Origin of the sequence: Streptomyces sp. NPDC014733, from assembly GCF_043083385.1 — a bacterium.
Lineage (GTDB): Bacteria > Actinomycetota > Actinomycetes > Streptomycetales > Streptomycetaceae > Streptomyces.
In genome coordinates this window covers 170,825-224,391 of sequence record NZ_JBIBYO010000012.1, presented here as the reverse complement: position 1 = coordinate 224,391, position 53,567 = coordinate 170,825, and the positions used below count along the sequence as shown (strand labels likewise).

Genomic DNA, 53,567 nt, shown 5'->3' with positions numbered 1-53,567 from the left:
AGGGACAGCTCATCACGCAGCGCACGGCACAGGGCCGCGACGGTGGCGGTCTTGCCGGTACCGACCGGACCGCCCAGACCGATGCGCAGCGCACGGCGGGTGCCGTCGGGGCGGGTGGGCGCCGCGGCGCTGTAGCTGTGGCGGTGCGGGAAGATCTCGTCGAGTTCGTGGTCGAGGTGCATACGGACTCCAAAGGTCGTGCGGGCGCGCGGGGCGCCGGTGGGCCGCCGGGAGCGGGGAGCTCCCGGCGGCGGTGTATCAGGAGGCGAAGAGGCGGACCGGCCAGGCGGCGTGCTGCTCGGCGGTGATGTCGAGCAACGGCGCCGACGCGGCCGGCAGAACCTGCGGCCCCTCCGCCGGGAAGCGGGCCCCGGCAGCCGCGGCGTCGGCCGCGAGACGGTCGAGGTCGCCGGCGAGGCGGGCGAGTACGGCGGTGGCGTCGAAGGGGTCCAGGCTCAGCAGCCGGACCACCGCCGTCGCCGGACCACTGACGTTCTCGTACGCCACCGCATAGGCGGCATCCTGCGGCGTCAGCCCGGCCGCCCGGGCCGCCAGACCCAGCACCACCGGCTGGTGGGCGCCGCGCGGCCGCGCCACCGCCAACGCGTCCAGCTCCGCCGACGGCCAGGCCGCCCGGGCCGCCCGCATCATCTGACGGCCCAACCGACGGGCCGCGGTCCGCAGCGCCGGCACCGGAGTACGGGCGTCGGCCGCGTCGTCGAGAGCCAGCGGGTCGCCGCCGGCCGCGGCGGCCGCGGCGAGCCCCGCCGCGACCAGACCCGCGGTGTGCAACCGGCCGCGGCAGAACGCCTCCAGGGAGGCGGCGTCCGTGATGCGGCCGGCCGCCACCGCGGCCTCCGCCCCGCCGGAGTGCGCATGCCCTCCGGCGGGGAACCGGCCGTCTGCCAGCACCATGAGGGCGGCACGGTTCATCGCGGGCCTCCGGGGTGCGTGCCGTGCGTGGATGAGGTCATCTGCGCCACGTCAGAAGAGGAAGTAGCGCTGGGCCATGGGGAGTTCGGCGGCGGGGGCGGGCTCGACCACCTCGTCGTCGATGGTCACCGTGAAGGTGTCCGGTTCCACGTGGACCCGCGGCAGGGCGTCGTTGTTGCGCATCGACGCCTTGGTGACGGACCGGGTGCTGCGGATCGGCTCGTACGCCTTGGCGAGCGGGAGCCGTTCGGCGATGCCGTCCTCGACCGCCTGCGCGGAGACGAAGTTGACGGAGTTGCTGCCCGGGGCCTTGCCGATGGCGCCGAACATGGGGCGCGGCAGGATCGGCTGCGGGGTGGGGATGGAGGCGTTGGCGTCGCCGACCTGCGCGTAGGCGATCTGGCCGCCCTTGATGACGAGGAGCGGCTTGACGCCGAAGAACGCCGGGTCCCACAGCACCAGGTCGGCGAGCTTGCCGTCCTCGACGGAGCCGATGACGTGGTCGATGCCCTGGGCCGCGGCCGGGTTGATGGTGTACTTCGCGACGTAGCGGCGGGCCCGGGTGTTGTCGGCGACGGTGTCGCCGGTGAGCAGGCCGCGGCGCTTCTTCATCACGTGCGCGGTCTGCCAGGTGCGCATCACGACCTCGCCGATGCGGCCCATGGCCTGGGCGTCCGACGACATGATCGAGATGGCGCCGAGGTCGTGCAGGATGTCCTCGGCGGCGATGGTCGAGGGCCGGATGCGGGACTCGGCGAACGCGAGGTCCTCGGGGACCGCCGGGTTGAGGTGGTGGCAGACCATCAGCATGTCGAGGTGTTCCTCGACGGTGTTGACGGTGTGCGGCCGGGTCGGGTTGGTCGACGCGGGCAGCACGTTCGGCTCGGAGACCATGGCGATCATGTCGGGGGCGTGACCGCCGCCCGCGCCCTCGACGTGGAAGGCGTGGATGGAGCGCCCGGCGATGGCCGCGATGGTGTCGCCGAGGAATCCGGCCTCGTTGAGGGTGTCGGTGTGGATCGCGAGCTGGGCGCCGCTCTCCTCGCAGATGTTCAGGCAGGCGTCGAGGACGGCGGGGGTGGCGCCCCAGTCCTCGTGGATCTTGAAGCCGAGGACCCCGGCGCGCAGCTGGTCGCGCATCGAGTCGGCGGACATGGTGTTGCCCTTGCCCAGCAGACCGATGTTGACGGGGAGGTGGTCCATCGACTCCAGGAGCCGGGAGATGTGCCAGGCGCCGGGGGTGATGGTGGTGGCCTTGCTGCCCTCGGCGGGGCCGGTGCCGCCGCCGACGAGGGTGGTCACGCCGGAGGCGAGGGCCTCGTCCACCTGTTGGGGGCAGATGAAGTGGACGTGGGTGTCGATGGCGCCGGCGGTGAGGATCTTGCCGTTGCCGGCGATGATCTCGGTCTCGGGGCCGATGACGAGGTCGGGGTGGACCCCGTCCATCGTCTCGGGGTTGCCCGCCTTGCCCAGCGCGGTGATCCGGCCGTCGCGGATGCCGACGTCCGCCTTGACGATGCCCCAGTGGTCGAGGACGACGACGCCGGTGATGACGGTGTCGGGGGCGCCCTCGGCGCGGGTGACGCGGGACTGGCCCATCGACTCGCGGATGACCTTGCCGCCGCCGAAGACGGCCTCGTCACCGGCGCGTCCGGGACCGCCGCTGCGGTCCTCCTCGATCTCGATGACCAGGTCGGTGTCGGCGAGACGTATCCGGTCGCCGGTCGTCGGGCCGAACAGGTCGGCGTAGTCCTGGCGGGAAAGCTCAGCCATCGAGAGTGCCTCCGGTCTCACCGCGCAGCCCGGCGACGATCCGCTTGCCCGCGAGGGGGACCAGCTCGACCTCGGTGGGAATGCCGGGCTCGAAGCGCACGGCGGAGCCCGCGGCGACATTGAGCCGCAGGCCGTGCGCGGCCGCACGGTCGAACGCCAGGCCCGGGTTGGCCTCGGCGAAGTGGTAGTGGGAGCCGACCTGCACGGGGCGGTCGGCGGAGTTGAGGACGGTCATGCGCGTGAGGGGGCGGCCTTCGTTGAGGCGGACCGGCTCGTCGGCGTAGAGGATCTGTCCCGGGATCATGTTCTGCTCTCCCGCGGTCAGTTGATGGGTTCGTGAACGGTGACGAGCTTGGTGCCGTCGGGGAAGGTGGCCTCGACCTGCACGTCGTGAATCATTTCCGGGACGCCGTCCATGACGTCGTCGCGGGTGAGCACCTGGCGCCCGGAGGACATCAGCTCGGCGACCGTACGGCCGTCGCGAGCCCCTTCGAGGATGTGGGCGGTCAGCAACGCTATGGATTCCGGGTGGTTGAGCTTCAGCCCCCGTGCCCGTCGCTTTTCGGCCACGTCGGCTGCCACATGAATCATCAGGCGTTCCTGCTCATGCGGGGTCAGTTGCATACGTTCCACCTCACAGACTTCCTGCCCGGGTATGCGTTCGCCCAGGTCACAGGCGTGGACACGCCCGCATGGGTAGATGTATCACACAGCGACTAAAGGGAAAGCAAACCGTGCCTCCGCAAGAGGTCATCAACACCCCATCCCGCAGAGCCCAGTTCGGGCCCATTTCCGTGGCGTTACATGTCCGGCCACCTGCGGAACCCTTCTCAGCGCTGGAGTGCGGGCACTTCCCTTACCGGGAGTTACCGAGTGGCGACCGATTTCCCCTTCCGGATTTCCCGCCGCAGGAATTCCCGACGGCCGGAATGCGGTGGCGAATTCCACACACCGGAACGCCCGCCGGACCGAACGGACACCCCGTCCCGGGCGCGGCGAATTGGATGCTCCGGGCAATCCGGACCCGGCACCGCTCGACGAACACCACTGTCCGGTATCCGCCCTTGACGGGGCGGAGATCGCTCACGATCCTCATGTGCGCGTCAAACGCTCCGCACCACCCCCCACACCAGTATCGGAGCCACACCGTGACTCGCACCGCCCGTACCCGTCGCCTCACCCTCGCCACCGGCGCCTGCGCCGCCGTCGTCGGACTGCTCGGCGTCGCGGCCAGCGCCCAGGCGACCGCACCGACCGCCGCCCCCGACATCCCGGTGGCCGACGTCAAGGCCGACCTCGCCAAGTTCCAGTCCATAGCCGACGCCAACAACGGCACCCGCGCCCACGGCACCGCCGGATACCAGCAGTCGCTCGACTACGTGAAGGGCAAGCTGGACTCCGCCGGGTTCACCACGAAGGTCCAGGAGTTCACCAGCGGCGGCGAGAAGGGGTACAACCTCATCGCCGACTGGCCCGGCGGCGACGAGAGCAAGACCGTGATGTCCGGCGCCCACCTCGACTCCGTCCCCGCCGGCCCCGGCATCAACGACGACGGCTCCGGCTCGGCCGGGATCCTGGAGGTCGCGCTCGCGGTCGCCAAGGCGGACCTCAAGCCCACCAAGCACCTGCGCTTCGGCTGGTGGGGCGACGAGGAGGACGGCATGATCGGCTCCTCCCACTACGTCGACTCGCTCGGCGCCGACACCGCGAAGATCGACTCGTACCTGAACTTCGACATGATCGGCTCCCCCAACCCCGGCTACTTCGTCTACGACGACGACGCGCGGCTGGAGAAGGTGTTCAAGGACTGGTTCGCCACCAAGAACATCGCCACCGAGAAGGAGACCGAGGGCGACGGCCGCTCCGACCACGCGCCGTTCAAGGACGCCGGGGTCCCGGTCGGCGGGCTGTTCTCCGGCGCCGACTACATCAAGACCGACGCCCAGGCCAAGGCGTGGGGCGGCGAGGCGGGCAAGGCGTTCGACGCCTGCTACCACGAGGCCTGCGACACCACGAAGAACATCGACGACACCGCACTGGACAACCACACCGACGCCATCGCCCACGCGATCTGGGAGCTGAGCTCCTGACCTTCCGCGCCCCGCGCGTCACCGGCCGGCCCCACCCGGCCGGCCCCGGCCCGGTCGCCCTTCCCGGCGGCCGGGCCGCGGCATGTCCCGGCGGCGGCCGGCCGCCGTGCGCTTCGCCCCGGAGGCGGTCGCGCCCGACGCCCCTCGCCCGACCGGGCTCGCCCGCACGGACCAGCCGGTTCCGGGCGGTCGCGGGGGCGTCGCGTTGCGGAACCCCGGTGCGGAGCGCACCGCGTGCGTGCGCTTTTCCGCTGGTCCGGAGCGCGCGGGCGGATACGGCGACCGCCACACCACGCCCCGAAAGCACCATTTGACGCATTTGTGACGAATGTCACACTTCGTCATTTCAGCGCGGAATCCGGCCGCCCGATGCGTGACGATCCCCTGGACGACAAGCCCCCGCCGCAGCGGCGGGGCGGTCCGGGCGGACGCCGAATCCTGCCGCCGTCCCGGATGTCAGGTCGACGCGGACGCACCGGCAGGAGCGGAGGACCCGAGCACGACGGGACCACGGCACCAGGGCGCACGCCCTGCGCCGACGGGTCCCTTGGGGTGAAGCCGTACGCATGGCCGGGCACCTTCGCCTGCCCGAACCCGACAGGTCTTCCTTCGCAGGCGGCTGACGAAGGGTTTGCGCATGACTGTGCGCATGCATCTGCCGGCCGCGGTCGCCCGGGCCGGAACCATCTCCGCTCTCACACTCGCGACCGTCGGCGCGACCGTCGCGCTGCCCCCGGGTGCCGACGCCACCTCCGTCTCCGCCACCGCGGTACGGATCGCCGCGTCCAAGAAGGGCGCGCCCTACCAGTACGGCGCCCGGGGGCCGCACCGCTTCGACTGCTCGGGGCTGACGCAGTACGCCTTCAAGCGCGCCGGACGGAGTCTGCCCCGCACCGCCGCCGCGCAGTACAACCGCACCCGGCACATCCGCGCCTCCACCCGCAAGGCAGGTGACCTGGTCTTCTTCCACGGCAGCGGGGGCGTCTACCACGTCGGGATCTACGCCGGTCACAGCCGCATCTGGCATGCGCCGCGCACCGGCACCGTCGTCCGGCTGGAGAAGATCTGGACCGGCGCGGTGTCGTACGGCCGGGTCGGCTGAGCGGCGCGGCCGCCCGTCACACCCCGGCGGGCGGCCACGGCAGCCGGACCCGGACGGTCTTGCCGCCGCCCGGCTCCGCCACCGTCGTCACCTCTCCCCCGGACTCTGCGGCCAGCAGGCCGACGATGAGCAGCCCGCGGCCGCCGTCCCGGCACAGATCGGCGGCGAGCCGCCGGGGCGGCCGGGGGTCGCGGTCCGTGACCCCCGCGGTCAGCGTCTCGTCGCGATCGAGCCGCAGGGCGAGGGTGAAGTACGGGGAGGTGCCACCGGTGTGCCGGACGGCGTTGGTGGCCAGTTCGGAGACGATCAGCCGGACCGCGTCGGTGAGCGGCGCGGCCCGGTCCAGGCCCCAGGCGCCGAGCACCGCGGAAACGTGCCTGCGCGCGGCCGCGACCGACTCCGGTGCGCCGGGGAGGGTCAGGGTGGATTCCTGGTGATCTGCCATCGCGGTGCCGTCCTTCTTCCCACCGGGGTCGGATCCGGCGCACGGGCGGGAGGCGGGACGCCGCTCGGTCACCGGGTCGGCCGCGCACGCCGGGGTGCGGACCGGCGGTCCATGCTGCCGGTACGCCCCGTCATCCACCACGAAATGCCCATATCTCTCGCCCAAAGCGGTGAATCCTCCCGTACGGGAGCGGGTCGCGGCCCCGCGACGGCCACCCGGCGGCTAACGGCGGCTCCGGCGCACGCGCCGCCCGGCGGGTCAGTCGCCCGGCGGGTCAGCCGCGCGGCGCGGTCTCCGCCAGGGTGCGCACCGCCGCCCGCAGCTGGGTGTCCGTCAGGTCGGCGCGGGCCGTCAGCCGGACCCTGGAGACGCCGTCGGGGACGGACGGCGGGCGGAAGCAGCCGACCAGCACTCCGGCGGCGCGGCAGTCGGCCGCCCAGCGGACGGCGGCGTCCGGCGACGGCGCGCGGACCGCGACGACGGCGGCGTCCGGCCGGACCGCTGCCAGCCCGGCGGCGGTCAGCCGCCGGTGCAGCGCGGCGGCGACCTCGCGGGTGCGGGCCGCGCGCTCCGGTTCGCGGCGCAGCAGCCGCAGCGCGGCGAGCGCGGCGCCCACCGCCGCCGGGGCGAGCCCGGTGTCGAAGATGAACGTCCGCGCGGTGTTGACCAGATGCTCGATGACCCGTGCCGGACCGAGGACCGCGCCGCCCTGGGAGCCGAGCGACTTCGACAGCGTCACGGTGGCGACGGTGTCCGGGGCCCCGGCGAGCCCGGCGGCGGCCACGGCGCCGCGCCCGCCGTCACCGAGCACCCCGAGCCCGTGGGCGTCGTCGACGAGGAGGCCCGCGCGGTGGCGGCGGCAGGCGGCGGCGAGGGCGGGCAGCGGGGCGGCGTCGCCGTCGACGGAGAACACCGCGTCGGTGACGGTGAGCGCCGGGCCGCCGTGCGCGGCGAGCGCGGCGTCCACGGCGGCTGGGTCGGCGTGGGCGACGACGGCCTTACGGGCGCGGGAGAGGCGGCAGCCGTCGATGAGGGAGGCGTGGTTCTGCGCGTCGGAGACGACGAGGGCGCCGGTGCCGGTGAGGGCGGTGACGGCGGCGAGGTTGGCGGCGTACCCGGAGGAGAGGACCAGGGCCGCCTCGAAGCCGCAGAACGCGGCGAGTTCGGCCTCCAGCGTGGCGTGGAGTTCGGTGGTGCCGGTGACCAGCCGGGAGCCGGTGGCGCCGGCGCCCCAGCGGTGCGCGGCCTGGGCGGCGGCGCGGGTGACCAGCGGGTGGCGGGCGAGTCCGAGATAGTCGTTGCTCGCCAGGTCCAGCAGTTCGCACTGGGCGGAGCGGGGGCGCAGGGTGCGGTGCAGTCCGGCGTGCAGCCGTTGCCGGTGGGCCTCGTCGAGCCAGTCGAACGCCGCGCCGGGATCCGGCGGGGCCTCGTCGGCGCGGGGGGCGTCACGGGGCGGCGGCAGGGCGGGATCCGCTGGCATCGGCTTCCTTCGCTTCCCTTGCGGCCCCGCCCGCGAGGGCCGTCGGCGTCACGGGCGGGGTCGTTGGCGATTGTGGACTGCCGATAGACGTTAGTGGTCGTTCCACCGCCTCAGGGTGTGGTGATACACACACCCCGATCCGGGCGCGTTGTGGGAATCCTCCTTGGCCAGGGGCACCGGCGTACGTCAGGATCATCGCCATGGAGCTGCTGAACACGTTGGTGGAGAAGGGTCTGCGGCGCGAGCTGCCGACCCGTGAAGAGGCGCTCGCCGTACTGGCGACGTCCGATGACGACCTGCTCGACGTCGTGGCCGCGGCCGGGAAGGTGCGCCGCAAGTGGTTCGGCCGGCGGGTGAAGCTCAACTACCTCGTCAACCTCAAGTCCGGGCTCTGCCCCGAGGACTGCTCGTACTGTTCGCAGCGGCTCGGGTCGAAGGCGGAGATCCTCAAGTACACCTGGCTGAAGCCGGAAGAGGCGTCGCGGGCGGCGGCCGCCGGGGTGGCCGGGGGCGCCAAGCGGGTGTGCCTGGTGGCCAGCGGCCGCGGGCCGACCGACCGGGACGTCGACCGGGTGTCGGAGACCATCTCCGCCATCAAGGAGCAGAACGAGGGCGTCGAGGTGTGCGCCTGCCTCGGGCTGCTGACGGACGGCCAGGCCGGGCGGCTGCGGGAGGCCGGGGCGGACGCCTACAACCACAACCTCAACACCTCCGAGGCGACGTACGGCGACATCTGCACCACCCATGACTTCGGGGACCGGGTGGAGACGGTCAGGCAGGCGCAGGCGGCCGGGATGTCGGCGTGCTCCGGGCTGATCGCCGGGATGGGCGAGAGCGACGCGGACCTGGTCGACGTGGTGTTCGCGCTGCGGGAGCTGGACCCGGACTCGGTGCCGGTGAACTTCCTGATCCCGTTCGAAGGGACGCCGCTGGCGAAGGAGTGGAACCTCACCCCGCAGCGGGCGCTGCGGATCCTGGCGATGACCCGGTTCGTCTGCCCGGATGTCGAGGTGCGGCTGGCCGGCGGGCGCGAGGTGCATCTGCGGAGCATGCAGCCGCTGGCGCTGCACCTCGTCAACTCCCTCTTCCTGGGCGACTACCTGACCAGTGAGGGCCAGGCCGGCAAGGACGATCTCGCGATGATCGCGGACGCCGGTTTCGAGGTGGAGGGCACCGGCACCACCACGCTGCCCGAGCACCGCGTCCCGGGTGGGGCCTGCGGTGACGGCGGCTGCGGCGACGCGGAGGCGGGCGGCTGCCACGGTGCCGCCGAGGTCCCCGGCCAGGCCGACGCGGCCGCCTCGCCGGACGGTTCCCCCTCCGACGAGGTGCGGCGCGGTCTGGTGGCGGTGCGCCGCCGCGGTGCGGGCACGGAGCTGCCGCCCAATGCCTGAACCGCTCTCCCCGGCCGATCTGCTCGCGCTCGACCGGCGGCACGTCTGGCATCCGTACGGTCCGATGCCCGGGCGCGCCGAGCCGCTGATCGTCGAGGAGGCGGCCGGGGTGCGGCTGCGCCTCGCCGAACCGGCGGGCGGGCACCGGGAGTTGGTCGACGGGATGGCGTCGTGGTGGTCGGCGGTGCACGGCTACCGCCACCCGGTGCTGGACGAGGCCGCGCGCGAGCAGCTGGGGCGGATGAGCCATGTGATGTTCGGCGGGCTCACCCACGAACCCGCCGTGCGGCTGGCCGAGCGGCTGGTCGCGATCACGCCGGAGCCGCTGCGTCATGTCTTCCTCGCCGACTCCGGTTCGGTGGCGGTCGAGGTCGCCGCCAAGATGTGTCTGCAGTACTGGCGCTCGGTGGGCCGCCCGCGTAAGCAGCGGCTGCTGACCTGGCGCGGTGGCTACCACGGCGACACCTGGCACCCGATGTCGGTGTGCGACCCCGAGGGCGGGATGCACGAGCTGTGGCAGGGCGTCCTGCCGCGGCAGATCTTCGCGGACGCGCCGCCGCCGGGCTTCGACGCACCGGTCGACGAGGCGTACGCGGCGCGGCTGCGGGAGCTGATCGCCCGGCACGCCGACGAGTTGGCCGCGGTGATCGTGGAGCCGGTGGTGCAGGGTGCGGGCGGGATGGTGTTCCACTCCCCCGGCTATCTGCGGGTGCTGCGCGAGGCGTGCGACGCCCACGGCGTGCTGCTGATCTTCGACGAGATCGCCACCGGCTTCGGCCGGACGGGCGCGCTGTTCGCCGCCGGGCACGCCGGGGTCGCCCCGGATGTGATGTGTCTGGGCAAGGCGCTGACCGGCGGTTATCTGACGCTGGCGGCGACGCTGTGCACGGCGGAGGTGGCGGCGGGCATCTCGCGCGGTGAGGTGCCGGTGCTGGCGCACGGCCCGACGTTCATGGGCAACCCGCTGGCCACCGCGGTCGCGGGCGCCAGCGTCGATCTGCTGCTCTCGCAGGACTGGGCGGGCGAGGTACACCGCATCGGGACCGGGCTGCGGACGGGCCTCGCGGCTGCCCGGGAGCTGCCCGGGGTGCAGGACGTCCGGGTGCTGGGCGCGATCGGTGTCGTCCAGCTCGATCACGAGGTGGACATGGCCGCGGCGACCGCGGCGGCGGTCCGCGAGGGCGTGTGGCTGCGCCCGTTCCGGGACCTCGTCTACACCATGCCGCCGTATGTCACCGGCGACGACGACGTGGCCCGGATCTGCGCCGCGGTGTGCGCGGCCGCCCGGGAGGGCTGACCGGCCGGGCGTCCGGGGACGCCCGGCCCGCTCCCCGGGCTTCCCGGGGTTTCTCTGTACGACACAGCTGAAGGAGACACCATGACGGTGCTGTTCGTGACGGGTACCGGCACCGGGATCGGCAAGACCGTGACGACGGCGGCGCTCGCCGCGGCGGCGCTCGCGGACGGCCGTTCGGTGGCCGTGCTCAAGCCCGCGCAGACCGGCGTCGGACCGGACGAGCCGGGCGACGCGGCGGAGGTGGCGCGGCTGGCCGGGGCGGTGACGACGGAGGAACTGGCACGGTTCCCCGAGCCGTTGGCGCCGGCGACGGCGGCCGCGCGGGCGGGCCGGGTGCCGGTCGGGCCGCAGGAGGTCGCCGACGCCGCGGAGAAGCTGGCGGCCTCGCACGATCTGGTGCTGGTGGAGGGCGCGGGCGGGCTGCTGGTGCGGTTCGACGCGCACGGCCACACGCTGGCGGACGCGGCGCGGCGGGCGGACGCGCCGGTGCTGATGGTGACGGAGGCGGGGCTCGGCACGCTCAACGCGACCGCGCTGACCGCGCTGGCGCTGCGCACCCACGGTCTGCGCTGCGCGGGCGTGGTGATCGGCAGCTGGCCCGCCGAACCGGATCTGGCCTCCCGCTGCAACCTCGCCGACCTGCCCGAGGCGGCCGACGCCCCGCTGCTCGGCCTGGTCCCGGAGGGCGCCGGCAGCCTGCCCCCGGGCGCGTTCCGCTCCGCGGCCCCGGGGTGGCTGGCCCCCGCGCTCGGCGGTTCGGGGGCGTTCCGGCTGCCGGGGTGAGCGGGGCGGGCGGCGGACGGAGCGGATTCCCGGCCACCCGGGAACCGCTCCCCCGGCCGCCCCGCCCCCGGCAGACTGACGGGCATGACAGGTCCCACCGACGCCGCGCTCCTGGCGCACTGGTACGACGCCTGCAACCCCTGGGGCGCCTGTGACGACTTCTTCCTCGGGCTGGTGATGCGGGCCGGCGCCGTCCTCGACGTCGGCTGCGGCACCGGCACCTTGCTGCACCGCGCCCGGGAGCGCGGCCACCGCGGGCGGCTCTGCGGGCTCGACCCGGATCCGGCGATGCTGGCCCGGGCGCGCGCGGGCGGCCCCGACGGCATCGACTGGATCGCGGCCGGGCTGGGCGCCACCACCGATCCGGCGGAGCTGGGCGGCATCGGCGCGGCGCCGGAGTTCGACCTCGTCGTGATGACCGGCCACGCCTTCCAGGTGCTGTGCGAGGACGCGGAGCTGCGGGCCGCGCTCACCGTCGTCCGCCGTGCGCTGGCCCCCGGCGGCCGATTCGCGTTCGAGACGCGGAATCCGGCGGCGCGGGCGTGGGAGCGGTGGACCCCCGCGCACGCGGTGGAGGTGACCGGCCCGGACGGTGCGCGGGCCCGGATCGCGCACCGGGTGCACCGGCCCGTGGACGGCCGGTCGGTCCGCTTCACCACCACGCTCTCCGGGCCCGGTCTGCCGCGTCCCGTACAGGGCGACAGCACCCTGCGCTTCCTGTCCGCGGCGGCGCTGGACGGCTTTCTGGCCGGTGCGGGGCTCGCCGTCGAGGAACGGTACGGCGACTGGGACCGTGCGGCGTTCGGCCCGGCGAGCCCCGAGATCATCACCGTGGCGGGGGTCAGTCCAGGGCCGCGCCCTTGCGTTCGGGGATGAGGAACATCGCGGCCATGTCCAGGACGTAGAGGACCGCGAGCAGGCCGATCGCCTTCTGGAAGCCGAAGCTCCCGGCGACCAGCGCGACGACGAGCGGGGCGAAGCCGCCGACGCCGCGGCCGAGGTTGAACAGCACGTTCTGTGCGGTGGCGCGGGCGTGTGTCGGGTACAGCTCGGCGATGAGCGCGCCGTAGCCGCCGGTCATCCCGTTGACGAACGTGCCCATCACGGCGCCGCCGATGAGCAGCGCGACGGGGGTGGTGAGGGTGGCGTAGGCGAGGACGGTCACCACCGCGCCCGCCTGGAAGATCCAGAAGGTGGGGCGGCGGCCGATGCGGTCGGCGAGATGGCCGAAGGCGAGGATGCCGCAGGCCATGCCGAGGACGGTGACGGCGGTCCAGGCGCCGGACTTGGTGAGGCTGTAGCCGAACTGCTGGGAGAGGTAGCTGGGCAGCCAGGTCATCAGGCCGTAGTAGCCGAAGTTCTGGACGGACGTCAGGACGAGGACGCCGAGGGTGGCGCGGCGCGCGGCGGGCGTGTCGACGAGGCTGCGCAGCGGTGCCGTGGCCGGGCGGGCGCGTGCGGCGGAGGCGGTGAAGGCGGCCGGCTCCCGCATCGTGCGGCGGAAGAGGAACGCGGCGAGGGCGGGCACCACGCCGAGGGCGAAGAGCGCACGCCAGCCCCAGGCGTTGATGACGGGCGCGGAGACGAGGGCGGCGGCGAGGACGCCCGCCTGCCAGCCGAGGCCGACGTAGGAGGTGCCGCGGGCGCGTTTGCGGCGGGGGAACGCCTCGGCGGCGAGCGCCATGCCGATGCCGAACTCGCCGCCGATGCCCATCCCGGCGAGGAAGCGGAAGGCGGCGAGCTGCGGGAAGTCCTGGGCGAGGGCGGTGGCGCCGGTGAAGACGGCGAAGAGGACGATCGACCAGGACAGCACCCGGATCCGGCCGAGGCGGTCGGAGAGCATCCCGAAGAGGAGGCCGCCGGCGACGCAGCCGATGAGGGTGAGGGTGGTCAGCGATCCGGCCTGGGTGGACGTCAGATGCAGTCCGGCGGTGACGGCCGAGAGCGCGAAGCTGAGGATGAGGAGGTCGAAGCCTTCGAGGCCGTAACCGACGGCGGAGGCGACGACGGCCTTGCGGGCGTACCGGTCCGCGGCGGCGTCGGGCGCCGCGGGATCCGCGGCCGTCGTCTCGGAGGGGGGCGTGGGGGCCGACGGCGCGGGGTGCTGGGGCATGCGTCCTTCAGTGCTGCGTACGGAGCGGGGACGACCTGCTGACCTCGGGGTCAACGGCCGGGCCGAAGGCGGTCGGTGTCTCCCGTACGGGATGCCGCCGGTGCCGCGTGCCCACCGTGTCCGGCCGCGCGCGGGGCCGAAGGGCCATTCTAGAGGGCGTGGCGCGATTCGTTCGCACGGACGTCCGGTCCAGGGTCCGGGTGGCGGGTGTCAGACCGTCCAGCTGCGCAGTTCGTCGGCGATGGCGGAGAGTTCGGTGGTGTCGTCCTTGACGAGGCGGGCGAGGTCGCGGACGCGCTCGGGCGAGGTCGCGATCTTCAGGCCGCTGGCGACGAGGTAGCCGTAGGCCACGGCCGTCGCGAACATCGCGTTGGACCGTTCCAACGCCGGTACCCGCAGCAGGATCTGGAGAAGCGCCGCCGCACGGTCCTGGGGGTCGGTGTAGACGGGGACGCCGATGATCTCCGCCTCGTGGCGGCTGACGGCGGCGACGAGGGCGCCCCAGTCGGTGACCGCGGGGTCGCCCGGGGTGTGCTGTTCGGCGACGAGGAGGAGCCAGGCGAGGTCGATGCGGAGCGTCACTTCTTGCCCGGGTGTCCTTCCCTGCCGCCGGCCGCGCCGCGCGCGGACCCCGCCGCGCCGCGGCCGAATTCCTCGGCGAAGACGCGTTCGTACTGCTTCATGAAGTCGGAGGCGGCTTCGACGAAGGTCTGGCCGGCCTCCCCGGCGTCCCGGAGGACGAGCTCCTCGATATAGCGATTCACGCTCACTCCCCGCTGCAGGGCCCGCTCCCGGGCCGCCTCGGCGGTGGCTTCGTCCACGCGGACGTTCAACTGTGTTTTCGCCACGTCTTCACGCTAGCGCGCATCTGCTAGCACCGGCAAGCGGTCGGCGGGTGCGGCAAGCGGAGCCGTACGCCCCGCACCGCCCCGCGGCGCACGCCCCGGCGCCGCTCAGCGGCGGCCGGCGCCGCCGACGTCCTGGGCGAGCGGGACCGGCGGGACCAGATCTTCCGCCGCCTCCGGGGCCACCGCGGGGACGGCGTCCCCGTCCGCGGGCCCGTGGCCGAGGGCGTGCACGCAGAGACCGACGAGGATCAGCGCGAGGCCGACCCAACCGACCGGTGCGGGCGCCGCGACGCCGAGCAGCAGCGCCTCACCGAGCAGGGTGAACGGCACCTCGACGGCCTGTGTCGCCTCGACCGCGCCGAGCGCCGCGGGACGGTCGCGGACGAGGTCGGTCGCGCGGAAGAAGAGGGTGGTGGCGAGGACGCCGGAGAAGAGTGCGACGACCGCGCACTGGAGCAGCTGCCCGCCGGACGGCGGCCCCGCGGTGGCGCCCGCGGCGGCCGCCAGCACCAGCCACAGCGGCAGCGAACCGAGCGTCATGGCCAGGGTCCGCTGGACGCCGTCGAGTCCGTCCGTGCCGAGCAGCATGCGATTGCCGAGCGGATAGGCGACCGCCGCGATCGCCACCGGGACCACCACCGTGAACGCGGTGGCCGCGCCCGTGTCCCCGGCGTGTTCCAGCTGGGTCAGGACGACACCGATGACGATCAGCACGGAGACCAGGACGGTACGGAGCGGGACCCGGTCGCCGCCCAGCGCGCCGATCGCGATGCCCGCGACGATGACCAGCTGCCAGGTCGAGGCGACCAGCCACCCGGCGCCCGCCTGGGAGGCCCAGGCGAGCGGCGCGTAGAAGAGGCCGAAGCCGATCGTCGACCAGAGGAGCCAGCGGGCGGGGCGGGCGCGCAGGCTGCGCAGCACCGCGGGCAGACCGCCGCGCACCGCGACCAGCGCGGCCATCGGCACCACCATGAAGAGGTAGCGCAGGCTCGCGGTCCACATCCACGAGCCGCCGGACAGGCTCATCCCGCGGTTGAGCACGAAGCTGGTGGCGAATCCGGCGGCGGCGAGGACGCCGAGGGTCATGGGTACGGCGAGGGCCGGTGTCCGGCGAGGGTGGCCGGGGCGTATCCGCACAGTCGTCTCTCCGGTGCTTCCGGGACCGTCGCGCCACGCGGGCGTATCGAGGCGCGACGGACTTTGCAGGTCAGTGGCGTCGGTCACGGTACGGCACGGGACGTACGCCCGTGCGGGGGAGGGCACTCCGGGCGGCGCGGCCCGCGGGGCCCGCGCCGCCCGTCGTCGCGCCCGCGCTACCGGGCCGTCCGCGTCCAGGTGACCGGCAGGGCGTGAACGCCGTAGATGTTCATGTCGGTCCGCAGCGGCACCTCGTCGGCGGGGACGGCGAGGGCGAGGTCCGGGAAGCGGCGCAGCAGCCCGTCGAACCCGGCGCGCATCTCGATCCGGGCCAGCTGCTGGCCGAGGCACTGGTGGACGCCGTGTCCGAAGGAGAGGTGGCCGCGGGCGTTGCGGTGGAGGTCCAGGGCGTCGGGCTCCGCGAAGCGGCGGGGGTCGCGGTTGGCGGCCAGCAGGGAGACGACGACGGTCGAGCCCGCGGGGACGGTGACACCGCCCAGCTCGATGTCCTCGGTGGCGTAGCGGTAGAAGATGTCGGCGACGGAGAGGTACCGCAGCAACTCCTCGACGGCGCCCGGCAGCAGCTCCGGGTCGGCGCGCAGCGCGGCCAGTTGCCCCGGGTTCTCCAGGAGTGCGAAGGCGCCCAGGCCCAGCATGTTGGCGGTGGTCTCGTGGCCGGCGAGCAGCAGCAGGAAGGCGACGCCGGTCAGCTCCTCGACGGTGAGGTCGTCGTGGCGGGCCAGGTCGGAGAGGAGGTCGTCGCCCGGTTCGGCGCGCTTACGGGTGACCAGCTCGGCGAGGTAGGTGGTGAGCGCGCCGTACGCGGCCATCTTCTCCTCCAGCGTGACCTCCTTGAGCATGAAGCGGGCGGAGTTGGCCTGGAAGGTGTCGCGGTCCTCGTAGGGCACGCCGAGCAGTTCGCAGATGACCAGCGAGGGCACCGGCAGCGCGAACTCCCGGACCAGGTCGACCGGCGGGGCCAGCTGCGCGAGGGCGTCCAGCTGCCGTTCGACGACGGCGGCGATGTGCGCCTCCAGGCTCTTCATCCGCCTGACGGTGAACGCGCCGGTGAGCTTGCGCCGCAGCCGGGTGTGGTCCGGCGGATCCATGGCGATGAACAGGCCCGGCACCTGCGGCGACGGTTCGGTCGGCACGGGCATGCCCGGCGTCTCGTACGGGACGTGCAGGACGCCGAGGTCCTGGCGGGAGCTGAACCGGTTGTCGGCCAGCAGCTGCCGGGCCTCCTCGTGGCCGGTGACCAGCCAGCCCTCGTGCCCGTCGGGGAAGCGCAACGGGCTGACGGGGCGTGCCTCGCGCATCCGGGATATCGCGCGGGGCGGGGCGAAGGGACCGGCGTCGCGTTCCATGGGGAGGCCGGCGAGGGCGGATTCGGTGGCGGACATGGGGTGCCCTTTCGTGACGTGGCGGTGCCGGGTGGCGGAGTGGTGTGGCACGGCGGAGTAGCGCTGGGACATGGGCATGACACGGATGAGCCCGTGCGGCGGGAGGTACATGCGAGGGTGCGAACCTTTCCCCGGCGGGGGCGGGAGGGCGAGGGGCCCGGCGTCGGCCGGGCGCCGGCCCCGTGGTCAGCGCCGGGCGCGGAGGATCTCGATGTTGCCGTGGCGGGTGCGGGCATGGATCTCGACCGTGTCCTCGGCCGTGCCCGGGGCTTCCGCGGAGGCGAGCGCGTTGCGCACCTGTCCGGCGGCGGAGGACGCGTCGATCCAGGCGGCGGCGCCCTCGCGGATGCCGACCTCGATGGAGCCGGAGGCGGTCTCCAACTGCACGCTGCCGCGGGCGACATCGGCCAGCCGCAGCGTGCCGTGGGCGGTGGTGGCGGTGACCGGGCCCTCGGCCCGGGCGATGTCGATGTCCCCGTGGGCGCCGCTGACCCGCAGCTCCCCCGTCACGGCGGCGACGGTCGTGGTGCCGTGCGAGTTCTTCAGGGTGGCCGGACCGTCGACGGTCCCCACGCGCAGACTGCCGGAGCTGGTGGCGATCTCCGCCGCGCCGTCGACCCGGCCGACGTTGACCGAACCGTGCGCGGCGGTCAGCTGGAGCGGCCCGGTCGCGTCGAGACGGACGTCGCCGGCCGAGGTCTTGACGCGGACCTCGCCGAGCCGCCCCTCGCCCACCACCTGCACCCACGCGCCGGTCATCTCGACGCGCGAGCCCGCGGGCAGCTCGACGGTCACATCGACGGTGCCGGTACGCCCGAGGCGGTACCGCGGCTTGGGCGTCCTGACCGTCAGCACCCCGCCCGCGAAGGAGACTTCGGCCTGCTCGGCGGCGCGGACGTCCTGATCGCGCTTCGGGTCGCGGGGCCGTACGTCGACGACCGCGTCACGGCGCTCGCCCGCCAGGAGCTGGAGGGATCCGGCGTCCAGCTGAGCGGTGACCGCGATCGGCCCGGAGGTGTCGAAAGAAGGCATGGCTGAACCGTCCTCGTGAGTCCTTGGAACGTCCCCGCCCGTGCGGGGACGGTGTGAAGTGGTACGTGTACGGCCGTACTTGCGCGGCTGCGGCGCGGCCGCGACGGCTTGCCCGGGCGGGCCCTAGCGCACCCAGCCCGTGAAGCTCTGGCCGACCGTCCGGGACCGCTGGGTGGCGGCCGGGCGGGCGCCGCCGTCCACCGCGGACGACACCGCCCGTACCAGCCAGGCGTTGACCGACAGGCCCTCACGGCCCGCGGCCTCCTCGGCGCGCGCCTTGAGGGCGGCCGGCAGCCGGAGGTTGACGCGGGCCGTTCCGCCGTCGTCGCCCTCGACGGGCGGCTGCGGCGTGGGCGGCTCCGGCGGCGCGGCGGTCTCCGCCACGGGGGCGGCGGGCGGCGGGGTCACCACGAAGTCCGGGTCCAGACCCCGCAACCGCACATCGACCGATCCCGGCGCCAGCTCCCGGGTGATCTCGTCCATCGCGGCGGAGAGCACATGCAGCATCGCCAGCCGGCTCGCCGACTCCAGCGGAGCGGTCAGCCGCTCCGCCACTTCGCGGGCTTCCTCCCCGCCGGCCTCGGCGGCCACCGCGAGCTCACGGCGGAGGGTGTCGACATACGGGGTGAGATCCATGACGCCATAGTGGCACCATCATGGCGCCACGCGCAAGCCTCTGGCGCCATACGGCCGCGAGAACCGCACGATCACGCCCCTGACCTGCCAGAACACGGAAAACTCGGCAGCCCTTATGGCGCCGCCGCGCACCTCAGCCCCTCCGAAGCGGCACACGATGGCACCGCATGGCACCACCTGACGCCACATGGCGCCAGCCAGTGCCGAGCGGTGGCGCCACGCGCTCCACGAGGGCCTTTGAGCCGCCCGGCACTCCCGAAGACCGCCCCGGAAGGACACCGCTCGTGGTTGCATGGGCACGCCAGGACATATCCGAAAACGCCCACGGGTACCGGGCCGCGGGTACCCGACGCCCAGGGGGGTCCCATGTCCCGACCATTCCGCTTCGGACTCAACATCCTCACCCTCGACACCGGCGCCACCTGGCGCCGCACCTGCCGGCGGGCCGAGGAACTCGGCTACGACGTCCTGCTCGTACCGGACCATCTCGGCCGCCCGGCGCCGTTCCCGGCGCTGATCACCGCCGCGGAGGTGACGTCCCGGCCGCGGGTCGGCACCTTCGTCCTCAACGCCGGCTTCACCCACCCGGCACTGCTCGCCCGCGAGGTGGCCACCACCGACACGCTCACCGGCGGACGGCTGGAGCTGGGCCTGGGCACCGGCTACGTCCGCGCCGAGCACGAGAAGGCGGGGCTGCCCTGGGGCTCCCCCGGCGAGCGCGTCGACCGCCTGACCCGCACCGTCGAGGAGCTGAACCGGCTGCTGGGCGATCCGGACATCGCCCCGCGGCCGGCGCAGCAGCCGGGCCCGCCGCTGCTGATCGGCGGCAACGGTCCGCGGATGCTGCGGCTGGCCGCCACGCACGCCCGGACCACCGCGTTCTCCGGCGTCCGGCAGGCCGCCGGACGCCCCGAGGGCACGCTGGAGCTGCTGTCCGCCGAGGAGGTGGCCGAGTCGGTGACCCGCTACGCCGGATACGAGGAGGCCGCCGGGCGCACCGCACCGGCCGAGCGGAACATCCTCGTCCAGCGGGTGGTGGTGACCGGCGACCGCCGGGCCGCGGCACAGGAGTTGGCGACGCAGGGCCTGGGGCTCGACGCGGAGCAGCTGCTGGAGGCTCCCACGGTGCTCATCGGGACGCCCGCCGAGATCGCGGGCCAACTCCACGAGCGCCGCGAGCGGTTCGGGTTCTCGTACATCACGGTGCTGGATCCGGTCATGGAGGAGTTCGCGCCGGTGATCGAGGAGGTGCGGCGCGGCTGACCGCCGGGGATGGCCGGGGGCCGGCCGGGCCCCGCGGCGCCCGGCCGCCCGCATCGTGGAAAGGGTTCGACGGGTGCGCGGGACCGTTGATGGGATGGTGCCATGAATGATCACCTCCGCATCCGCTGCGCCCGCCTCTCCGACATCGACGCCGTACTCCGCTTCTGGCGCACGGCGGCGGAGGGCACCAGCATCAGCGACGACCACGACGGCATGACCCGGTTGCTGACCCGCGACCCCGAGTCGCTGCTGCTCGCCGAGGAGGGCGGGGAGTTGGTGGGGACGGTCATCGCCGGGTTCGACGGCTGGCGGTGCTCGGCCTACCGGCTGGCGGTCGACCCCGGTCACCGCCGGCAGGGCGTCGCCACCGCCCTCATGGACGCGGCGCAGGCGCGGTTCCGGGCGCTGGGCGGCCGCCGGATCGACGCGATGGTCCTGGAGGCCAACGAACCGGCGCACCACACCTGGGCCGCCGCGGGCTACCACCGCGAGGACCACTGGCGCCGCTGGGTGAAGCCGCTGCCCGTGGAGGGCTGAGGCACACACCGCACCCCAGGGGCTTCCCGCCGGACCGTCCGGGCCCGGCGGGGAGCCCCTTTTCCCATTCGGCACCAACTCCCCTCCCGAAAAAGGAAGTTCAGACGTCCCTCCCCCTATCCCCTCCGTATATACATCGCGCGTATACACGCGTTATATAGTCGGCTCTCCCGTCGTCCGGCGGGGCGTTCGACTCGTTCTGGAGGACCACCGTGCTCAGGGGCACTTCGCTACTTCCCGCCCGGAAGGGGCGCGCGGCCGAGGCGGGCGGGAGTTCCCTGCCCCAGGGCGGCGGGGCGCGGTTGGCCGCCATCGACGGGCTGCGGCTGGTGGCCGCGGTCGCGGTGGCCGCGTACCACTTCCTGGGGACGACCACCCCGCACTTCTGGGGCGGGTACGACCTGCGGGAGACCGTTCCGGCGCTGCACGAGGTCAGCCGCTACGGCTGGCTCGGCGTGGAGTTCTTCTTCCTGATCAGCGGGTTCGTGATCTGCATGAGCTGCTGGGGGCGGACCCCGGCACAGTTCGTCGTCTCGCGGGTGTCCCGGCTCTTCCCCACGTACTGGTGCGCGGTACTGCTCGTCGTCGCCCTGGTGGTGACCGCGCGGGTGGCGCATCTGGAGGCGGCGACGCCGATCGACCCCCGGACGGTGCTGGGCAATCTGACGATGGCGCCGGGGCCGATGGGGCTCACGCTGATCGACGGGGTCGCCTGGACGCTGTGGGTGGAGGCGCGCTTCTACCTGCTGATGGCGCTGATGCTCTTCATCGGGCTCACCTACCGCCGCATGATCGCGTTCTGCGGCACCTGGCTCACGCTGGCCCTCTTCGCCCGTGAACTGCATTCCAAGGCGCTCGACGCGGTCGTGCTGAGCCAGTACGCGGGCCTGTTCGTCACCGGGATCGCGCTCTACCTGATGCACCGCTTCGGGCAGAACATCGTGCTGTGGCTGCTGGCCGGGTTCGCCTGGTGCTACGAGCTGACCGTGCTGCACGACCGGGTGGCCGCGCACACCGTGAAGCCCGCCGCGGGCGGGGCGCTCTCCTGGGCCGCGTGCGCCGCGCTGCTGACCTTCTTCCTCGTCGTGCTGGCGCTCGCGGCGTTCGGCCCGCTGGCCCGGATACGGTGGCGCGCCCTCGTGACGGCGGGCGCGCTCACCTATCCGTTCTATCTGGTGCACCAGAGCATCGGCGTACCGGTGGCCAAGGGGCTGCTCCAGGTGGCTCCGGGGCTGGGGCTGCTGCCGTCCGTGGCGGCGGGGCTCGGTTTCGCCCTGCTGCTGTCCTACGCGCTGTACCGCCTCGTCGACCGGCCCGCCGGGCGGGCCCTGCGGCGCCACCTCACCCGCGGGATGTACCCGGCGGACCGCCCGGCGGACGCCGGCACACCGCCGCGGCGATCCTCGAACGGCGGCGCGGAGGCGACGCCGCGGCCGGTGCCCAGCGGCGTGTGACGCGCCGGACCGGCGTGCGGACCACCGCGGAACCACCCCACAACCACCACAACCATCGCAAGGGGCCGCCTCCCGGGAGGCGGCCCCTTCCGCCTGCCCGCTCACCCCGCACCGCGCTCACCGTCTCGACTTTTGCCGATCCTTTACCATGGTGGGGTCCCTTCTCCGGTACGCAGGCGCGCCGCGCGCCCGTACGACTCCCCCAGCGAAAGGTGTGTGAGCGTCCAGCCATGGACGAACCTCCCAGTTGCCGAGCCTGCTCGCGACAGAGCGCGAACCTCCGGATCCTGTTCGATCATGGGACGGAGGTGACCCGATGACCGAGCTGCTCCTCCTGGCCCTGGCGCTCCTGCTGACGCTGGCCTGCGGCGTCTTCGTCGCGGCCGAGTTCTCGTTGACCACCGTCGAGCGCAGCGATCTCGAACGCGCCACGGAGCGCGGCGAGCGCGGCGCGGAGAGCGCGCTCAAGGCCGTCCGCCGGCTGACCTTCCAGCTCTCCGGCGCCCAGCTGGGCATCACCGTGACCGGCCTGGTCATCGGCATGCTCTCCAAGCCCGCACTGGCCACCCTGCTCGCCGGACCGCTCGACGCGATCGGGCTGTCGGAGACCGCCGCGCAGTCCGTGGCGCTGGTCCTCGGCACCGCGATCTCCACCGTCGTGCTGATGGTCGTCGGCGAGCTGGTCCCCAAGAACTGGGCGATCTCCAGCCCGCTGCCGGTCGCCAAGCGGGTCGCGGGGGTGCAGCGGGCGTTCAGCGCCGCGTTCTCCCCGCTCATCGCCCATCTCAACGCCACCGCCAACCGCACCGTGCGCCGGATGGGCCTGGAGCCCGCCGAGGAGCTGGCGTCCGCCCGCGGGCCGCAGGAGCTGGTGGCGCTGGCCCGGCACTCCGCCAAGGAGGGCGCGCTGGAGCCGGACACCGCCGAGCTGTTCGTCCGCACCCTCAACCTCCCCCGTCTCACCGCCGAGAACGTCATGACCCCCCGCGTCCAGGTCACCGCCCTGGAGCTCCAGGCCAACGCCGAGGACGTCGCCAACGCGACGCGGGCGACCGGACTGTCCCGCTTCCCCGTCTACCGGGGCAGCCTCGACGGTGTCGTCGGCGTCGCGCACATCAAGGACGTGCTGGCCATCCCGGCCCAGCTGCGCGCCCGCCGCCCGGTCTCCGACCTGCTGCGCGAACCGCTGCTGGTCCCGGCCACACTCCCGGTCGACCAGCTCCTGGACCGGCTCTCCGGCAAACGCACCATGGCCGTGGTCATCGACGAGTACGGCGGCACCGCGGGCGTCGTCACCCTGGAGGACATCGTCGAGGAGGTGGTCGGCGAGGTCCGCGACGAGCACGACCCGATGGAGACCCCCGACCTCGCCGCCGCGGGCAGCGACCCCGAGGGCCACGCCCTCTACCACGCCGACGGCGCCGCCCGCACCGACCAGCTCGCCCGCATCGGCCTGCGGCTGCCCGAGGGCCCGTACGAAACGCTCGCCGGGGTGATCGCCGCCGGTCTGGGCCGGATCCCGACCGAGGGCGACACCCTGGAGGTGGCGGGCTGGACGATGGATGTGCTCGACGCGTCCGGGCGCCGCGCCGCACGGGTGCTGCTGCGCGCACCGGCCGCGCAGCCGCCCGGTGGGACCGGACGGGAGGCCGCCCGATGACCGTGCTGCAGATCTTCGTCGGGCTGCTCACCCTCGTCGTCAACGCGTTCTTCGTGGGCGCCGAGTTCGCGCTGATCTCGGTGCGCCGCAGCCAGATCGAGCCCCACGCCGACGAAGGAGACCGCCGCGCCCACCGTGTGCTGTGGGGGCTCCAGCACGTCTCGGCGCTGCTGGCCACCGCCCAGCTCGGCATCACGCTGTGCACGCTGGTGCTGGGCGCGGTCGCCGAACCGGCCATCGCCCATCTGCTGGAGCCGGTCTTCGACGCGGTGTCGGTGCCGGACGCGCTGGTCCACCCGGTCTCGTTCGTGATCGCGCTGGCGCTCGCGACCTATCTGCACATGCTCTTCGGCGAGATGGTGCCGAAGAACGTGGCGCTGGCCGAGCCGGTGCGCACCGCGCTGCTGCTGGGCCCGCCGCTGGTGGCGCTGACCCGGACACTGCGCCCGGTGATCTTCGCGGTCAACAAACTGGCCAACGGGGCGCTCCGGCTGCTGCGGGTGGAGGTCAAGGACGAGGTCACGGCGACGTTCTCGGACGATCAGCTGGCCCGGATGGTCGACGACTCACGCGCCGCCGGCCTGCTGGACGAGCGCGCCAAGGAGCGGCTGCGGGACGCCCTGGAGCTGGGCCGGCGGCCGGTGCGCGATGTGGTGCTGCCGGTGGAGAAGGTCGTCTCGGCGGGGCTGGGGATCACCCCCGAGGGCCTGGAGCGGCTGGCCGCCGCATCCGGCTTCTCGCGCTTCCCGGTCGTCGACGACACCGACCGGATCGTGGGATATCTGCACGTCAAGGACGCGCTGGACGCGATGCCGCGGGAGGTGCCGTTCCCGGTGTCGGCGATGCGGCCGATCGCCCGGGTGCGGGCGGCGACCCCGCTGGACGACGTGCTCACCGCGATGCGCGGCTCCCGGACGCATCTCGCCGCGGTCATCGGCGAGGGCGGCACGCTGGCCGGGCTGGTGACGATGGAGGACGTGCTGCGCGAACTGGTCCTCCAGCAGCCGGCGGCCTGAGCCCGCCGCACCCCCGCACGGCCGGGACGCACCCCGCCCCACCCACCGCCTGACCGATCGGTTAGTTTACTGACCGATCGGTCAGACGCGGCGCGCAAGCGGCGTGCCGTACGCCCTGGCCGGTCGCTCCGTCGCGGCTCGCGACGGCTGCCGGCACCCAGGGGGCACGGAGATGGCACGCACCACCTGCTGCATCGCGGGCGGCGGACCCGCCGGGATGATGCTCGGACTGCTGCTGGCCAGGGCAGGGCTGAAGGTCACCGTCCTGGAGAAGCACGCCGACTTCCTGCGGGACTTCCGCGGCGACACCGTCCACCCCTCCACGCTGCGCCTCCTCGACGAGTTGGGGCTCGGCGCGGAGTTCGCCACGATCCCGTTCCCGCGGCTGGCGGAGATGCGGGCCCGGATCGGCGACACCACCGTCGTGATGGCCGACATGCGGCGCCTGCCCGGGCGGCACCCGTACATCGCGATGGTGCCGCAGTGGGACTTCCTCGACCTGCTCGCCCGCGCCGCGGCCGCCGAGCCCTCCTTCGAGCTGCGGACGTCCACCGAGGTGACCGGACTGCTGACCGACGGCGGCCGGGTGACCGGCGTCCGGCTGCGCGACGCGGACGGTTGCGCCGGCACCCTCACCGCCGACCTCACCGTCGCCTGCGACGGCCGCGGCTCGGCCGTGGCGGCCGCCGCCGGACTCCACCAGGACCTCTTCGACGTACCGATGGACGTCTGGCAGGTCCGGGTCGACGCCCCGGCCGACGCGCACACCGGCGGCCGGGTCTTCGCCCGTTTCGGCGGCGGGCAGGCGGCCGTCACGATGGACCGCGGTGACTACTTCCAGACCTCGTACCTGATCGGCAAGGGCCGCGACGCCGAGCTGCGGCGCCGGGACATCCAGTGGCTGCGCGACCGGCTCGGCGCGCTCTTCGACTGGGATGCGCGGGTGACCGGCACGATCGGCTCCTGGGACGACGTCAAGCTGCTGGAGGTGACCTTCGGCCGGCTGCGCCGCTGGTACCGGCCGGGGCTGCTCTGCATCGGGGACGCGGCGCACACCATGTCGCCGGTGGGCGGTGTCGGCGTCAACATCGCGCTCCAGGACGCCGTCGCCGCCGCCCGGATCCTCGCCGGTCCGCTGCGCGCGGGCACCGCTTCCGTCCGCGATCTGGCACGCGTCCAGCGGCGCCGCCAACTGCCGCTGACGCTCGCCCAGAAGGCCCAGCACACCGAACACGCGCTGATCACCGCCGCCCTCGACGGCACCCTCGACGCCCGCCGGCTGCCGCTGATGCTCCGGCTGCTGCGCCGGGTGCCGCCGCTGCGGACCGTCACCGGCTACCTGGGCGCCATCGGGATCCGCCCGGAACACGCCCCGCCGTTCGCCCGGCGCGGGTGAGGCGGTCCGGGGCGCGGGCGGTACGGGGGTCCGGCCGCGCCCCGCTCAGTCCCGCGGCTCGATCGCGTACCGCGTGAACGCCTCCAGCTCGGCGGTGGCCGCGTCCAGATCGAGATCGGGGTGGGCCAGCCAGTGCGCGATGACCCCGTCGATGGCGCCGCCGATGGCGAGCGCGACGGTGCGGGTATCGCAGCGCCGCAGCCGGCCTCCGTCCTGACCTGCGGCGAGCAGCGCGGCCAGGTACTGCCAGCGGCCGTGGGTGTCGTGCGAACCGGGTGTCTTGAGCCGGGTGCCGCCCTCGTCGTCGAGCAGCATCTCGGTGATCACCCGGACCTGGCTGCGGTGCGCCCGCTGGTAGCCGATCATCGCCCGGACGTAGGCGAGCACCGCCTCCCGCGGATCGTCCTCCTTCGCCACCTGTTCGGTGACGTACGCGGCGAACGCCTCCAGGACCTGCGTGAGCGTGGCGCGGGTGAGGTTGTCCTTGGAGGAGAAGTGGTAGAGGACGGCCGCCTTGGACAGGCCCGCCCGCTCCGCGATGGCGGCGAGCGAGGTCGCCGGGTAGCCGCGGGCGGCGATCAGCTCGATCGTGCAGTCGATCAGCTGCTGTCGGCGGGCGCTCTCCGTGAAGGTCGGCGTGGCACCGGCCGCGCCACGGCGAGGCGTCATCGCGGCCCCGTCCTCTCGTTTCGTTGTGCACACCGGTCGGTACGTGACCGTACACCGCGGGATAGGATCGCCGCGCCATGGAGATGAATGCCCGCTACACCAGTTTTGTCGCGGTCGGCGACAGCTTCACCGAGGGAATGTCGGACGGCCTGCCGGACGGCTCCTACCGCGGCTGGGCCGATCTGCTCGCGGCCCGCCTCGCCACCCGCACCCCCGGCTTCCGCTACGCCAACCTCGCCGTCCGCGGCAAGCTCATCGGCCAGATCGCCGACGACCAGGCCGGGCCCGCGGCCGCGATGGGCGCCGATCTGGTGACGATGGTCGGCGGGCTCAACGACGTGCTGCGGCCCTCGTGCGAGGTGGCGCAGGTCTGCGAGCGGTTCTCGGCCGCGGCGGCGGTCCTGGCCAGGGGCGGCGGACAGCTGGTGCTGATGCGCAGCCCCGGTCGGCAGGGCCCGGTCCTGGAGCGCTTCCGGCCGCGGATGGAGCAGCTGTACGCGCACATCGACGCGGTCGCCGCCCGGCACGGCGCGCTCGTCGTCGACCTCTACTCCTCCCGGGCGCTGGCCGACCCGCGGATGTGGGCCGACGACCGGCTGCACCTCAACGCCGAGGGGCACCGGCGGGTGGCGGAGGCCGTCTGGCAGACGCTGGGGTTCGCCGCGGAGAGCGACTGGGACGCCCCGCTGCCACCCGCGGTGACACCGGGCTGGCGGGCGCGGCGCTCGGCGGACGCGCGGTTCGCCCGTGAACACCTGGTGCCGTGGATCGGCCGGCGGCTGACCGGACGCTCCTCCGGGGACGGCCGGACAGGCGCCCAGTTCAGCACCGAGCTGGGCAGGGCCTTCTGGGTCACCCCCGCGGACCACACCGCCCCCGGCCCGGTGACGGACTGGCGACGGGTGGGCGCCTGACCCGGAGCCCACTCCACCGTTTCCGCGCCGCCGCACACCCGGGGCCGGAACGGAGGGCATCTGGAGCCGACTGCCGGGTCCGGACGAGGTGGCCGAGCCGGCCGCGCCGGGACGCCGAAGACCGTCGCTCGCACGGGCGGGTCAGGAGCCGCAGCAGCCGCCGTCCGCAGCGTCCTCGGCCTTGTCCGTGGTGGCCGGTGCGCCGAGCTGGACGAGGTGCGGCGTCGGAGTGCAGCAGCCCCCGCCCTGGTCGGTTTCGGGGGCGTCGAAGAGGCCGGCGCCGCCGCACACCCCGGTTTCGGGGAGGGTGAGTTCGACCTCGTCGGCGGCTGCGAGGTCACCGGCGAGGGCGGCGGCGACGGAGCGGACCTGCTCGTAGCCGGTCATGGCGAGGAAGGTGGGGGCGCGGCCGTAGGACTTCATGCCGACCAGGTAGATGCCCTGTTCGGGGTGGGCCAGTTCGCGGTGGCCGTGCGGGTAAACCGTGCCGCAGGAGTGCTGGTTGGGGTCGATGAGCGGGGCGAGTTGGGCCGGGGCCTGGAGGCGGTCGTCGAGGCCGAGGCGGATCTCGGAGAGGAAGGACAGGTCGGGGCGGAAGCCGGTCAGCACGATCACCTCGTCGACGTGCTCCAGCCGCCGGCCGTCCTCGGCGACGAGGACCAGGTGGCCACCGCCGTCGCGTGCGATCGCCTCGGTGCGGAAGCCGGTGACCGCGTCCGCGTGTCCGTCGTCGACGGCGGCCTTCGCGGCGAGGCCGAGGGCGCCGCGGGCGGGGAGCTGGTCGGCGGTGCCGCCGCCGAAGGTGGCGCCGGAGATACCGCGACGCAGGACCCAGACCGCCTTCGTACCGGCGCCGTCGTCGGCCTCGGCAAGGTCGGCGAGGTGCGCGAGTGCGGTGAAGGCGGAGGCGCCGGAGCCGATGACGGCGGTGCGCCTGCCCGCGTAACGGGCCCGGACGGCCGGGTCCTTGAGGTCGGGGACGCGGTAGGCGACGCGGTCGGCGGCCGCACCTTCACCGAGGGCGGGCAGTCCGCTGCCGCCCGCGGGACCGGGCGTGGCCCAGGTGCCGGAGGCGTCGATCACGGCGCGGGCGAACAGCCGCTCCTCCGTCCCGTCGCCGCGGGTGACATGGACGACGAAGGGCTGGCTCTCGCGGTCGGCGTCGACGATCCGGTCCCGGCCGACGCGGGAGACGCCGGTCACCCGGGCGCCGGTGCGGACCCGGTCACCGAGGACATCGGCGAGCGGCTGGAGGTACTGCCCGACCCAGTCCCCGCCGGACGGGTAGGTGCCCGCGTCCGGCGCGGTCCAGCCGGTCGGCGCCAGCAGCTTCTCCGCCGCGGGGTCGATGACCTCGCCCCAGGTGGAGAACAGCAGCAGGTGCGCCCACTCCCGCACCGCCGCACCGGCCGTGGGTCCCGCCTCCAGTACCAGCGGCTCGATGCCGCGGTCGACCAGGTGGGCGGCGGCGGCCAGGCCAACGGGCCCGGCTCCGATCACGACGACGGGCAGATCGGCGATAGCAGGCAGCTTCACGGCGACTCCTAGCGTGTTTCGACGTTTGTCGATGGCTTGTGCGGCCAGCATCACAGAGTGATTCGATAACCGTCAACATAGATAGATATCGAAATGAGGCCCGCACTACCGATTCAGACGCCGGCATTCGGCCGATCCCGATCCCGGCTCCGGCTCCGGCTCCGGCTCCGGCTCCGGCTCCGGCTCCGATCAGGGTGACCGGGCGGGCCGGGCGGGCCGGGCGGGCCGAGCGCGTGGCCGTTCCCCACCCCGGCCGCCCGGCGGGGCGCTGCACACTCGGAACCCGCGCGCACTCGGGCGAGCATCTCCCTCCCGGGCTGCTTCGACACGTGTCAACATAGACGCATGTCGAATGCCAAGGCGTTGCCGCTCGTCGAATTCACGGGCTCGAGCGTGGCGCCGTGTTGCCCGCCGTTGACCGAGCGACCGTTCACCGCCGACGAGGCCGAGACGGCGGCCCGTATGTTCAAGGCGCTCGGCGATCCGGTTCGGCTGCGCCTGTTCTCGCTGGTCGCCTCGCACGAAGGCGGCGAGGCGTGCGTGTGCGACATCTCCGACGTGGGCGTCTCCCAGCCGACGGTCTCCCACCACCTCAAGAAGCTGAGGGAAGCAGGGCTGCTCACGTCCGAGCGGCGCGGCACCTGGGTGTACTACCGCGTGGAGCCCTCCGTGCTTGCCGCCATGGGGCAGCTGCTGCGCCACCCCGCGGCGTGACGCGGACCGAGCCAGGCGGGCTGGCCGGCTTCACGATCGTGCCGTTGACGCCGGTGCATGCCAGCCAGGTCCTGGAGATTTACCGCGCGGGCATCGACGAGGGCGACGCCACCTTCGAGACGCGCGTGCCCGACTGGGAGACCTTTGACGCGGCGAAGCTGACCGGGCACCGCTTCGTCGCCGTGGACGCACAGGCCGCCGTTCTGGGCTGGGTCGCCGCGGCGAAGGTCTCCGACCGCCGTGCCTATGCGGGAGTCGTCGAGCACTCCGTCTACGTCCACCCCCGTGCACGCGGCCAGGGCATCGCGACCGCACTTCTCGAAGCGCTGATCACCTCGACGGAGGCGGCCGGGATCTGGACGGTGCAGTCCGGCATCTTCCCCGAGAACACCGCCAGCCTCGCCCTCCATGAGCGGGCCGGATTCCGCGTGCTCGGCACCCGCGAACGCATCGGCCAGCACCGCGGCCGCTGGCGTGACGTGGTGCTCGTCGAGCGCCGCAGCACCCTCGTCGGCTGAGTGAAGGCCCGTGTCGTCAGCCGAGCAGTGCGGTGACGGCGCGGGCCGCGTCGCGGAGGGAGTGCCTGCGGCGCTCGCGCGGTGCGAGCGGCGCCGCGTCCCCGGCACACGCCGACCGCTTCCGCGCCGCGGCCTTCCCGGCGGTCGCCGCGGGCTACCTCCCGGAGGCGGGGACGGTCTGCGGGTCGGAGGTGAACCTGCGGCGCCAGGCCAGGGCCACGTAGACGAGTCCGATCAGGACCGGGACTTCGATGAGCGGGCCGACGACGCCGGAGAGGGCCTGGCCGGAGGTGACGCCGAAGGTGGCGACGGCGATGGCGAGTTCGAAGTTGTTGCCCGCGGCGGTGAAGGCGAGGGTCGCGGTGCGGTCGTAGGCCAGTCCCAGGCCCTTGCCGAGGAGGAAGGTGCCGAAGAACATCACGGCGAAGTACACCAGCAGCGGCAGGGCGATGCGGACGACGTCCAGGGGCTGGGAGGTGATCGTCCTTCCCTGGAGGGCGAAGAGGATGACGATCGTGAACAGCAGGCCGTAGAGGGCCCAGGGGCCGATCTTGGGCAGGAACCGCCGCTCGTAGCCGTCGCGGCCCATCGTCTTCTCGCCGAAGCGGCGGGTGAGGAACCCGGCGAGCAGCGGGATGCCGAGGAAGACGATGACGTTCAGGGCGATGTGCCCTACGGAGACGTCGAGGCCCTGGCCGTTGCCGAGGTGCAGCCGGCGCGGCAGCAGGTCGAGGTAGAACCAGCCGAGCACGCCGAAGGCGATGACCTGGAAGACGGAGTTCAGGGCGACGAGGACGGCGGCGGCCTCGCGGTCGCCGCAGGCCAGGTCGTTCCAGATGATCACCATGGCGATGCAGCGGGCCAGCCCGACGATGATCAGGCCGGTACGGTACGCGGGCAGGTCGGGCAGGAAGATCCAGGCGAGCGCGAACATGACCGCCGGGCCGACCAGCCAGTTGATCACCAGCGAGGAGACCATCAGCTTCTTGTCGCCGGTGACGGTGTCGAGCCGGTCGTAGCGGACCTTGGCGAGCACCGGATACATCATGACCAGCAGCCCGATCGCGATCGGGAGGGAGATCCCACCGATCTCGATCTTCGCCAGAGCGTCGTTGAGGCCGGGGATCACTCGGCCGAGACCGAGGCCGACGCCCATCGCGAGGAGGATCCACACGGCCAGGAAACGGTCCAAGGTGGAGAGCTTGGCAACGATCGACGCCTCCGCGCCGGCCTCCGCGGTCTTCGTGCCGGGATTGTTCGTCGTCTTCATCAGCAGGCTCGCTTCCGGCCGGTCTCGACGGTCGTACGGGCGGTTTCGGCGAGATCGGAGAACTGGCCGGCCAGGCGTGCGAGGACGTCGGGCCGGAGCCGGTAGTAGGTGAAGCGCCCGCACGGCTCCGTTTCCACGACTCCGGCCTCGCGCAGCACCTTCAGATGGTTGGAGAGGTTGGTCTGCCGCGCCCCGGTCTCCTCGACCAGATGCGTGGTGCACAGGGTCTCGTGGGCGAGCAGGTTCACGATCCGCAGCCTGAGCGGGTCGGCCAGCACCCGGATCAGATCAGTGTCGACTGACGTCATCATGTGCTGATACTTTCACATCAGTGGACGCTGATGCCACTGGGTGCTGATGCGAAGAGCTTCCGCCCTGCCCCGAGGCGAGAGCCGCCCCGGCCCCGGCCCGCCGGCGGCCGCATGCGCGCTCCTGGAGGAACGTACAGCCGGGACCGGGGCGCTGGCCTGCGGAAAGCGACAGTAGACTCTGGCCATGTGACTGCTGTGACTGCGAAGCCCCGCATCCCCAATGTCCTGGCCGGCCGCTATGCCTCCACCGAGCTGGCCGTGCTGTGGTCCCCCGAGTACAAGGTCAAGCTGGAGCGGAAGCTGTGGCTCGCCGTCCTGCGCGCGCAGAAGGATCTGGGCGTGGAGGTGCCCGAATCGGCCCTCGCGGACTACGAGCGGGTCCTCGGCACCGTCGACCTCGCCTCCATCGCGGAGCGCGAGAAGGTCACCCGGCACGACGTCAAGGCCCGGATCGAGGAGTTCAACGCCCTCGCCGGCCACGAGCAGGTCCACAAGGGGATGACCTCCCGCGACCTGACCGAGAACGTCGAGCAGCTCCAGGTGCGGCTGTCGCTGGAGCTGATGCGCGACCGCACGGTGGCCGTGCTGGCCCGTCTCGGTTCGCTCGCCTCCCAGCACGCCGAGCTGGTCATGGCCGGGCGCTCGCACAACGTCGCGGCGCAGGCCACCACCCTCGGCAAGCGCTTCGCGACCGCGGCGGACGAGCTGCTGGTGGCGTACGGGCGACTGGAGGAGCTGCTGTCGCGCTACCCGCTGCGCGGTATCAAGGGCCCGGTCGGCACCGCGCAGGACATGCTCGACCTGCTGGGCGGGGACGCCGCCAAGCTCGCCGAGCTGGAGCAGCGGATCGCCGCCCACCTGGGCTTCGGCCGCGCCTTCACCTCCGTCGGCCAGGTCTACCCGCGCTCCCTCGACTACGACGTCGTCACCTCGCTGGTGCAGCTGGCCGCCGCGCCGTCCTCGCTCGCCAAGACGATCCGGCTGATGGCCGGTCACGAGCTGGTGACCGAGGGCTTCAAGCCCGGCCAGGTCGGCTCGTCGGCGATGCCGCACAAGATGAACACCCGCTCCTGCGAGCGCGTCAACGGTCTGATGGTGATCCTGCGCGGCTACGCCTCGATGACCGGTGAGCTGTCGGGCGACCAGTGGAACGAGGGCGACGTGTCCTGCTCCGTGGTCCGCCGGGTGGCGCTTCCCGACGCGTTCTTCGCGCTGGACGGTCTGCTGGAGACGTTCTTGACGGTGCTCGACGAGTTCGGCGCGTTCCCCGCCGTCGTCGCCCGGGAGCTCGACCGCTACCTGCCGTTCCTCGCCACCACCAAGGTGCTGATGGGTGCGGTGCGCGCCGGGGTGGGCCGCGAGGAGGCACACGAGGCGATCAAGGAGAACGCGGTGGCGTCGGCGCTGGCCATGCGCGAGCAGGGCGTGGAGCGCAACGAACTCCTCGACAAGCTGGCCGCCGACTCCCGCATCCCGCTGGACCGGGCGCAGCTCGACGCGCTGATGGCCGACAAGCTGTCGTTCACCGGTGCCGCGGCGGACCAGGTGGCGTCCGTGGTGGAGCGGATCGGGAAGATCGCCGGGGAGCACCCGGAGGCCGCGGCGTACACGCCCGGCGCCATCCTCTGACCGTGGGGTTCACCCCCGAGGAGTTGCAGGCCGCGCGTGGCCGTCACGTCCCCGATGTGACGGCGCCCGGCCTGCGGGTCCTGTTCTGCGGGATCAACCCGTCGCTGATGACGGCGGTCACCGGGCACCACTTCGCCCGGCCCGGCAACCGCTTCTGGCCGGTGCTGCACGCCGCGGGTTTCACCCCGCGGCTGCTGGCCCCCGCCGAGCAGGGTGAGCTGCCCGCGTTCGGGGTGGGCATCACCAACGTCGTGGCGCGGGCGACCGCGCGGGCCGACGAGCTGACCGCGGAGGAGTTCCGCGAGGGCGGCCGGCTGCTGGCCGGGAAGGTGGCACGGCTGCGCCCGCGCTGGCTGGCCGTCGCGGGCGTCACCGCGTACCGCACCGCCTTCGGCGACCGGCACGCGGCCATCGGCCCGCAGGAACGCACCCTGGGCACCACCCGCATCTGGGCGCTGCCCAATCCCAGTGGCCTCAACGCCCGGTGGACGGTGGCGGCGATGGCCGAGGAGTACGGGCGGCTGCGCGCGGCGGCGTTCGACGAGGAGGCCACGCCCACGGGGTGAGACGGTCCCCCCGCGGCGGGCCTCCGGGGCTCGCCGGGACCGCACTGACCGGCTACGATCCGCCACACATCGAGGCGAGGAGACGGACGTTGGGGCGGCTCACCGGCGGGGACCCCTCCCTGTTGCGACGGATCAACTCGGCGGTGGTGCTGCATGCGCTGCGCGCCGCCGACTCCCCCACGCTCACCGATCTCGTCCAGGTGACGGGGTTGTCCCGGCCGACGGTCGAGGGCGTGGTCGAAGGGCTCATCGAGACCGGGCTGGTGGCCGAGGCGGCCGCCGAGGAGGGCGAGGCGCGCCGCCAGGGGCGGCCCGCGCGCCGCTTCCGGTTCCGGGCCGAGGCCGGGCATCTGCTGGGCATCGAGATCGGCCCGCACCGTGTCTCCGTTCTCCTGTCCGACCTCGGCGGCCGCCTCGTGGACTCCACCCAGCGCACGGTCGACGAACGGGCTGGTGCGGACGAGCGGTTGGAGCGGGTACGGACCGCCGTCGCGGAACTCCTGCGCCGCGCCGGGGTGCCGCGCCGCTCACTGCGGGCCGTCGGGGTGGGCAGCCCCGGCATCGTGGAGGCGGACGGCACGGTGCGGCTGGGCACCGCGCTGCCCGGCTGGACGGGGCTGCCGCTCGGCGAACGGCTGCGCCGCTCCTTCCGCTGCCCGGTGCTGGTGGAGAACGACGCCAACGCGGCGGCGGTCGCCGAGCACTGGACCGGCGCGGCGACCGGCAGCGGCGATGTCGTCTTCGTCCTCGCGGGGCTGAGTCCGGGGGCCGGGGCACTGATCGGCGGGCGGCTGCACCGCGGGTTCGGGGGCGCGGCCGGGGAGATCGGCGCGCTCCATCTGCTGGGCCGGGAGGCGACGCCGGAGAAGCTGCTGTCGACGACCGGGAAGCCGCTGCATCCGCTCGACGAGGCGCAGGTCGCCGAGGTGTTCGCGCTGGCCCACGAGGGCGACGCCCTGGCCCAGGAGGCGATGGACCGGTTCCTGCAGCGGTTGGTGCACCATGTGGCGGCGCTGGTGCTGGCGCTCGATCCGGAGCTGGTGGTGATCGGCGGCTGGGCGAACGGTCTCGCGGGCATCCTCGGTCCGCTCCGCGACGAGCTGGCGCGCTACTGCCTCCGCCCGCCGCAGGTGGCACTGTCCGAGCTGGGCGAAACGGCGGTCGCCACCGGCGCGCTGCGCCTCGCGCTCGACCATGTGGAGGGCGAACTCTTCGCGGTGGAGGGCACGGTGACGGGGCGTCGGTAGGCGCCGCTCTCCCGGCACCCCGCTCGCCGCGTCTGGCAGCATGTTCGGCTCCCCTCGGCCCGTGGCGGCGGACGTGGCGCCGGAAACGCCTCGGGCCCGTGCCGCCGGGTGGCGGTACGGGCCCGAGGTCCGCGGTGGCGGTCAGCCGGCGAGCAGGGAGACCGAGGCGCTCTCGCCGAAGGTGAGGCGGCAGGTGTCGGCGCGGTAGGTGGAGACCGCGACGGCGGCGGGGCGGCCGCCGGAGACGTAGCGGGTGGTGACGACGAGGACGGGCGCACCGGGCAGCCGGTCGAGCGCCTTGGCGTCCTCGGCGCCGGCCGAGCCCAGTTCGACGGTACGGTCCTGGCCCTCCAGCTCACGGGCGGCCAGGGCGTCCAGCACCGCACGGGCCCGGGCCGGGGCGCTGACCGCGGCGATCTCCCCGCAGCCGGGAACCACCGCGGCCGGGATGTACAGCAGCTCGGCGGCGACCGGCCGGCCGGCGGTGACGCGGCTGCGGCGGACGACGTGTACGGGGGCGCCCGCCTCGGCCTCCAGCAGGCGGGCGACGGGCGCCGGGAGGGTGTCGGTGGTGCCGGCGTCGACGGGCTCCCAGTCGTCACCGGCGGCGCCCGGCCAGGTGTGGCGGGCCGGATCGACGGCGACGCCGACGCGCGGCGGGGCGACGGTGGTACCCACCCCGCGGCGGCGCTGGAGGCGGCCCTCCAGCTCCAGCTGCTCCAGTGCCTGACGCAGCGTGGCCCGGGCGACGCCGAACCGGGCCGCCAGATCACGCTCGTTGGGCAGGATCTCCCCGACGGAGAACTCCGAGTCCAGCGCCTCGCTGAGTACGGTCTTGAGGTGCCAGTACTTCGGCTCCGGCACCGTTTCGAGCTGCGTGGTCCCCACCCTGTCCTCCGCCTCGGCCGTGCCCCGAAGGGCCGCGCTCCGCTCCCGCTGTCCATGGGCGGACCGGTTATGAGCGCTTCTTTATTAAAGGTTGTTGCAGTATCGCCGACGATAGGCCCGGCCCCACCCTTGGTCAAGACCAATGGGCCAGGAGTGCGGGGAATCGCCGGGAGGGACACGGGGCGCGGCGCTCCACCCGCACGAGTGCTGCGTCCGCGCGCCGCCCCGAGGGGCCGTGCGGCGGGGCAGGCGGCGCCGGGGGTGCGGACGGCGGTCGCCCCGGTCCGTGTAGCGGAGCCGTCAAGGTCCCTTCCGGTGGGTGGCCCGGGCCGCGCGGGCTTGCCACCATGGGCCGGTGCGCGGCGGTGGCGGTCGGCCGGAGTTCACCGGGAGTTGGCCGACCCGGCACCGTGGCGCTGTACGAACGGGACGTCAGCTCATCTGTACGACTTCACGGAGGTATCTGATGGCACCGGGATCCGGCGGCGGATTCGGACGGCGGACACTGCTGCGCGGCGCCGCGGTGGGCTCCGCCGCGCTGACGCTGCCCACCCTGTCCTGCGCCGCGCCCGCCCAGGCCCGCAGCGGACGTCCCGCGGCCCGGTGGGGCACCCAGGTCGGCGATGTGACGGCGACGTCGGGGCTGGTGTGGGTGCGCTCCGACCGTCCGGCCCGGATGATCGTCGAGACGGCGGCGACCGAGGCGTTCCGCAACGCCCGCACCTGGACGGGCCCGGTGGTCGGCGCCGGCACCGACTTCACCGGCGTCACCGCGGTACACGGTCTGCCACCCGGCCGCCAGATCCACTACCGGGTGCGGCTCGCCGACCCGGACGACCCGCGGCGCTCCGGTGAGCCGCTGACCGGCACCTTCCGGACCGCTCCGGCGCACCGCCGCGACGGCGTACGGTTCCTGTGGTCGGGCGATCTGGCCGGGCAGGGCTGGGGCATCAACCCCGACCGGGGCGGCTACCGCATCTACGAGGACATGCGCCGCCGCGACCCGGACTTCTTCCTGTGCAGCGGTGACAACATCTACGCCGACAACCCGATCGAGGCGCGGGTGACCCTGCCCGACGGCCGGATCTGGCGGAATGTGACGACCGAGGAGAAGGCGAAGGTCGCCGAGACGACCGACGAGTTCCGCGGTGCGTTCCGCTACAACCTCCAGGACCACAACTTGCGGGCGTTCAACGCCCAGGTCCCCACGATCACGCAGTGGGACGACCACGAGGTGCACAACAACTGGTACCCGGGGCAGCTGCTGGACGACGACCGGTACACGGTCAAGGACGCCGATGTGCTGGCGGCGCGGTCGCTGCGGGCGTTCAGCGAGTACTTCCCGATCCGCACGCTGCGTCCCGGACGCGAGGGCCGGGTCCACCGCGTGGTGCACCACGGCCCGCTGCTGGACGTGTTCGTGCTGGACATGCGCCGCTACCGCGACGCCAACTCGCCCGGGCGGCAGACCGACGACCCGCAGGGCATTCTCGGCGCGGAGCAGCTGCGCTGGCTCAAGCGGGAGTTGTCGCGCTCGCGCGCGGTGTGGAAGGTCATCGCGTCGGACATGCCGCTGGGGCTGGTCGTGCCGGACGGCAAGGAGAACTTCGAGGCGGTGGCGCAGGGCGATCCGGGCGCGCCACTGGGCCGGGAGCTGCAGATCGCCGAGTTGCTGCGGCACATCAAGCACCGGCGGATCACCGGCACGGTGTGGTTGACGACGGATGTGCACTACACCTCGGCGCAGCACTACGCGCCCGAGCGGGCGGCGTTCAAGGACTTCGAGCCGTTCTGGGAGTTCGTGTCGGGGCCGCTGCACGCGGGCGGTTTCCCGGCGGTGAAGCTGGACGGTACGTTCGGCCCCCGGCAGGCGTTCGTCCAGGCGCCGGACCGCGCCAACACCTCGCCCGCCGAGTCGCCGCAGTACTTCGGCGAGATCGACATCGACGGCGGCAGCGGCGAGCTGACGGTCCGGCTGCGGCGGGACAGCGGTCCGGGTGACGGGCGGGAGGGCGACGAGGTGCTCTTCAGCCAGGTACTGCAGCCGGGACGGGTGGGGCAGTAGAACCCGATGCCACGAATGCTCCCCTTGATCGAATTACCCCTCTTGCACCTCTTACCGGTTTTTACCCGTCGGACACAAGACGTTGGCGGCCAGGCAACACCGGTCGGCGAGGCTGGCGCCATGACCGACACCACCTCCGACATCTCCACCCGGCGGGGCCACCGGCGCCGGGACGCGGTCGCCCTGACCGCGGCGGTCTCCGTCGCGGCCACGGCGACCGCCGCCGGGGCCCTGCCCCACGGCCCGGCGGCGTCACTGCTCTGCGCCGCCGGGCTCGCCGCCTGGCCGGCCGTGGCCGGGCTGCGCGCCCGGTGGTCACGCCGCCGGGATCCCGCGCCACCGCCGTCCGATACCGGCGCCGCGGTGCCGGTCCGCGCCCCGGGTGCCACGGTGCCCGCGGCGCAGCCAGCGCTGTGGCGGATGCGCACCACCGTCCAGGACGCCCCGGGCAGCCTGGCCGCGCTGTGCACGGTGCTGGCCGAGCACCGTGTGGACATCCTCAGCCTGCAGACCCATCCGCTCTCGGCGGGCACGGCCGACGAGTTCTTGCTGCGCGCCCCGGGGACGCTGACCCCGCAGGAGCTGACCGACGCGGTGACCGGTGCAGGCGGCCGCAGCACCTGGCTGGAGCGGGCCGACGCCCACGACCTGGTGGACGCGCCGGCCCGGATGCTGGGCCTGGCCACCCGTACGGCACTGGACTCCGCGGAACTTCCGCTGGCGCTGCGGCAGTTGCTGGGAAGGTGCACGATCCGTTCGGTACCGGCGCGTCCGCTGCACGGACGGCCCGCCGAGCCGCTGCCCGCCGAGGGCGTACTGGAGGAACACCTCATGAAGTTCCGGGACGCCTCCGGGGGTTCCCTGCTGGTCGGCAGAGCGCAGTTGCCGTTCACGCCCACCGAGTTCGCGCGGGTGCATGCGCTGGTCGAGCTGGACCGCCGGCTGGGGCAGCGGGTGCCGGACCGCCGTGAGGTGCTGACGCTGCCCGAGGGAGACGACCTGACGGTCCGCCGCGCCGGTCCGGACGATCTGGCGGCGGCGGTGGCGATGCACGGCCGCTGCTCGGCGGCGACGCTGGCCCGCCGCTACCACGGCCCGGTCGGCGACGCCGACGCCTATCTGCGGCATCTGCTCGGCCCGCACCACGGCCGCACCCTCGCCGTGGAGACCGCGTCCGGCCGTCTGGTGGCGCTCGGGCATCTGCTCTGGGACGGCGACGAGACCGAGGTGGCGCTCCTGGTCGAGGACGCCTGGCAGCACCGCGGCATCGGCGCCGACCTGCTGCGCCGTCTGGTGGCGATGGCCGGCGAGGCGGGCTGCGAGAGCGTCTACGCGATCACCCAGGCGTCCAACACCGGGATGGTGGCAGCGATGCGGGGCCTTGGCCTGCCACTCGACTACCAGATCGAGGACGGCACCTTGGTGATCACCACCCGGCCACAGGGCGAACCGGCCCTGCGCACCACCCGTCCGGCGGCCACCTCCACCGAGTCCCCGGGCCCCGGCTGACGCACCGGGGCCGCCGCACGCCGCTCCGGTGAGGGATAAATGCGTCGACAGCACCCGTCGGCACCCGGCAGGGTGACCTCCATGACGAGCAGCGAGCTGTGGACCCGCGCTTCCGCCGACCGCTACGACGCCGAGGAGCACGAGATGTCCTCGGCCGCCGTTCTCGGCCCGACTCTCGACTTCCTCGCCGCACTGGCCGGAGACGGCCGGGCACTGGAGTTCGCCATCGGCACCGGGCGGGTGGGCGTCCCGCTCCGGGAACGCGGCGTACCCGTCGTCGGCATCGAACTCTCCCCGCACATGGCGGCGGTGCTGCGACGCAAGGCCGACGAGGACACCCTCCCGGTGGTCATCGGCGACATGGCCACCACCGTCGTCCCCGGCGAGTTCACCCTGGTGTATCTGGTCTACAACACCCTCTCGAACCTGCTCTCACAGGACGAGCAGGTCGAGTGCTTCCGCAACGCCGCCCGCCATCTGGCGCCCGGCGGCCGGTTCGTCGTCGAACTGGGCGTACCGCCGCTGCGGTTCCTGCCGCCCGGCCAGGTGGCGGTCCCGTTCGACGTCTCCGAGCGGCACCTCGGCTTCGACACCGTCGACCCGGCCGAACAGCTTCTCGTCTCGCACCACTTCACCCGCGACGGCGACGACGGCCGCTACCGCCGTGGAGCTTCCCGGCACCGCTACGCCTGGCCGGCGGAGCTCGACCTGATGGCACGGATCGCCGGGCTCGAACGGGAACGTCGCGTCGCGGACTGGGACGGCACTCCGTTCACCCACGACTCCCCGAAGCACCTCTCCGTGTGGCGCAAGCCGCTCTGAGCACGGCCACCGGGACGGCACCGCAGGCGGTGCCGGGCAGCCCCGCTCACCCGGTGGGACCGGGCACCGCCGGCCCCCGGTGCCCACCCGGCCCGGCAGATAGTCCTGGCCGAGCGTGACGTGCAGGGAGAACGGCACGTACAGCCCGGCAAAGGTCAGCGCCACCCGCACGCCGGCGACGGCGGGGACGGTCGGCGCGTAGAACCAGCGGACCACCGGGCAGCCACCACGGCCCGCGCTGAGCCGGGTCAGGGCCCGGGTGCGCCCGTACGCAGACCGTCCATGACGAGGTCGAGCAGCCGGGCCGCGCGGCTCTGCCAGTCGCCGTGCGGGTCGAGCTGCCAGAGTCCGGCGATGGCGAGGAGGAAGTCGTCGGGGGTGATGCCGGGGCGGATGGTGCCGGCCCGGGTGTTGGCGTCGAGGAGGAGCGCGACGGCGGCGGTGACCGGGGCACGTCCGACGGCGGCGAGGCTGCCGGGGGCGCTGGCCTTGCGGATCGCCTCGGCCAGCCCCGCCTTCGCCATGGCGTGCCGGGCGAGGCGGTCCATCCATTCGCGGAGCGCCGCGTCGGGGGCGCGGGTGCGCAGCAACTGGCCGGCGAGGGCGGCGACCTGGCCGACCTCGTGGCGGTAGACCTCCAGGACCAGGCACTCCCGGCTGGGGAAGTTGCGGTAGAAGGTGGCCTGGCCGACGCCGGCGCGGCGGGCGATGGCGCTGAGCGGGGTGCAGGCGTCGCGGGTGAGTTCGGTGAGTGCGGCGTCGAGGATGCGGGCGCGGTTGCGCCGGGCGTCCGAACGCAGTGCGGGTTCCTGCTCGTTGGGCACCCGTCCTCCTCCCGAAAGACCTTGCTGCCCGCACGGCCGTCCGCTAGGTTTTCCTGATGTGGACAACTGTCCGATCTGGTCCACCGTAGCGGCTGACCCGGGCGGTGGGGATGGGCAGGTCCGCCGGTGCACAGGATTTTCACGCCACCCGGCGCCCCGTACCCGTCCTTGTCGCCCCTGCCGATGCCCGTCCCCGCGGTGCGCTCCTCCGCGGGCCACCGTCCGTACCGGCGGGGCGGGAGAGCTTGACTTCCGGTCGACCATGCCGTCCCGGGCCTCCGGGGCCGGCCGCGGCCGCGCCTACCTCACCCGAAAGAAGGCTGACTCATGCCCCCATCGACGCCCTCGGAGTCGTCGGCGCCGTCCCCCACGTACAGCGACATCTCCCTGCGCGTCAACGGGGAGACGCACACGCTCCCCGTCGACCACCGCACCACGCTGCTCGACGCGCTGCGCGAGCGGCTCGACCTGACGGGCACCAAGAAGGGCTGCGACCACGGTCAGTGCGGCGCCTGCACGGTGCTGGTGGACGGGCGGCGGTCGCTGGCGTGTCTGCAGTTCGCGGTGGCCACGCAGGGACGGGAGGTCACCACCATCGAGGGGGTGGCCGACGGCGACCGGCTCCACCCCGTACAGCAGGCCTTCCTCGACCTCGACGGCTATCAGTGCGGCTACTGCACGCCGGGGCAGATCTGTTCGGCGCTCGGGATGATCGAGGAACACGCGGCGGGCTGGCCCAGCGCGGTCACCGCCGACATCGGCCCGGAGGCCGCCCCGGCGCCGCTGGACGCGGACGAGATCCGCGAGCGGATGAGCGGCAACCTCTGCCGTTGCGGCGCGTACGCCTCGATCGTCGAGGCGGTGGCGCGGGCCGCGGGTGGTTCGTGTGCGGGTGTCTGCGGTACGGAGGTGACGGCATGAAGGAGTTCGCCTACGAGCGGGCGGCCGATGTGGCCGGTGCGGTGGCGCTGCTGGGCTCCGGCCCCCGGGCACGGGCGCTGGGCGGCGGCACCAACCTCGTCGACCTGATGAAGGCCGGGGTGGAGCGGCCGCAGCTCCTCGTCGACGTACGGGAGTTGCCGCTCGACCGGATCGAGGAGGACGGGGACGGCGGGCTGCGGATCGGCGCGACCGTCACCAACAGCGAGCTGGCCGCCCACCCCGAGGTGCGGCGCCGGTATCCGGCGCTGGCGCAGGCGGTGCTGGCCGGGGCCTCCGGGCAGCTGCGCAACATGGCGACGGTCGGCGGGAACCTCCTCCAGCGCACCCGCTGCGGCTACTTCACCGACGTCACCCAGGCGTGCAACCGCCGCTCCCCCGGCAGCGGTTGCCCGGCGGTCGAGGGCGAGCACCGCAACGGCGCGATCCTGGGCGCCTCGGAGCACTGTGTGGCGGTGCACCCGTCCGACATGGGCGTGGCGCTGGCCGCCTTCGACGCGGTGGTGGAGTACGAGACGGCGGACGGTCCGGGCACGCTGGCGCTGGACGCGCTGTACCCGCCGGTGGGCGACGCGCCGCACCGGGAGACGGCGCTGCCGGACGGTGCGCTGATCACCGGTCTGACGCTGCCGGCCGCGCCGGTGGCGGCGCACTCGCGCTACCGCAAGGTGCGCGAACGTGCCTCGTACGCCTTCGCGATCGGTTCGCTGGCGGCGGCGCTCGACGTCCGGGACGGCGTGGTGCACGACGTGCGGCTGGCGTTCGGCGCGGTCGCCTCCCGGCCGTGGCGGGCGCGGCAGGCGGAGGAGGCGCTGCGCGGCAGGGCGGCAGGTGCGGAGGCGTTCGCCGCCGCGGCGGACGCGGAGCTGGCCGCGGCGCGGGCGCTGCCCGGCAACGGATACAAGCTGACGTTGATGCGCAACCTCGTCGTGGCGGTCCTCGGCGAGCTGACCGAGGAGGCGGGCCGATGACGGTCGCGACGGGCACCACGGCGGGCAACCGCGCGGCAGGCGGCGCGGTGGGCACCGCGCACATCCGGCTGGAGGGCCGGGCGAAGGTCACCGGCACCGCGCGGTACGCCGCGGAGGTGCCGTTCGCGGAACTGGCCCACGGGCAGCTGGTGGTCTCGACCGTCGCGCGCGGCCGGATCACGGCGCTGGAGACGGACGCGGTGCTGGCGATGCCCGGCGTCCTCGATGTGCTGCACCACGGCAACGCGCCGCGGCTCAACGGTGATTACAGCGGCATGCTCGGGAAGGCCGACCCGCTGCTCCAGGTCTTCCAGCAGGACCGGGTGCCGCACGTCGGGTGGCCGGTCGCGCTGGTCCTCGCCGAGACGCCGGAGCAGGCGCGCGAGGCCGCGGACGCGCTGGTGGTGCGGTACGCCACCGAGCCGCACGACGTGGCGTTCTCCGAGGCGCATCCGGCCGGTTACGGCACCGACGCGGAGACCGGCGGTACGGCGGAGACCGAGAAGGCGCTCGACGCGTCCGAGGTCGTCGTGGACGCGCGGTACACCACGCCGGAGGAGCACCACCACCCGATGGAGCCCCATGCGGCGATGGCGCGCTGGGACGGCGGGCGGCTGGAGGTGGTCGACACCAACCAGGGCAGCGCCTTCGTCGCGGACGAGCTGGCGAAACTGTTCTCGCTCGATGCGGATTCGGTGCGGGTGCGGTCGGAACACGTCGGCGGCGCGTTCGGCGCGAAGGCGACACGGCCGCACGTGGTACTCGCCGCGATGGCCGCGACGGTGCTGCAGCGGCCGGTACGGGTGGTGTTGACGCGCCGTCAGCTCTTCTCGCTGGTGGGGTACCGCAGCCCGACGGTGCAGCGGGTGCGACTGGGCGCGGACGCCGACGGGCGGCTGCGGGCCCTGGACCACCAGGCGTACTGCGTCTCGTCGTCGTTCCGGGAGTTCATCGAGCGCAGCGCGGACTTCGGCCGGGTGATGTACGGGCCGGACGCCTACCGCTCGCAGAACCACGTGGTGCCGCTGGACGTGCCGACGCCCAGCTTCGTACGGGCGCCGGGCGAGGCGCCGGGGTCGTTCGCGCTGGAGTGTGCGATCGACGAACTGGCCGAGAAGTGCGGCATCGACCCGATCGCGTTGCGGGCGCGCAACGAGCCCGAGGTGGGGGTGGTCTCCGGGCTGCCGTTCAGCAGCCGGAATCTGCTGGCCTGCTTCGAGGAGGGCGCCCGGAGGTTCGGCTGGGCGGAGCGCGATCCCCGTCCGGGCGTGCGCCGCGAGGGGCGCTGGCTGCTGGGCACCGGGACGGCCGCGGCGCGGTTCCCGTCGGGTGTCGCGCCGTCGACCGCGGCGGTGACGGCGGAGGCGGACGGGACCTTCACGGTCCGGATCACCGCGGCGGACGTCGGGACGGGGGCGCGCACCGCGCTGGCCCTGGTCGCGGCGGACGCGCTGGAGGTGGCGCCGGAGCGGATCCACATCCGGATCGCGGACAGCGACTTCGGTCCGGCGATGGTGGCCGGCGGTTCGATGGGGACCCGCTCCTGGGCGTGGGCGATCATCGAGGCGGCGCGGGCGCTGCGCGAGAAGCTGGCGCTGGGCGGCACCGTCCCGCCGCAGGGCCTCACCGCCCGGGCGGACACCGGGTCCTCGATCAGCGCGCTGTCGCAGAAGGAACGGCACTCCTTCGGGGCGCAGTTCGCCGAGGTGGCGGTGGATGTCACCACCGGCGAGGTGCGGGTGCGGCGGATGCTGGGGATGTTCGCCGCCGGGAAGATCGTCAATCCGCTGACGGCGCGCAGTCAGTTCCTCGGCGGGATGATCTGGGGCCTGTCGATGGCGCTGCACGAGGAGGCGGTACGGGACGGGGCGACCGGCGGGCACGTCGGCGCGGACCTCGCCGGCTACCACATCGCGGCGCACGCCGACATCCCGCAGCTGGACGCCGGTTGGGTCGACGACGTGGACGAGGACGACCCGGTCGGTATCAAGGGCATCGGGGAGATCGGCATCGTGGGAGCCGCGGCGGCCGTCGCCAACGCGGTCTGGCACGCCACGGGCGTCCGCCACCGGGACCTGCCGATCCGCCCGGACCGGGTGCTGACGGCGGGGGCGGCGGAAGGGCCGGAGACCGCGGGCGCCTGAGCCGTGCGGCCCGTGCGCCGGGCCCGGGTGGTGGCGCCCCGGGCCCGGCGCGGCCCCTGAGCCGGATGCGTCCGGCTCAGGGGCCGGCCCATTCCCGTCCGGCGGCCTCCCGGGCCACGCTCTCCAGGTGGGTGCGGTACTCCTCCCACCACGCCGCCTCGTCCGACGGCAGGTTGGTGTTGCCGTCGCGCATCCCGGCGGCGCCGTCGATCAGTTCGCGGACGATGTCCGCGTGACCGGCGTGCCGGTGGGCCTCGGCGATCACATGGATCAGTATCTGATGCAGCGTCACCTCACTCCGCTCCCGGGGCCACCACGGCACCCGGCCGGTGGCGTCCAGCGGGAGCGCCTCGATGGTCGCGTCGGAGTGGCGCCAGGCCCGCCGGTACAGCTCCACGATCTGCTCGCGTGACTCGTCGGCGGTGGCCCACATGTCGTCGTTGGGATCGGCGCCGTCCGCGATCCAGGGCATCGGCTCGCCGGACGGGCGGCCGAACGTCTCGCCGAAATAGCCCAGTTCCACGCTGGCGAGGTGTTTGACCAGGCCCAGCAGATTGGTGCCGGTGGGCGTCAGGGGGCGGCGGAGGTCGTACTCGCCGAGCCCGTCGAGTTTCCAGAGCAGGGTGTCGCGGGCGGCCTGCAGATAGCGCAGGAGGTCTGCTTTCGGCTTCGATGCGTCCATGCCGGGAAGCATGTCATCCGCCACTGACAACGGCGCGGAATCACCCTGCCCACCGGGGTGGTTCAGGAGGCGCGGCAGACGCAGAACGGCTGGCCGGAGGGGTCGAGGAGGACGGTCCACCGGCCCTTGCCCGGCTGGTGGTCGGGCCGGGTGGCGCCGAGGGCGAGCAGCCGTTCCTCGGCCGCGGCGGGGTCCTCGAAGGCGAGGTCGAGGTGGAAGGGGAGTTCCTCCCGCGGCCACTCGGGCGCGCGGAAGGTGCGGGCGGTACAGAAGACCAGCGTCCGGACACCGTCGCCGATGAGGTGTGCGGCCGGGTTGCCGTCCTCGTCGTGGAAGGTGTGGCGGGTCTCCCAGCCGAGGGCCGCGGCGTAGAAGTCGGCGAGGGCCGCGCCGTCGGGGGCCCAGATCCCGGAGCCCAGCAAGGTGCCGGTGGGGATGGCCTGGGCGGTGGTGACGGGGGTCGTCTGGGGCATGGCGCGGTCCTTCGGTGTGGTGCGGTGGCGCGGGAGACGCGCACGGTGGCGGTGTCCCCGGCGCCCGGACACGTCGAGGATGCCTGGCCTTCAGGACAGTTTCCGTCCTGAAGGGCCCCGGGCCGGAAGCCCGTTCCGGCCCGGGGCCCGCCGGGCGTTATCGCACGTCCCCGTCGCGCAGGCGGCGGTTGTCGAGGACCGCGACGGCGCGGCGGACACGGGCGGTCTCCGCCGGGTCGACGGCGGCGGTGACGGTGCCCGGCTCCGCGCCGAGGCGGGCGCGGACGGTGCCGTCGGGGGCGACGAGCATGCTGTGTCCGATGCCGGTGGGCGCCTTGGTGGGCTGCTCGGGGTCGGCCGCCGGGTCCGGGGCGGACTGACCGACGGCGGCCAGCCAGACGGTGGCGTCCAGCGCCCGGGCGCGGACGAGGAGTTCCCACTGGTCGCGCTTGCCGGGCCCGGCGCCCCAGGAGGCGGGGAGCACGCTGACGGTGGCCCCGGCGTCCGCGTGCGCCCGGAAGAGTTCGGGGAAGCGCAGGTCGTAGCAGGTGGCGAGGCCGACGCGGAGATCGTCGACGTCGACGGTGACGACCTGGTCCCCGGCGGCGACGGTGTCGGACTCACGGAAGCCGAAGGCGTCGTAGAGGTGGATCTTGTCGTAGGAGGTATCGGTGCCGGGGCCGGTGGCCAGCAGGGTGTTGGCGACCCGGCCGCCGGGGGCGGGGGTGAACATGCCGGCGACGACGGTGATCCCGGCGGCCTGTGCGGCGGCGCGGACGCCGTCCGCCCACGGGCCGTCGAGCGGTTCGGCGACCGGGCCGAGCGGTACGCCGAAGCGGCACATGGCCGCCTCGGGCAGAACGGCCAGCCGGGCGCCCTCGTCGGCGGCGCGGCGGACGTGCTCGGTGAGCAGGGCGAGGTTCTGCCGGGGGTCGTCCGTCGACGTCATCTGGCAGAGGGCGATACGCATGGGGCTCCGTTTCCTCGGGTCGGGTGGCGCGTCCGGGCGCGCGCGGCGTGCCCGCAGGAGCATGGTGCCTCGCCGGGGCGGCGGACCGCAGCGGGGTTCCGGCCGGAAGGGGCGCCCGGTCCACCGCGGTCGGCCGTACGCTTCGGGCCTGGCCGCGCTCGGGAGGCCCGCCCCGTCACCACCCCATGTGCGCGGCGATCTCCTCGACACACTCCCGCAGCCGCGGCAGATGGCCGTGGAGTTCGTCCGCCGAGGTCAGCGCGGTGACCGCACCCAGCGAGATCGCCAGCCGCGGGGGGCCCGACCGGGCCGGGACCGCCATGGCGATCGAGCGGACACCCACCTCGCCCTCCTCGTCGACCTCCGCCCAGCCCCGGGCACGCACCCGCGCCAGCTCCTCGCGTACCGCCTCGGGTTCGGTCACCGTACGGTCGGTCACCGCGGGCAGTTCCTGCTCCAGGAGGGCGTCGACGGTGGCCGCCGGCTGGCCGCAGACCAGCGCCTTGCCGAGCGAGGTGGCGTGCCAGGCGTTGCGGGTGCCCTCGGCGCTGCGGAGCTGGAGGTGCTGGGTGCCCTGGACCGCGAGGACCAGCAGGACGTCGCCGTCGTGGAGGATGCCGGCGATGGCGGGCAGTCCGGTGGCGGCGGCGAGGGTCCGCATGGGGGCGGCGGCCTCGGAGTACCCCGCCGGTGAGCGGTGGAAGCCGCGCGAGAGTTCCAGGACGCGGACGCCCGGGGCGTAGCGGCGGGCGCGTTCGTCGTAGGAGGCGAACCGCTCGGCCACCAGGCGGCCCAGGATGCGGTGGGCGCTGCTGACGGGGAGCCCCGCCAGCCGGGCCGCCGCGCTGACGCCGAGGCCGCCGGGGTGGTCGGCGAGGACGGACAGCAGGCGCAGCCCCCGGCTGAGCTGGTCGTCGCCGGATGTCGTGGTCATGGTGCGTCTCCTGTGTGCCGCGCCGGTGGCCCGGCCGTTCCCTGGTGTCAGCGGGCCTCGGCGGGCTCCGGCTGCCCGGTCACCGTACCCAAGGGCGCCGCGGCGGGCCGGGGCTCGCGCACCGTGAGGGTCAGTCCGGCGGAGAGCAGCGCGCCGACCGCCATCATGGCGAAGGCGCCCGCGTCACCGAACGCGGTGCCGCGCACCCAGCCGACCAGATAGGTCCCGGCGAACGAGCCCAGGGCGCCGAAGGAGTTGACCATCGCGACGGCCGCGCCGGAGATCCCGGCCGGGGCGAGCGAGGAGATCAGCGCGAAGAACGGGCCGTAGGGCGCGTAGAGGCAGGCGCCTGCGACCACCAGCAGCGCGAAGGCGAGGACGAAGCGGTCGCCCGCCAGGTAGGAGCCGAAGAGGGCGACGCCGCCGGTGGTGAGCCAGGGCCAGACGGCGGCGCGGCGGCGGCCGCTGCGGTCCGAGAGGCGGGAGTTGACGAGCATCGCGACGACGGCGAAGGCGTACGGGACGGCGGTGAGCAGTCCGGTGGTGCCGATGCCCTCACCGGTGCCGCTCTTGACGATCGAGGGCAGCCAGAAGACGAAGCCGTACATGCCGAACGACCAGCAGAAGTACTGCGCGGACATCAGCAGCACCGGGCGCGAGTGGAGCACCGCGCGGTAGGAGCGGGCCAGGGCGCGGGTGGCGGCGGGGGCGGCCGGCGCGGTGGAGGGGTCGGCGCGCAGTGCGGCGAGTTCGGCGGCGGGGAGCCAGCCGGCGTCCTCGGGGCGGTCCTTGATCAGGCGGAGGCAGAACAGGCCCCAGACGACCGAGGGGATGCCCTCGACGATGAACATCACACGCCAGTCGGAGACGGAGATCAGCCAGCCGGAGAGGGCGGACAGCCACATCACGGTGACGGGGTTGCCGAGGATCAGCAGTGTGTTGGCGCGGCCGCGTTCGGCGTGGGTGAACCAGCGGCCCAGCAGCATCACCATCGACGGCAGGACGGCGCCCTCGACGACGCCGAGCGCGAAGCGGACCGCGATCAGCTGCGCCGGGTCGCTCAGGAGGCCCTGGACGACGGCGAGCAGGCCCCACAGCACCGTCGACCAGGCGATGAGGCGACGGGCGCTGCGCTGCTCGGCGTAGATGGTGCCGGGGATCTGGAAGAGGAAGTAGCCGAGGAAGAAGGAGGCCGCGATCAGCGAGTCGAGGCCCGCCGAGAGGTGGAGCTCGTCGGCCATGCCGCCCGCGGAGGCGAGCGAGTAGTTCGACTTGTCCAGATAGGCGAGCGAGTACGTGAGGAAGGCGACGGGCATCAGATGCCGGGCGCGGCTGGAGGCCCACAGCGAGGGCGTGGGCCTCAGGGACGGTGACGGCGTTGTCATCATTGACCCCCCGTTTTCCGTGAGATGGAAAGTGTTTCACTAGGCGGGAAGAACTTACGAGTAGGTAGCAGTTCCGGTCAACGGTTGGCCGGAATCTGATTGCTGCCTTCTCTGCCTTCACGCCTTCACGCCGTCGAGGAGACGCACGATGACCGACGTCCTGATCCCCTGGCCGCAGCTCGACGAGCGGCACGGCCCCTGGCCCGGCGGCACCCGCGTCCATGTGTGGGACGGCCGCACCCCCGTCGAGCAGCTGCCGGCCGAGGCGCTCGACGCGGTGGGTCTGTGGGTCATGCCGTACGCGGTCGCCGACGCGCACCGGCTGCTGGAGCGGCTGCCGCGGCTGCGCGCCGTGCAGTCGCTGAGCGCGGGCGTCGAGAAGCTGCAACCGCTGCTGCCGGCCGGGGTGGCGCTGCACAACGGCCGCGGGCTGCACGACGCCTCCACCGCCGAGCACGCCCTCGGACTGATCCTCGCCGCGCAGCGCGAACTCCCCCGCTGGGTCGCCGATCAGGAAGCGGGCCGCTGGGCGCCGCACTTCACCCGCTCACTGGCGGACAGCCGGGTCGCGATCGTCGGTTACGGATCGATCGGCGAGGCGTTGGAGCGGCGGCTGCTCGCCTGTGAGGCGGAGGTCGTCCGGGTCGCCCGGCGGGCCCGGCCCGAGCACGGGGTGCACGCCGTCGAGGAGCTGCCGAAGCTGCTGCCTGACGTCGACATCGCGGTGCTCACGCTGCCGGAAACCCCGGCCACCACCGGGCTGTTCGGGGCCCGGGAGCTGGCCGCGCTGCCCGACGGCGCACTCGTCGTCAACGTCGGCCGGGGGCGCACCCTGGACACCGCGGCGCTGCTCGCGGAGACCGCCGCGGGACGGCTGCGCGCCGCCCTCGACGTCACCGATCCCGAGCCGCTCCCCGGCGACCACCCGCTGCGCCGGGCGCCCGGCGTCCTGCTGACCCCGCACATCGGGGGCGGCGCCGCGTCGTTCCGACCGCGCGCCGAACGGCTGATCGTGGAGCAGGTCCGCCGGTGGACGGCGGGCGAGGAGCTGCTGAACCCGGTGGCCGCGCAGGGCTGACCGGGCGGTTTCCCGGGGGCGCCCGGCCCGGGGCGCGGGCGCGGTCCCGTCAGGCGGCCACCGGGTCGCCCGGCGGGACCGCCGTGGCCGCCGCGCTCAGCGCGTCGAGGACCGGCCGGAACAGCGGGTGGTCCTCGGCGCCGCGGCGGACGGCGGCGAAGACCCGGCGGGTCGCCGCGACTCCGTCGACGGGCCGCACCGCGACCTGGGTGAGATCCGTGTCGCGCAGCGCCGACCGCGGCACCAACGCCACCCCGGCCCCCGCACCGGCGAGCGTGACCACGGCCCGGAAGTCGTCGGACGAGTGCGCCAGATCGGGCCGGAACCCGGCGTATTCGCAGGCCAGGACCATCACGTCATGGCAGGGGTTGCCCGGGTACGGACCGATCCAGGGGTCTTCGGCGAGCGCCGCCACCGGTACCGCCGGGGCGTGCGCGAGACGGTGGTCGCGCGGCAGCACCGCGTCGAACGGCTCGGCGTACAACGGAACACGCACCAGCCGCCGGTCCGCCGCGCTCGGTGCGCCGCGGTACTCGACGGCCACGGCCACATCGGCGCGCCCGTCGAGCACCATCGGCAGACTCTCGTCGCCCTCCGCGTCCCGCACCCGGACGACGATGCCGGGTGCGGCGGCGCGCAGCGTGGTGATGGCCGGGGCCACCACCACGCCGATGCCGGTGGCGAACGCGGCGACGGTGACCTCCCCCGCCGCGCCGCTGGTGTACGCCGCGACCTCCGCCTCGGCGCGCTCCAGCTCCGCGAGGACCACCCCGGCGTGCCGCAGCAGAATCGCGCCGACCGGGGTGAGGCGCGCCCCGCGGTGGTCGCGGGCGAGGACCTTGTGGCCGGTCTCCTGCTCCAGCGCCGCGATCTGCTGGGAGACGGCGGAGGGCGTCAGGTGCAGCGCCGCGGCTGCCGCGGTCACCGTGCGGTGGTCGGCCACCGCCTGGAGGGTGCGCAGCCGTCGTGCGTCGATCACGGCATCGATTCTGCCAGGCGGGTCACTCCGCCGAAGCGGCCAGGGCCTCGCGTGCCTCGACGAACGCGGCCACGGCACGGTGCACGTCCTCGGTCGAGTGGGCGGCGGAGAGCTGGACACGGATCCGGGCGGCACCGTGCGGCACGACCGGGTACGAGAAGCCGATGACGTAGACGCCGCGCTCCAGGAGGAGTTCGGCCATCCGCGCCGCCTCGGCCGCGTCGCCGATCATGACCGGGGCGATGGCGTGGTCGCCGGGCAGCAGGTCGAAGCCCTCCTCGGTCATCCGCGAGCGGAACAGCGCGGTGTTGGCGGCGAGCTTCTCGCGCAGATCACCGGCGGACTCCAGCAGGTCGAGGACCTTCAGCGAGGCGGCGGCGATGACCGGCGCCAGGCTGTTGGAGAAGAGGTAGGGCCGCGAGCGCTGGCGCAGCAGGGCGACGATCTCGGCGCGGGCGGCGACATAGCCGCCGGAGGCACCGCCGAGGGCCTTGCCGAGAGTGCCGGTGAGGATGTCGACGCGGTCCATCACGCCGTGCAGCTCCGGGGTGCCGCGGCCGCCCGCGCCGACGAACCCGACCGCGTGCGAGTCGTCGACCATGACCATCGCGTCGTAGCGCTCGGCGAGGTCGCAGATCTCCCGCAGCGGAGCGACATGGCCGTCCATGGAGAAGACGCCGTCGGTGACGACGAGCCGGCGGCGGGCGCCCGCGGCGTCCTTGAGCTGCGTCTCCAGGTCGGCGAGGTCGCGGTTGGCGTAGCGGAAGCGGCGGGCCTTCGACAGGCGGATGCCGTCGATGATCGAGGCGTGGTTGAGGGCGTCGGAGATGACCGCGTCCTCCGGGCCGAGGAGGGTCTCGAAGACACCGCCGTTGGCATCGAAGCAGGAGGAGTAGAGGATCGTGTCCTCCTGGCCGAGGAAGGCCGAGAGCCGCGCCTCCAGCTCCTTGTGGACCTCCTGGGTGCCGCAGATGAAGCGGACGGAGGCCATGCCGTAGCCCCACCGGTCGAGGGCGGCGTGACCGGCGGCGATCACCTCGGGGTGGTCGGCGAGACCGAGGTAGTTGTTGGCGCAGAAGTTGAGCACCTCACCGGGGCGGCCCCCCTCGGTGACCCGCACGCTCGCGGACTGCGGGGTGGCAATGACGCGCTCGGGCTTGTGCAGTCCGGCGCTGCGGATCTCGTCGAGGTCGGCGCGCAGGTCGTCGCGTACGGAGTCGAACATGTCCTGTCCTTCGGGGTCGGGTACCGGGGCACGGAGGGACGGTGGGCGGGTGCGCCCGGCGGTCGGCCGGGCGCACCGCGCGGGGAAGGGGCGGTCAGACGGTCCAGTCGAGGATGACCTTGCCGCCGCGGCCGCTCGCCGCGTCGGCGAACGCCGCCTCGTGGTCGCGGTGGCCGTACCGGCCGGTGATCACCGGCGCGAGGTCGAGTCCGCCTTCGAGCAGCACCGACATGGCGTACCAGGTCTCGAACATCTCGCGGCCGTAGATGCCCTTGAGCGTGATCATCGAGGTGACGACGCGGGCCCAGTCGACGGGGAACTCGGCGGCGGGCAGGCCGAGCATGGCGATGCGGCCCCCGTTGGTCATGTTGGCGATCATGTCGCGCAGCGCCTCGGGGCGGCCGGACATCTCCAGGCCGATGTCGAAGCCCTCGCGCAGCCCGATCTCCCGCTGACCGTCGGCGATCGTCGCGCCCGACACGTCGAGCGCGAGGCTGACGCCGATCTTGCGGG

The 53,567-nt window shown here is 73.7% G+C and carries 51 protein-coding genes, 3 pseudogenes and 1 riboswitch (1 of these 55 cut by a window edge); of the genes and pseudogenes, 25 read left to right on the top strand and 29 right to left on the bottom strand.

Annotated elements, in window-relative coordinates:
• The 5 genes and pseudogenes from ACF1BH_RS24805 to ACF1BH_RS24785 form a co-directional block, all read right to left on the bottom strand.
• Nucleotides 1-182, bottom strand: a pseudogene (locus ACF1BH_RS24805) (urease accessory protein UreG); the annotation flags it as partial.
• Nucleotides 183-258: 76 nt separating this feature from the next.
• Nucleotides 259-933 carry an urease accessory protein UreF gene (locus ACF1BH_RS24800; RefSeq protein ID WP_391645702.1) on the bottom strand — a complete coding sequence of 225 codons (675 nt, stop codon included), beginning with the start codon at nt 931-933 and terminating at the stop codon, nt 259-261.
• Between the two features lie 51 nt (nt 934-984).
• Nucleotides 985-2,706, bottom strand: coding sequence for an urease subunit alpha (locus ACF1BH_RS24795; RefSeq protein WP_391645700.1), 1,722 nt, complete (start codon nt 2,704-2,706; stop codon nt 985-987).
• On the bottom strand, nt 2,699-3,010 hold the full coding sequence (locus tag ACF1BH_RS24790; RefSeq protein WP_030281360.1) for an urease subunit beta: 312 nt from the start codon (nt 3,008-3,010) through the stop codon (nt 2,699-2,701). Before ACF1BH_RS24790 ends, ACF1BH_RS24795 begins: the two co-directional genes overlap by 8 nt.
• Nucleotides 3,011-3,027: 17 nt before the next feature.
• Nucleotides 3,028-3,330 carry an urease subunit gamma gene (locus ACF1BH_RS24785; protein ID WP_391645698.1) on the bottom strand — a complete coding sequence of 101 codons (303 nt, stop codon included), beginning with the start codon at nt 3,328-3,330 and terminating at the stop codon, nt 3,028-3,030.
• 524 nt (nt 3,331-3,854) lie between these two features.
• Here ACF1BH_RS24785 and ACF1BH_RS24780 point away from each other — a divergent pair.
• A complete protein-coding gene (locus tag ACF1BH_RS24780; protein ID WP_391645696.1) occupies nt 3,855-4,796 on the top strand; it encodes a M28 family metallopeptidase in 942 nt (313 codons plus the stop codon).
• A 455-nt stretch (nt 4,797-5,251) separates the two neighbouring features.
• A riboswitch (cyclic di-AMP (ydaO/yuaA leader) is annotated at nt 5,252-5,429 on the top strand.
• Between the two features lie 4 nt (nt 5,430-5,433).
• Nucleotides 5,434-5,898: a C40 family peptidase gene (locus ACF1BH_RS24775; protein WP_391645694.1), complete on the top strand. Its 465-nt coding sequence runs from the start codon at nt 5,434-5,436 to the stop codon at nt 5,896-5,898.
• A gap of 16 nt (nt 5,899-5,914) precedes the next feature.
• Here the strand turns inward: ACF1BH_RS24775 and ACF1BH_RS24770 are convergent, their stop codons facing one another.
• Complete coding sequence (locus tag ACF1BH_RS24770) at nt 5,915-6,343, bottom strand: ATP-binding protein (protein WP_391645692.1); 429 nt, start codon at nt 6,341-6,343, stop codon at nt 5,915-5,917.
• Nucleotides 6,344-6,617: 274 nt separating this feature from the next.
• Nucleotides 6,618-7,823, bottom strand: a complete 1,206-nt coding sequence (locus ACF1BH_RS24765) for an 8-amino-7-oxononanoate synthase (protein ID WP_391645690.1) — start codon at nt 7,821-7,823, stop codon at nt 6,618-6,620.
• Between the two features lie 200 nt (nt 7,824-8,023).
• Here ACF1BH_RS24765 and bioB point away from each other — a divergent pair, with 200 nt between their 5' ends.
• The 4 genes from bioB (at nt 8,024) to ACF1BH_RS24745 (ending at nt 12,173) form a co-directional block, all read left to right on the top strand.
• Complete coding sequence (bioB, locus tag ACF1BH_RS24760; RefSeq protein WP_391645688.1) at nt 8,024-9,217, top strand: biotin synthase BioB; 1,194 nt, start codon at nt 8,024-8,026, stop codon at nt 9,215-9,217.
• Nucleotides 9,210-10,514, top strand: coding sequence for an adenosylmethionine--8-amino-7-oxononanoate transaminase (locus tag ACF1BH_RS24755; RefSeq protein WP_391645686.1), 1,305 nt, complete (start codon nt 9,210-9,212; stop codon nt 10,512-10,514). The genes bioB and ACF1BH_RS24755 overlap by 8 nt, the downstream gene beginning before the upstream one ends.
• An 81-nt stretch (nt 10,515-10,595) precedes the next feature.
• Nucleotides 10,596-11,297 (top strand): dethiobiotin synthase, encoded by a 702-nt coding sequence (bioD, locus tag ACF1BH_RS24750; RefSeq protein ID WP_391645684.1) that lies wholly within the window; start codon nt 10,596-10,598, stop codon nt 11,295-11,297.
• 84 nt (nt 11,298-11,381) lie between these two features.
• Nucleotides 11,382-12,173 carry a class I SAM-dependent methyltransferase gene (locus tag ACF1BH_RS24745; RefSeq protein ID WP_391645682.1) on the top strand — a complete coding sequence of 264 codons (792 nt, stop codon included), beginning with the start codon at nt 11,382-11,384 and terminating at the stop codon, nt 12,171-12,173.
• Here the strand turns inward: ACF1BH_RS24745 and ACF1BH_RS24740 are convergent.
• From ACF1BH_RS24740 to ACF1BH_RS24710, 7 genes are all read right to left on the bottom strand, one after another.
• The gene (locus ACF1BH_RS24740) at nt 12,139-13,410 is read right to left on the bottom strand and encodes an MFS transporter (protein WP_391645680.1); all 1,272 of its coding nucleotides are present in this window, start codon (nt 13,408-13,410) and stop codon (nt 12,139-12,141) included. The two genes, ACF1BH_RS24745 and ACF1BH_RS24740, sit on opposite strands and share 35 nt — an antisense overlap.
• A 210-nt stretch (nt 13,411-13,620) precedes the next feature.
• Nucleotides 13,621-13,992: a hypothetical protein gene (locus ACF1BH_RS24735; RefSeq protein ID WP_030281342.1), complete on the bottom strand. Its 372-nt coding sequence runs from the start codon at nt 13,990-13,992 to the stop codon at nt 13,621-13,623.
• On the bottom strand, nt 13,989-14,258 hold the full coding sequence (locus ACF1BH_RS24730) for a hypothetical protein (protein ID WP_030281340.1): 270 nt from the start codon (nt 14,256-14,258) through the stop codon (nt 13,989-13,991). Before ACF1BH_RS24730 ends, ACF1BH_RS24735 begins: the two co-directional genes overlap by 4 nt.
• 105 nt (nt 14,259-14,363) lie before the next feature.
• Entirely contained in the window at nt 14,364-15,344 is a 981-nt protein-coding gene (locus ACF1BH_RS24725) for a multidrug resistance efflux transporter family protein (RefSeq protein WP_391645677.1), read from the bottom strand.
• A 227-nt stretch (nt 15,345-15,571) separates the two neighbouring features.
• On the bottom strand, nt 15,572-16,798 hold the full coding sequence (locus ACF1BH_RS24720; protein ID WP_391645675.1) for a cytochrome P450: 1,227 nt from the start codon (nt 16,796-16,798) through the stop codon (nt 15,572-15,574).
• Nucleotides 16,799-16,984: 186 nt separating this feature from the next.
• Nucleotides 16,985-17,830, bottom strand: a complete 846-nt coding sequence (locus tag ACF1BH_RS24715) for a DUF4097 domain-containing protein (protein ID WP_391645673.1) — start codon at nt 17,828-17,830, stop codon at nt 16,985-16,987.
• Between the two features lie 123 nt (nt 17,831-17,953).
• Nucleotides 17,954-18,466 carry a toxin-antitoxin system HicB family antitoxin gene (locus ACF1BH_RS24710; protein WP_391645671.1) on the bottom strand — a complete coding sequence of 171 codons (513 nt, stop codon included), beginning with the start codon at nt 18,464-18,466 and terminating at the stop codon, nt 17,954-17,956.
• 366 nt (nt 18,467-18,832) lie between these two features.
• On the opposite strand from ACF1BH_RS24710, the gene ACF1BH_RS24705 reads away from it, so the two are divergent.
• From ACF1BH_RS24705 to ACF1BH_RS24680, 6 genes are all read left to right on the top strand, one after another.
• Complete coding sequence (locus tag ACF1BH_RS24705) at nt 18,833-19,729, top strand: TIGR03621 family F420-dependent LLM class oxidoreductase (RefSeq protein ID WP_391645669.1); 897 nt, start codon at nt 18,833-18,835, stop codon at nt 19,727-19,729.
• Between the two features lie 102 nt (nt 19,730-19,831).
• A complete protein-coding gene (locus ACF1BH_RS24700; RefSeq protein WP_391645667.1) occupies nt 19,832-20,266 on the top strand; it encodes a GNAT family N-acetyltransferase in 435 nt (144 codons plus the stop codon).
• A 212-nt stretch (nt 20,267-20,478) separates the two neighbouring features.
• Nucleotides 20,479-21,720: an acyltransferase family protein gene (locus ACF1BH_RS24695; RefSeq protein WP_391645665.1), complete on the top strand. Its 1,242-nt coding sequence runs from the start codon at nt 20,479-20,481 to the stop codon at nt 21,718-21,720.
• Nucleotides 21,721-22,036: 316 nt separating this feature from the next.
• On the top strand, nt 22,037-23,380 hold the full coding sequence (locus tag ACF1BH_RS24690) for a hemolysin family protein (RefSeq protein ID WP_391645663.1): 1,344 nt from the start codon (nt 22,037-22,039) through the stop codon (nt 23,378-23,380).
• Nucleotides 23,377-24,396 (top strand): hemolysin family protein, encoded by a 1,020-nt coding sequence (locus tag ACF1BH_RS24685; RefSeq protein ID WP_391645661.1) that lies wholly within the window; start codon nt 23,377-23,379, stop codon nt 24,394-24,396. The genes ACF1BH_RS24690 and ACF1BH_RS24685 overlap by 4 nt, the downstream gene beginning before the upstream one ends.
• 172 nt (nt 24,397-24,568) lie before the next feature.
• A complete protein-coding gene (locus tag ACF1BH_RS24680) occupies nt 24,569-25,792 on the top strand; it encodes an FAD-dependent oxidoreductase (RefSeq protein WP_391645659.1) in 1,224 nt (407 codons plus the stop codon).
• Nucleotides 25,793-25,837: 45 nt separating this feature from the next.
• Here ACF1BH_RS24680 and ACF1BH_RS24675 read toward each other — a convergent pair whose 3' ends face one another.
• Entirely contained in the window at nt 25,838-26,461 is a 624-nt protein-coding gene (locus ACF1BH_RS24675) for a TetR/AcrR family transcriptional regulator (protein ID WP_391645657.1), read from the bottom strand.
• 77 nt (nt 26,462-26,538) lie between these two features.
• Here ACF1BH_RS24675 and ACF1BH_RS24670 point away from each other — a divergent pair, with 77 nt between their 5' ends.
• On the top strand, nt 26,539-27,375 hold the full coding sequence (locus ACF1BH_RS24670) for an SGNH/GDSL hydrolase family protein (protein ID WP_391645655.1): 837 nt from the start codon (nt 26,539-26,541) through the stop codon (nt 27,373-27,375).
• Between the two features lie 141 nt (nt 27,376-27,516).
• On the opposite strand, the gene ACF1BH_RS24665 is transcribed toward ACF1BH_RS24670, so the two are convergent.
• Nucleotides 27,517-28,962 carry an NAD(P)-binding domain-containing protein gene (locus tag ACF1BH_RS24665; protein ID WP_391645653.1) on the bottom strand — a complete coding sequence of 482 codons (1,446 nt, stop codon included), beginning with the start codon at nt 28,960-28,962 and terminating at the stop codon, nt 27,517-27,519.
• 294 nt (nt 28,963-29,256) lie between these two features.
• Here ACF1BH_RS24665 and ACF1BH_RS24660 point away from each other — a divergent pair, with 294 nt between their 5' ends.
• Together ACF1BH_RS24660 and ACF1BH_RS24655 are read left to right on the top strand one after the other, a co-directional pair.
• Nucleotides 29,257-29,625, top strand: coding sequence for an ArsR/SmtB family transcription factor (locus tag ACF1BH_RS24660; protein WP_391645651.1), 369 nt, complete (start codon nt 29,257-29,259; stop codon nt 29,623-29,625).
• 35 nt (nt 29,626-29,660) lie between these two features.
• Entirely contained in the window at nt 29,661-30,143 is a 483-nt protein-coding gene (locus ACF1BH_RS24655; RefSeq protein WP_391645721.1) for a GNAT family N-acetyltransferase, read from the top strand.
• A gap of 154 nt (nt 30,144-30,297) precedes the next feature.
• Here the strand turns inward: ACF1BH_RS24655 and arsB are convergent, their stop codons facing one another.
• Both arsB and ACF1BH_RS24645 read right to left on the bottom strand, forming a co-directional pair.
• Nucleotides 30,298-31,413: an ACR3 family arsenite efflux transporter gene (gene arsB, locus ACF1BH_RS24650; protein WP_391645649.1), complete on the bottom strand. Its 1,116-nt coding sequence runs from the start codon at nt 31,411-31,413 to the stop codon at nt 30,298-30,300.
• Nucleotides 31,413-31,724, bottom strand: coding sequence for an ArsR/SmtB family transcription factor (locus ACF1BH_RS24645; RefSeq protein WP_391645647.1), 312 nt, complete (start codon nt 31,722-31,724; stop codon nt 31,413-31,415). Before ACF1BH_RS24645 ends, arsB begins: the two co-directional genes overlap by 1 nt.
• A gap of 195 nt (nt 31,725-31,919) precedes the next feature.
• Between ACF1BH_RS24645 and purB the strand changes: the two genes are divergently transcribed.
• From purB to ACF1BH_RS24630, 3 genes are all read left to right on the top strand, one after another.
• Complete coding sequence (purB, locus tag ACF1BH_RS24640; protein ID WP_391645719.1) at nt 31,920-33,353, top strand: adenylosuccinate lyase; 1,434 nt, start codon at nt 31,920-31,922, stop codon at nt 33,351-33,353.
• Nucleotides 33,354-33,355: 2 nt separating this feature from the next.
• Nucleotides 33,356-33,919, top strand: coding sequence for a G/U mismatch-specific DNA glycosylase (mug, locus tag ACF1BH_RS24635; RefSeq protein ID WP_391645645.1), 564 nt, complete (start codon nt 33,356-33,358; stop codon nt 33,917-33,919).
• An 89-nt stretch (nt 33,920-34,008) separates the two neighbouring features.
• Nucleotides 34,009-35,166: an ROK family transcriptional regulator gene (locus ACF1BH_RS24630; protein ID WP_391645643.1), complete on the top strand. Its 1,158-nt coding sequence runs from the start codon at nt 34,009-34,011 to the stop codon at nt 35,164-35,166.
• 141 nt (nt 35,167-35,307) lie between these two features.
• On the opposite strand, the gene ACF1BH_RS24625 is transcribed toward ACF1BH_RS24630, so the two are convergent.
• Nucleotides 35,308-36,054 (bottom strand): GntR family transcriptional regulator, encoded by a 747-nt coding sequence (locus ACF1BH_RS24625; protein ID WP_391645641.1) that lies wholly within the window; start codon nt 36,052-36,054, stop codon nt 35,308-35,310.
• A gap of 466 nt (nt 36,055-36,520) precedes the next feature.
• On the opposite strand from ACF1BH_RS24625, the gene ACF1BH_RS24620 reads away from it, so the two are divergent.
• The 3 genes from ACF1BH_RS24620 (at nt 36,521) to ACF1BH_RS24610 (ending at nt 40,450) form a co-directional block, all read left to right on the top strand.
• The gene (locus ACF1BH_RS24620) at nt 36,521-38,119 is read left to right on the top strand and encodes an alkaline phosphatase D family protein (protein WP_391645639.1); all 1,599 of its coding nucleotides are present in this window, start codon (nt 36,521-36,523) and stop codon (nt 38,117-38,119) included.
• Nucleotides 38,120-38,239: 120 nt separating this feature from the next.
• A complete protein-coding gene (locus tag ACF1BH_RS24615) occupies nt 38,240-39,628 on the top strand; it encodes a GNAT family N-acetyltransferase (RefSeq protein ID WP_391645637.1) in 1,389 nt (462 codons plus the stop codon).
• 81 nt (nt 39,629-39,709) lie between these two features.
• Complete coding sequence (locus ACF1BH_RS24610) at nt 39,710-40,450, top strand: class I SAM-dependent DNA methyltransferase (protein WP_391645635.1); 741 nt, start codon at nt 39,710-39,712, stop codon at nt 40,448-40,450.
• A gap of 78 nt (nt 40,451-40,528) precedes the next feature.
• Here the strand turns inward: ACF1BH_RS24610 and ACF1BH_RS24605 are convergent.
• A pseudogene (locus tag ACF1BH_RS24605) lies at nt 40,529-40,696 on the bottom strand (MFS transporter); the annotation flags it as partial.
• Between the two features lie 2 nt (nt 40,697-40,698).
• Nucleotides 40,699-41,274, bottom strand: a complete 576-nt coding sequence (locus ACF1BH_RS24600; RefSeq protein ID WP_391645633.1) for a TetR/AcrR family transcriptional regulator — start codon at nt 41,272-41,274, stop codon at nt 40,699-40,701.
• A gap of 327 nt (nt 41,275-41,601) precedes the next feature.
• On the opposite strand from ACF1BH_RS24600, the gene ACF1BH_RS24595 reads away from it, so the two are divergent.
• Genes ACF1BH_RS24595 through ACF1BH_RS24585 form a run of 3 tightly spaced genes read left to right on the top strand, consistent with a single transcriptional unit; the run spans nt 41,602 to nt 45,328 of the window.
• Nucleotides 41,602-42,195: a 2Fe-2S iron-sulfur cluster-binding protein gene (locus tag ACF1BH_RS24595; protein ID WP_391645631.1), complete on the top strand. Its 594-nt coding sequence runs from the start codon at nt 41,602-41,604 to the stop codon at nt 42,193-42,195.
• The gene (locus ACF1BH_RS24590) at nt 42,192-43,184 is read left to right on the top strand and encodes an FAD binding domain-containing protein (RefSeq protein WP_391645629.1); all 993 of its coding nucleotides are present in this window, start codon (nt 42,192-42,194) and stop codon (nt 43,182-43,184) included. Before ACF1BH_RS24595 ends, ACF1BH_RS24590 begins: the two co-directional genes overlap by 4 nt.
• Nucleotides 43,181-45,328, top strand: coding sequence for a xanthine dehydrogenase family protein molybdopterin-binding subunit (locus tag ACF1BH_RS24585; RefSeq protein WP_391645627.1), 2,148 nt, complete (start codon nt 43,181-43,183; stop codon nt 45,326-45,328). The genes ACF1BH_RS24590 and ACF1BH_RS24585 overlap by 4 nt, the downstream gene beginning before the upstream one ends.
• A gap of 76 nt (nt 45,329-45,404) precedes the next feature.
• On the opposite strand, the gene ACF1BH_RS24580 is transcribed toward ACF1BH_RS24585, so the two are convergent.
• The 5 genes from ACF1BH_RS24580 to ACF1BH_RS24560 form a co-directional block, all read right to left on the bottom strand.
• Nucleotides 45,405-46,010 carry a DinB family protein gene (locus ACF1BH_RS24580; protein ID WP_391645625.1) on the bottom strand — a complete coding sequence of 202 codons (606 nt, stop codon included), beginning with the start codon at nt 46,008-46,010 and terminating at the stop codon, nt 45,405-45,407.
• A gap of 62 nt (nt 46,011-46,072) precedes the next feature.
• Nucleotides 46,073-46,483 carry a VOC family protein gene (locus ACF1BH_RS24575; RefSeq protein ID WP_391645623.1) on the bottom strand — a complete coding sequence of 137 codons (411 nt, stop codon included), beginning with the start codon at nt 46,481-46,483 and terminating at the stop codon, nt 46,073-46,075.
• Nucleotides 46,484-46,640: 157 nt separating this feature from the next.
• A complete protein-coding gene (locus ACF1BH_RS24570) occupies nt 46,641-47,453 on the bottom strand; it encodes a carbon-nitrogen hydrolase family protein (protein WP_391645621.1) in 813 nt (270 codons plus the stop codon).
• A gap of 175 nt (nt 47,454-47,628) precedes the next feature.
• Nucleotides 47,629-48,387 (bottom strand): IclR family transcriptional regulator, encoded by a 759-nt coding sequence (locus ACF1BH_RS24565; RefSeq protein WP_391645619.1) that lies wholly within the window; start codon nt 48,385-48,387, stop codon nt 47,629-47,631.
• Nucleotides 48,388-48,434: 47 nt separating this feature from the next.
• Nucleotides 48,435-49,775, bottom strand: coding sequence for an MFS transporter (locus ACF1BH_RS24560; RefSeq protein WP_391645617.1), 1,341 nt, complete (start codon nt 49,773-49,775; stop codon nt 48,435-48,437).
• 145 nt (nt 49,776-49,920) lie between these two features.
• Between ACF1BH_RS24560 and ACF1BH_RS24555 the strand changes: the two genes are divergently transcribed.
• Nucleotides 49,921-50,850: a 2-hydroxyacid dehydrogenase gene (locus ACF1BH_RS24555; protein WP_391645615.1), complete on the top strand. Its 930-nt coding sequence runs from the start codon at nt 49,921-49,923 to the stop codon at nt 50,848-50,850.
• Between the two features lie 148 nt (nt 50,851-50,998).
• Here the strand turns inward: ACF1BH_RS24555 and ACF1BH_RS24550 are convergent.
• The 3 genes and pseudogenes from ACF1BH_RS24550 to tdh all read right to left on the bottom strand — a co-directional run.
• Nucleotides 50,999-51,775: pseudogene (locus tag ACF1BH_RS24550) on the bottom strand (LysR family transcriptional regulator); the annotation flags it as partial.
• 76 nt (nt 51,776-51,851) lie between these two features.
• Nucleotides 51,852-53,054: a glycine C-acetyltransferase gene (locus ACF1BH_RS24545; RefSeq protein ID WP_391645613.1), complete on the bottom strand. Its 1,203-nt coding sequence runs from the start codon at nt 53,052-53,054 to the stop codon at nt 51,852-51,854.
• A 94-nt stretch (nt 53,055-53,148) separates the two neighbouring features.
• Nucleotides 53,149-53,567, bottom strand: partial view of an L-threonine 3-dehydrogenase gene (tdh, locus tag ACF1BH_RS24540; RefSeq protein ID WP_391645611.1) — the 3' portion only. 610 nt of this gene lie beyond the right edge of the window; the window shows 419 of its 1,029 coding nt (coding positions 611-1,029); the start codon falls outside the window, past its right edge — the gene reads right to left on this strand; it ends in the stop codon at nt 53,149-53,151.

What these genes read in the sequence shown, in the direction of transcription:
- ACF1BH_RS24800 (WP_391645702.1), bottom strand. Translation starts at nt 933, where the DNA reads ATGAACCGTGCCGCCCTCATGGTGCTGGCAGACGGCCGGTTCCCCGCC.
- ACF1BH_RS24795 (WP_391645700.1), bottom strand. Translation starts at nt 2,706, where the DNA reads ATGGCTGAGCTTTCCCGCCAGGACTACGCCGACCTGTTCGGCCCGACG.
- ACF1BH_RS24790 (WP_030281360.1), bottom strand. Translation starts at nt 3,010, where the DNA reads ATGATCCCGGGACAGATCCTCTACGCCGACGAGCCGGTCCGCCTCAAC.
- ACF1BH_RS24785 (WP_391645698.1), bottom strand. Translation starts at nt 3,330, where the DNA reads ATGCAACTGACCCCGCATGAGCAGGAACGCCTGATGATTCATGTGGCA.
- ACF1BH_RS24775 (WP_391645694.1), top strand. Translation starts at nt 5,434, where the DNA reads ATGACTGTGCGCATGCATCTGCCGGCCGCGGTCGCCCGGGCCGGAACC.
- ACF1BH_RS24770 (WP_391645692.1), bottom strand. Translation starts at nt 6,343, where the DNA reads ATGGCAGATCACCAGGAATCCACCCTGACCCTCCCCGGCGCACCGGAG.
- ACF1BH_RS24765 (WP_391645690.1), bottom strand. Translation starts at nt 7,823, where the DNA reads ATGCCAGCGGATCCCGCCCTGCCGCCGCCCCGTGACGCCCCCCGCGCC.
- bioB (WP_391645688.1), top strand. Translation starts at nt 8,024, where the DNA reads ATGGAGCTGCTGAACACGTTGGTGGAGAAGGGTCTGCGGCGCGAGCTG.
- ACF1BH_RS24755 (WP_391645686.1), top strand. Translation starts at nt 9,210, where the DNA reads ATGCCTGAACCGCTCTCCCCGGCCGATCTGCTCGCGCTCGACCGGCGG.
- bioD (WP_391645684.1), top strand. Translation starts at nt 10,596, where the DNA reads ATGACGGTGCTGTTCGTGACGGGTACCGGCACCGGGATCGGCAAGACC.
- ACF1BH_RS24745 (WP_391645682.1), top strand. Translation starts at nt 11,382, where the DNA reads ATGACAGGTCCCACCGACGCCGCGCTCCTGGCGCACTGGTACGACGCC.
- ACF1BH_RS24740 (WP_391645680.1), bottom strand. Translation starts at nt 13,410, where the DNA reads ATGCCCCAGCACCCCGCGCCGTCGGCCCCCACGCCCCCCTCCGAGACG.
- ACF1BH_RS24725 (WP_391645677.1), bottom strand. Translation starts at nt 15,344, where the DNA reads ATGACCCTCGGCGTCCTCGCCGCCGCCGGATTCGCCACCAGCTTCGTG.
- ACF1BH_RS24720 (WP_391645675.1), bottom strand. Translation starts at nt 16,798, where the DNA reads ATGTCCGCCACCGAATCCGCCCTCGCCGGCCTCCCCATGGAACGCGAC.
- ACF1BH_RS24715 (WP_391645673.1), bottom strand. Translation starts at nt 17,830, where the DNA reads ATGCCTTCTTTCGACACCTCCGGGCCGATCGCGGTCACCGCTCAGCTG.
- ACF1BH_RS24710 (WP_391645671.1), bottom strand. Translation starts at nt 18,466, where the DNA reads ATGGATCTCACCCCGTATGTCGACACCCTCCGCCGTGAGCTCGCGGTG.
- ACF1BH_RS24705 (WP_391645669.1), top strand. Translation starts at nt 18,833, where the DNA reads ATGTCCCGACCATTCCGCTTCGGACTCAACATCCTCACCCTCGACACC.
- ACF1BH_RS24700 (WP_391645667.1), top strand. Translation starts at nt 19,832, where the DNA reads ATGAATGATCACCTCCGCATCCGCTGCGCCCGCCTCTCCGACATCGAC.
- ACF1BH_RS24690 (WP_391645663.1), top strand. Translation starts at nt 22,037, where the DNA reads ATGACCGAGCTGCTCCTCCTGGCCCTGGCGCTCCTGCTGACGCTGGCC.
- ACF1BH_RS24685 (WP_391645661.1), top strand. Translation starts at nt 23,377, where the DNA reads ATGACCGTGCTGCAGATCTTCGTCGGGCTGCTCACCCTCGTCGTCAAC.
- ACF1BH_RS24680 (WP_391645659.1), top strand. Translation starts at nt 24,569, where the DNA reads ATGGCACGCACCACCTGCTGCATCGCGGGCGGCGGACCCGCCGGGATG.
- ACF1BH_RS24675 (WP_391645657.1), bottom strand. Translation starts at nt 26,461, where the DNA reads ATGACGCCTCGCCGTGGCGCGGCCGGTGCCACGCCGACCTTCACGGAG.
- ACF1BH_RS24670 (WP_391645655.1), top strand. Translation starts at nt 26,539, where the DNA reads ATGGAGATGAATGCCCGCTACACCAGTTTTGTCGCGGTCGGCGACAGC.
- ACF1BH_RS24665 (WP_391645653.1), bottom strand. Translation starts at nt 28,962, where the DNA reads ATGCTGGCCGCACAAGCCATCGACAAACGTCGAAACACGCTAGGAGTC.
- ACF1BH_RS24660 (WP_391645651.1), top strand. Translation starts at nt 29,257, where the DNA reads ATGTCGAATGCCAAGGCGTTGCCGCTCGTCGAATTCACGGGCTCGAGC.
- arsB (WP_391645649.1), bottom strand. Translation starts at nt 31,413, where the DNA reads ATGAAGACGACGAACAATCCCGGCACGAAGACCGCGGAGGCCGGCGCG.
- ACF1BH_RS24645 (WP_391645647.1), bottom strand. Translation starts at nt 31,724, where the DNA reads ATGATGACGTCAGTCGACACTGATCTGATCCGGGTGCTGGCCGACCCG.
- ACF1BH_RS24620 (WP_391645639.1), top strand. Translation starts at nt 36,521, where the DNA reads ATGGCACCGGGATCCGGCGGCGGATTCGGACGGCGGACACTGCTGCGC.
- ACF1BH_RS24615 (WP_391645637.1), top strand. Translation starts at nt 38,240, where the DNA reads ATGACCGACACCACCTCCGACATCTCCACCCGGCGGGGCCACCGGCGC.
- ACF1BH_RS24610 (WP_391645635.1), top strand. Translation starts at nt 39,710, where the DNA reads ATGACGAGCAGCGAGCTGTGGACCCGCGCTTCCGCCGACCGCTACGAC.
- ACF1BH_RS24595 (WP_391645631.1), top strand. Translation starts at nt 41,602, where the DNA reads ATGCCCCCATCGACGCCCTCGGAGTCGTCGGCGCCGTCCCCCACGTAC.
- ACF1BH_RS24590 (WP_391645629.1), top strand. Translation starts at nt 42,192, where the DNA reads ATGAAGGAGTTCGCCTACGAGCGGGCGGCCGATGTGGCCGGTGCGGTG.
- ACF1BH_RS24585 (WP_391645627.1), top strand. Translation starts at nt 43,181, where the DNA reads ATGACGGTCGCGACGGGCACCACGGCGGGCAACCGCGCGGCAGGCGGC.
- ACF1BH_RS24580 (WP_391645625.1), bottom strand. Translation starts at nt 46,010, where the DNA reads ATGGACGCATCGAAGCCGAAAGCAGACCTCCTGCGCTATCTGCAGGCC.
- ACF1BH_RS24575 (WP_391645623.1), bottom strand. Translation starts at nt 46,483, where the DNA reads ATGCCCCAGACGACCCCCGTCACCACCGCCCAGGCCATCCCCACCGGC.
- ACF1BH_RS24570 (WP_391645621.1), bottom strand. Translation starts at nt 47,453, where the DNA reads ATGCGTATCGCCCTCTGCCAGATGACGTCGACGGACGACCCCCGGCAG.
- ACF1BH_RS24565 (WP_391645619.1), bottom strand. Translation starts at nt 48,387, where the DNA reads ATGACCACGACATCCGGCGACGACCAGCTCAGCCGGGGGCTGCGCCTG.
- ACF1BH_RS24560 (WP_391645617.1), bottom strand. Translation starts at nt 49,775, where the DNA reads ATGATGACAACGCCGTCACCGTCCCTGAGGCCCACGCCCTCGCTGTGG.
- ACF1BH_RS24555 (WP_391645615.1), top strand. Translation starts at nt 49,921, where the DNA reads ATGACCGACGTCCTGATCCCCTGGCCGCAGCTCGACGAGCGGCACGGC.
- ACF1BH_RS24545 (WP_391645613.1), bottom strand. Translation starts at nt 53,054, where the DNA reads ATGTTCGACTCCGTACGCGACGACCTGCGCGCCGACCTCGACGAGATC.